This is a genomic window from Bradyrhizobium sp. MI1.3, from assembly GCF_055811695.1.
In genome coordinates this window covers 1-56,546 of the sequence record NZ_JBVVPQ010000011.1, presented here as the reverse complement: position 1 = coordinate 56,546, position 56,546 = coordinate 1, and the positions used below count along the sequence as shown (strand labels likewise).

Genomic DNA, 56,546 nt, shown 5'->3' with positions numbered 1-56,546 from the left:
CGAGCAGCGAAGCGGTATGTCCGTCATGGCCGCAGGCATGCATCACACCGGGATTTTGCGAAGCGTAAGCTAGCCCCGTATCTTCGGTGATCGGCAGCGCATCCATGTCGGCGCGCAGGCCGACGCGGCCCTGTGCAGCCCCTCGCGTGAGGGTCGCGACGATGCCGTGACCGCCAACGCCTGACACAAAGGGAATGCCAAGTTCGGTGAGCTTGTCTTGCACGAAAGCGGCGGTGGCTTTCTCCTGGAGGGACAGTTCGGGATGCGCATGCAAATGCCGGCGCCACGCCGTCAGTTTCTGGTGCAGCTCGGGGGTCAAGGCGGGAATCTCTCGGCTTGTGTGTCGGCATCGACACCATAGCCGAATAACCGCAGCTTGCATCAAGCGTCAGCGAATGCCTCGCGTGCAGCAACGCGTTAGTGATTGCCGGGGCAGATCGACTGCGCTCCACTTCACCTCTCCCGCTTGCGGGAGAGGCCGGGAGAGGGCTCGATCGTCATTGGGGATCTCACTGCGGAGACACCCTCTCCCCAACCCTCTCCCGCAAGCGGCAGAGGGGTCGCACTCGCGGCCGTGGCTCCGCGCTACGCCGACAGCTTCGCCAGCCCATCCCAGTCGAAGCTGATGCCGTGGCCGATACGGTCCGGCGCGAGCGCCAGCCCGTCCTGCAGCATCAGCGGATGCTCGATATATTTGTCGAGCCCAAAACCGTGCGCCTCCAGATACGACCGGTTCGGGCAGGCTGCGAGCAGGTGCACGGTGATGTCGTGCGCGCCGTGGCTGGTGACGGGCAGGTTGAACGCTTCCGCCAGCCGCGCGATCTTCATGAAGGCGGAGACGCCACCGCAATTGGTGACGTCAGGCTCGGGATAGGACACCGCGCCTGCGACGATGTAGTTCTTGAACTCCCACAGCGAACGCAAATTCTCGCCCGCCGCGATCGGCACGCCGCCGGCCTGCATGATGCGGGCGTGGCCCGCGACGTCGTCGGGAATGATCGGCTCCTCGAGCCAGGTGAGGTCGTAGGGTTGGAACGCGCGGGCGGCGCGGATCGCTTCCTCGACCGTCCATTTCATGTTGGCATCCACCATCAGCGGAAAGCCGTCGCCGAGATGCTGCCGCATCGCCGCGACCCGGGCGACATCTGATTTGAGATCGGGGCGGCCGGCCTTCATCTTGATGGCGCGAAAGCCCTTGGCGAGATTGCCGTCGGTCTGCTTGAGCAGAGCCTCGACCGAGAGATCGAGGTCGATGCCGCCGGCATAGCAGGGCACGCGCGCATCGAAGCCGCCGAGCAATCGATACAGCGGCAATTTCGCGCGCCGCGCCTTCAAATCCCACAGCGCGATGTCGAGCGCCGAGAGTGCCAGCACCGCCGGCCCGCCGCGCCCGCCATAATGCAGCGCCCACCAGACCTGATGCCAGATCGCTTCGGTATCATCGGCTTCGCGGCCCTCGACCAGCGGCGGGATTTCGCGCTTGAGGATGTCGGCGACGGCGCCGCCATTGCGCCCGACCGTGTAGGTGTAGCCGACGCCCTCGGCGCCATCGGCATCGCGGATGCGGCAGGTGATCAGCTCGAACGCGGCGATGTCGCCATGGGTCGAGTCGGAGAGCATGACGGGGAGGGGGATCCGGTAGAATCCGGTCTCGATGGTCGAAATGCGCGGCATGCAGCCTCCCTTATTTTTTTCTTGTAGGATGGGTAGAGCGCAGCGAAACCCATCATCGTCATCTTCGCAAGTAGCGATGGGTTTCGCTGCGCTCTACCCATCCTACGAAGTTAGCTCACCGCATCGTTGCGAGCTGCACGGCCAGCGCGCAGGCGCGATCGTATTCGTCGAGATTGATCCACTCGTCGATGGTGTGCGCCTCGTTCTGGCCGGCGCCGAAGGTCACGGTTGGAACGCCGTGGCGGACCATCCAGTTGGCATCGAGGCCGCCATTGGCGGTGCGCACGTTCGGGGTGCCGCCGATGGCGGACACGGCCTCGACCGCGCGTTTGACGACGGGAAGGTTGTCCTTCATGCGGAACGGGAAATAATCGGTCTCGGCCTTGAACTTGACCTTGCCGGACTTGCCTTGCGCATTGGTGACTCTCTTGGCGGCCTTCTCGAACGCGGCTTTGTAGGCTTTCGTGATCTCCTTGAAGAACTTTCCGTCGTGGCTGCGGCTTTCGCCGCGCACATGCACGTAGTCGGTGACGACATTGGTGGCGTCGCCCGCAGACCGCCCCTCGCCGCCGGTGACGGGGCCGACATTGCTGGTGCCTTGCTGCTTGCGCTTGACCACCTTGCCGAACCAGCCGCCGGCCTTCACGTCGGCGAGCGCGAGGGCCATGATCATGGTCGATGAAATGCCGCGCTCCGGCGCGACGCCGGCATGCGAGGCGCGGCCGAAGATCTCGACGGTCCAGCGGTCGGCACCCACAGCGCCGATGACGACGTTGGAGGCCGAGCCGCCGTCATAGTTGAACGCCATCACCGGCGAGCCGAGCTCGTCGAGATTGACGTGGCGCGCGCCGTAGAGCCCGCTCTCCTCGCGCACGCAGAACAGCAACGTGATCGGCGGATGATCGAGCTGCTGCTTCTCGAGCTCGGCCGCCAGCGTCACCAGCACGCCGCAGCCGCAGCGATTGTCGCCGCCGAGTGCGGTCTTGGCCTCGTTGACGATCTTGCGACCCGACTTCTTCGGCCTGGCGCCGGCGCAGAGCGGTACGGTGTCCATGTGGGTCATGAACATGATGCGCGGCTGGTTGTGCAGCGCGCCGCGGCCGGGCAGATCGACGATGAGGTTGCCGGTCTCGGTCGGCACCGGAATGCGCGTATTGGCGTCATCGAGCCGGATCGCCTTCGCCGGTACGCCGCTTTCCTTCAGCGCAGCCGTGAGCTCACGCCCGATCGCCGCCTCCTGTCCGGTGACGCCCTCGACGGCGAGAAAGCGCATGAGGCGGTCGGTGGCGGCTTTGGTGTCGACAGGCATGAGATGTCCCTTTGATGCACGGTGCCTGCCAGCATCCCCTGCGGCAACTTGTTTCGCAAGGCGGCCTCAACGCATGAACTGTGGCGCCGCGTTGCTGTGCGCGCATGGTCCCAGAACCAACCGCTATTCCCGTCCGATCAGTCGTGCACGATGGCCGTCGCCTCTATTTCGACACGAGCCCGGGCGGGGGTTAAAGCGGCTACCTGAACGAGCGTGCTTGCCGGACGCGTCGCCCCGAATGTTTCGCGATGGGCGCGAGCGACTTGGTGTGTGTCCGCCATATCGAGAACGTAGACGACTGTTCTCACCACGTGCCGCAGCTCCGCTCCAGCATCTGCAAGCGCCTCGGCGACTATCGCGATTGCGCCCAGCATCTGTATGTACGCATCCCCTTCGAGTGCTGGAGGACGAGCCGTCGTTCCGGAGACGAAGACATGGTCCCCGACACGGACGGCACGCGCATAGCCGTAGCTGTCCTCAAAAGGATAGCCGGACATGACGCTTTTCCTGATCAAAACGATTTCCCACGTCTGCATCTACGACATCAGCACGCCTTCCGCACCGGATGTCTGCGAATTGACATCCTCCTGCCGGGACTTCGCCGGCTACATCTGCCGGGCCGCCCCGGAGACCCGGATGCTCGCGCCGGGTTCGGCGCTGATCTCGGCACGCAGCCGCGACGGCACGCCCATGTCCTCGCCCTGAACGATATCAATCGTGCCGCCATGAGGCCAGCCAAGGTCCCGCAGATATCCGGCGAGGGCCGCGGCCGCGGCGCCTGTCGCGGCATCCTCGTAGACCCCGCCGGCTGCGAATGGATTGCGGGCGTGGAACAGCGTGTCGGTCTCGGCATGGACGAGGCTGATGGTGACGAGGCCGGCTGCAGTCATCAACTGCCGCCCTTGCTCCAAGTCATAATGCATCGCGGCCAGCTTCTGCCGGCTCGCCAGGGCCAGGACGAGATGCAGGGCGCCGGCCTCGGCGATCGCGGGAGGTAGGCGCGGGTCGAGATCGGCAACGCTGTACGAAAACAGGCCCAGCGCGGCCGCGACCAGTGCGTCGGGCGCCTGCGCGCTGCGCGTGCGCGGCGATTGCAGCGCCGCCATCAGTGCGGACTGCTTCCGCCAGCCTGTCACCGTGATCGCTGTGTCGTTGAGCTGGAGCGCGAAGGTGCCTTCGCCATGGGCAAGGGCGAGCGCGGCCCCGAGCGCGATCGTTGCATGGCCGCAGAACGGCACCTCGATCTCGGGGGCGAAGTAGCGTACCCGCCAGCCATCCTGGTTTGGCGCGGCGAAGACCGTCTCCGAATACCCGACCTCCGCCGCGATCGCCAGCATCCGGTCGGCCGGAGGCAGCGCGTCGCAGAGTACGACCCCGGCAGGGTTGCCCCCGTTCTCTCCTTGCGAAAAAGCGGCGATCCGCTGCACGTCCATTCGTCCCTCCAGAAGACCAGGAACTCCGAGCCTACCGGTTTTGGACGGTCCGCGTATAGGCCAGAAAGATGAGCGTACCGAACAGAAGCATGGCTGCCATGAACAACAGCACCGCCGGCAGTCCCGCGAACGCGGCCACCGCGCCGGTGATCGACTGCATCAGCGCCGCGCCGAGGAAGAAGGCGAGATTGATCGCCGAGAGCGCCTTGCCTGCCGAGCTGCCGCGACATGCCGAACAGCAGCGGCTGTGCCGAGGTCGCCAAGCCAATGAGCACGAACAGTACGAGGTCGTATTGCGGCGGCATCACGGGAAGGCCGAGCAGCATCGAGACGGCATAGTGCGGCGCCCCTAACGCCATCAGCGCTAGCAGCAATGCGCCGGCCAGGTGTGTTCCCGCCACCAGCGCGCGGCGGCGTCCGAGCCTGCGGTCGATCATGCCGACGAGAAGCGGACCTGCAATCATCGCCAGCGTGAACGCGCCGAGCTGGTTGCCGGCCTCGACCCGCGACAATCCCTTGACCTGCATCAGCCACGGCCCGCCCCACAGGCCGCGCAGCACCAGCGAGGTCGCAAGCGACACCAGCGCCAGCGCGATCAGGCCGCGCAAGGGGCGCGACAATCCGAGCCTGAGCACCTCGATCATCTGCGACAGCGGCGAGGATTCGTCCTTGTGCTCGGCCGGCTGGTTCGGCACCAGCAGGAACACCGCGAGCGCCACGGCGACGCCGCCGAGCGCCGAGATCCAGAACCCGGCGCGCCAGCCGTAGGTGTCGACCACGAAGGCGAGCGGGCTCGACGACAACAGCATGCCGATATTGCCGATCGAGAGGATCGCGCCCGACCAAAGCCCGAAGCGGGCGGCCGACAATTGCTTGGCCGCCAATGTCATCGGGCACATCAGCATGCCGGAGGTGGCAACGCCCAGCAGCACCTGACCGACCGCGAAGCTTTCGGGGCCCGTTGCGAATCCCGATGCGATGGCGCCGACCACGGTTCCCGCGAGCAGGCTCAGCGACACCGGCCGCACGCCAAAGCGGTCCATCGCCGCACCGACCGGGATCTGCGCGGCCGCAAACGCGAACGGGTAGACCGAGGTGAGGCTCGCCAGCGCCTGCGGTTCGATGCCGAAATCCGCCGCCATCAAATCGAGGCTGACCGCCGGAATGGTGCGCAGTAAGGTCGAGAGCATGTGCCCGCAGGCGAGCGCAAGCAGCGCAAAGATCAGCGCGCGGGTGGCTCCCGCGTCGTTGGTGGCGGCGGTGGTCATGGGCGTTGCGTCCCGAGAAGGTTTCGGGTGGGGTTACATGATTGACGGGTGCGTGCCAACATCGGGAACGCCATGGCCGCAATGTCATGGATGCACAAGGCAAGTGACATCATGTATCTCGGCATCGACCTCGGCACCTCTGCCGTCAAAACCGTTCTGGTCGACGACGCGCAGCGCGTGGTGGCGAGCCGCAGCCGGTCGCTGACGGTCTCTTCGCCGCGTTCCGGCCATTGCGAGCAGGACCCGGCGCAGTGGATCGAGGCCACATTTGCGACGCTGGACGCGCTGAAGGCAGATCACGCGCGCGAACTGGCCGCGGTCGAGGGCATCGGCCTGTCCGGCCAGATGCACGGCGCGACGCTGCTCGACGCCAGCCACACGCCGTTGCGGCCCTGCATTCTCTGGAATGACGGACGGTCGTTTGCGGAATGCGCTGAGCTGGAGCGGCGCTGGCCCGCCTTGCGAATGACGACAGGCAACAAGGCGATGCCGGGATTCACGGCGCCAAAATTGCTGTGGGTCGCGCGGCATGAACCGGAGATCTTCGCGGCGACAAAACTCGTGCTGCAACCAAAAGCCTATCTGCGCCTGGTGCTGACGGGCGAGGCGATCGAGGATGTCTCGGACGCCTCGGGTTCGCTGTGGCTCGATGTTGTCAGCCGCGATTGGTCGGATGAGGGGCTTGCCACGACCGCGCTGTCGCGCCGGCAGATGCCGCGTCTGGTCGAGGGCTGCGCGCCGGCGGCACGGCTGCGAGGCGAGTTGGCGCAGCGCTGGGGCATGACCGGGCGGCCGATGCTCGCCGGCGGGGCCGGCGACAATCCGGCGGGAGCCGTCGGCATCGGCGCCATCAATCCCGGCGCAGCCTTCATTTCGCTCGGAACCTCCGGCGCATTGCTGGTGCCCACCGAGACGATCGCGGCCAATCCGGAGCGGGTCGTGCACACGTTCTGTCACGCCGTCCCCGACAGGTGGATACAAGCCGGCGCGATCCTCTCGGCGGCCTCGTGCCTGGCCTGGATCGCGCGGCTGTTGGGGACTTCCGAGGCCGACCTGCTGGCGCCGCTCGGGTGCCGCCCGCGGGCGCCGTCGCAGGTCAGCTTCCTGCCGTACCTCTCCGGCGAACGCACCCCGCACGATGATCCGGATGTGCGCGGCATGCTCGACGGGCTCAGTCACGCCACCGATCGTGATGCGATCGTGCAAGCCGTGCTCGAAGGCGTCGCCTTCGCGCTGGCGGATTGCCGGGACGTCCTTGCCGAGACCGGATTGGCGATCGCGGAGGCGGATGTCATCGGCGGCGGCTCGCGGTCGCGGTTCTGGCCTGCAGTGCTGGCCAATGTCCTGAACGTGCCGGTGCACCGCTTTGCCGACGGCGAGACGGGCGCGGCGTTTGGTGCGGCGCGGCTTGGCCGCCTCGCCGTCACCGGGGAGGCGATTGATGCCGTCTGCACTGCACCACGGCGCGTCGAGACCTTCGAGCCTGAGCCCGCGCTTGCGCAGGCCTATGCCGAGCGGCTTCCGCAATGGCGCCGCCTGTACCGGCCGCGGCGCTGATCGCGATACGCGATGATGTGGCGAAGAAAAGGCATCACGCGCGGGATCGGTTCCGTCTGCAAAAGATAAAAGCAGCGCCGGACCGTTCGTCGGCATGCGTGAGGTATTGCCCTGCGCCACAACCTTTTGTTTAATGCTTGCACCCGCGCCAGGGACCAACGAGACGCGGGTGAGATTGCGATGCCGCCGTCGGCGCATCGGGGAGGTGTGATGAGCGAGCCCATCCTCGAGATGCGCCGGGTCTCTAAATCGTTCTTCAGCATCAAGGCGCTGCGCGACGTCGACCTCACCGTCTACGCGGGCGAGATCCACGCTTTGATGGGCGAGAACGGCGCCGGCAAATCCACCCTGATGAAGATCCTGTCGGGCGCCTACCGGCCGGACCCGGGCAGCGAAATCCGCATCGACGGCCAGCCCGTGCAGATCAGCGGTCCGCTCGGCGGCCGCGCGGCCGGCATCGCGATCATCTATCAGGAACTCTCGCTCGCCCCCAATCTGAGCGTCGCGGAGAACATCTATCTCGGTCGCGAGGTCTCCCGCGGCGGCTTGCTGGCGCGCGAGGCGATGCAGGCCGGCGTCGGTCCGATCCTGGCGCGGCTCGGCGCGGATTTCACGCCGCAGACGCAGGTCGCCAATCTCTCGATGGGCCAGCGCCAACTGGTCGAGATCGCGCGCGCGCTGCACGCCCGCTCCAGGATCCTGATCATGGACGAGCCGACCACCGCGCTGTCAGCCGGTGAGAGCGAAAGGTTGTTCGCGCTGATCCGCCAGCTGCGTGCCGAAGGGCTCGCCATCATCTACATCTCGCATCGCATGGATGAGGTCTATGCGCTCGGCGACCGCGTCACGGTGCTGCGTGACGGCACGCTGGTCGGTTCGCTCGACAAGGGCGACATCCGCGCCGACACCATCGTCCGGATGATGGTGGGTCGCGACGTCTCCTCCTTCTACAAGAAGGAGCATGATCCCAGGAATGATGCGCGGTCGGGAGCTCCCGTGCTCGCGGCCGTCGACATCGCCGACGGCAGGCGCGTCAAGGGATGTTCGCTGACGGTGCATGCGGGCGAGGTCGTCGGCCTTGCCGGCCTGGTCGGCGCCGGCCGCACCGAGCTTGCGCACCTCATCATCGGCGCCGCGCCGATGATCTCCGGTCATGTCGAGATCGAGGGGCGCACGGTCTCGATCCGCACGCCCGGTGAGGCGCTGGATGCCGGCATTGCCTATCTCACCGAGGACAGGAAGGCGCTCGGCCTGTTCCTCGACATGTCCTGCCTCGACAACATCAATCTCGCGGTGCTCGGCCGGGATGCGAAATTCGGCGGCATCCTCGACCGCGACAAGGCCCGCGACCGCGCCAAACGCGCGTTTGCGGGGCTCGGCATCCGTGCTGCGAATGTCGCTGTTCCCGCCGGCGGGCTCTCCGGCGGCAACCAGCAGAAAGTGCTGCTGTCGCGGCTGCTCGCGATCGGCCCGAAAATCCTGATCCTCGACGAGCCGACGCGCGGCGTCGACGTCGGCGCCAAGTCCGAGATCTATTCGATCATCGACAATCTCGCGAAGTCGGGCACCGCGGTTCTCGTCATCTCGTCCGACCTGCCCGAGATCATCGGCATCTGCGACCGCGTCATCGTGATGCGCGCGGGACATATCGCCGGGCAGATCCGGCGCAACGCGACATCGCCGCTCAGCCAGGAGGACATCATGGCCCTCGCCACCGGAACGGAGCAGCTCGATGCCTGAGAACGGCGCTTCCTCCAGCACCGCCCCCGCCAAAGCCGTCCCCGTCGCGCCCGGTCTTGCCGCCGCGCAGGAGACGAAGCGGCAGCGGACGCGGATGATCATTCGCGCGGTCGGCATGCTGCCGGTGCTGCTGCTGCTGTGCATCGGTTTTCACGTGCTGTCGGACGGCCGCTTCTTCACCGGCCAGAACATCGGCATCGTGGTGCAGCAGTCCGCGGTCAATACCGTACTGGCCGCAGGCATGACCTTCGTCATCCTCACCGGCGGCATCGACCTGTCGGTCGGCTCCATCCTGGCGGCGTCGGCGATGGCCGGGCTGATCATCTCCAAATTCCCCGATCTCGGGGTGCTGTGGTTGCCGGCCGCGGTGCTCACCGGCGCCGTCTTCGGCATTCTCAATGGCGGCTTGATTGCGCTGTTGCGCCTGCCGCCCTTCATCGTCACGCTGGGGTCGTTGACCGCCGTGCGCGGCGCGGCGCGGCTGCTCGGCGCCGACACCACGGTGTTCAATCCGTCGATCCCCTATGCTTTCATCGGCAACGGCGCCTTGACCCTCATTCCCGGCGTATTGTCGATTCCCTGGCTCTGGGTGATCGCGTTGCTGGTCATCCTGGTGTCGTGGCTGGTGCTCAAGCGCACCGTGCTCGGCGTCCACATCTACGCGGTCGGCGGCAACGAGAGCGCGGCGCGACTCGCCGGCATCAAGGTCTGGGCCGTGCTGATCTTCGTCTATGGCGTGTCCGGCCTGCTCGCGGGCCTCGGCGGCGCGATGCAGGCGGCGCGGCTCTACGCCGCCAATGGCCTGCAGCTCGGCCAGTCCTACGAGCTCGACGCCATCACCGCCGTGATCCTGGGCGGCACCTCCTTCGTCGGCGGCATCGGCTCGATCTGGGGAACGCTGGTCGGCGCGCTGATCATTGCTGTGTTGTCGAACGGCCTGATCCTGATCGGCGTATCCGACGTCTGGCAATACGTGATCAAGGGCCTGGTGATCATCGGCGCGGTCGCGCTGGACCGCTATCGGCTGCAGGGCTCGGCCCGCACGTGAGCGCGGAAAAAATGCCGTGGGCGCTGCAGCGTCATGTTCATTTCGTCACGGCAACTGGTCGCCGTGCCGGAGCTTCAAACAGACCAGGGAGGAAGCCAATGTTGAAGTCGATCTCGTTTGCCGGCGCCGCGATGGCGCTCGTCCTGAGCTCCGCGCCGTCTTTCGCGAAGGAGCTCAAGTCGATCGGCGTTTCCTTGGGCTCGCTCGGCAATCCGTTCTTCGTCGCATTGTCGAAGGGCGCCGAATTCGAGGCCAAGAAGACCAACCCCAACGTGAAGATCACCACCGTCGGCTTCGAATATGACCTCGGCAAGCAGGTCACCCAGATCGACAATTTCATCGCCGCCGGCGTCGACCTGATCCTGCTCAACCCCGGCGATCCCAAGGCGGTCGGCCCGGCGATCAAGAAGGCGCAGGCCGCCGGCATCGTCGTCGTTGCCGTCGACACCGCGGCCGAAGGCGCCGACGCCACGGTGACCACCAACAACGTCCAGGCCGGCGAGATCTCCTGCCAGTACATCGTCGACAAGCTGGGAGGCAAAGGCGACGTCATCATCGAGAACGGCCCGCAGGTCTCCGCGGTGATCGACCGCGTCGTCGGCTGCAAGAACGTGCTCGGCAAGAACCCCGGCATCAAGGTCCTGTCCAACGACCAGGACGGCAAGGGCTCGCGCGAAGGCGGCCTCACGGTGGCGCAGGGCTATCTGACCCGCTTCGCCAAGATCGACGCCATCTTCGCCATCAACGATCCGCAGGCGATCGGCACCGACCTTGCCGCGCGCCAGCAGCAGCGCACCGGCATCATCATCACCGCGGTCGACGGCGCACCGGACATCGAAGCAGCCCTCAAGGATCCGCAGGCGGCGCAGATCCAGGCCTCCGCCTCGCAGGACCCGTTCTTCATGGCCCGCCGCGCCGTGCAGGTCGGCGTCAACATCCTCAACGGCCAGAAGCCGGCGTCCACGGTCGAGCTGCTGCCGTCGAAACTCGTGACGCGCGACAATGTCGGCGAGTACAAGGGCTGGACCTCGGACCGGTCGCAGTAGCGGGCGCGAGACGGCCGGCGCCGGATGTGGCGCTGGCCGGCTTGCGTGGCGTGGTGCTAGCTCGGCATGCAGCGTTTGACCGGGGCTGGGTCGACCGCGCTCTCGTTAGGCTCATGATCTTGAGGTCGCAGGTTCAAATCCTGTCCCTAATCATACCCGCAGACTCAACCACCCGACGTCCGCTTTTCGACACGAAGCGGGCCCCTGGCTTTCAATGCACCAGTTCAGCTTGTGATCCAAAGCGGACACCGGGGTCTATACTGCGCTGCTATAGATTCCGACGCAGGAAGTATCCAATCTCACCCTCGATACGTCGATGGACCGATGCACGGTCGACGCGGGGAGCATCCTTGCAGGCCGCAGGCGCCTCAGCTTCCACCGCGGGAGGGCATGGACCGAAGAATATGAAATGGCCGCCCGGTACGGTCTCCTGTCGAGGCGGATGGGGCAATGCCGCCGCGAGAGCGATGATATTGCCCTCAGCTTTGAGAGCGCTGCTTTCCGCGCGATAGAGGAGCGTCGGCATGTCGACCGATGTTAACCCGTCCCGACCGAACAAGGAACCAAACGGTTCCAACAGGACGAGAGTTTTCACGGCGAGCGCATCCGCCGATCTCTTGCCGACCGCGTTGGCCAAGGAGCCATCGGTCGGCACGCCGTCGCAGGCCATCGGATCGTCTGTCCGGTCTCGGCAATAGGCCGCTAGGTGAGCTAGGCTAGGAGCCCCGCCCGCGACGATCAGCGCGACGGCTCCGCCGTAAGAAAATCCCATCATGCCAAGACGATTAGGATCGGCATGCGTCGCGAAGCGTGGATCGGCCAACATAGCATCAAGAGCCTTGTGGATCTGACGTGGTCGATCTTCGAGAGCTTCGCGAGGGCGCTTGGATCCAGGATGAAACGGCGCGATCACCACAAAACCTTCGCGCGCCAAGGACGTGAGAAGAGCGGCATAAGGGAACGGACTGCCCCCCGCTTTGATCGTTCCCCCACCACCATGCGAGAAGAGGATAACTGGAGAGCGCGTCCCGGAAGCGATCTGCGCATCGCGACTGGCAGTGATTGTGAATGGCCCATCCTGAAAGGAGACTTCGGCCGCGTCTGTCGGATACGCAACCAATGCATCGAACGGGACGGCGTCCTGCACGGTGATGCGCGTGATGCCAGCGCGAAAGCGCTGCGGATCCGCTTGGGCGGATGTGCCCGCGACCAGTAGTGCGAGCACGAGAAACAGGGCACGCATGTGCACAGCAACACAGCCGGCTATCCGATCAAGACCCAGCGATCGGACGACCGAAGGGTCGCCTACCGGGCCAGGCCGGCCTAAAACGCATTGCACCATTGCTGCCCCATCGTTGCGTCAGATGTATTCAGCCAAGCGTAGGTATTTTGTCAGAATCGCGGACGAGTTGATAGCCGGTGGCCTGTAATGTCGCCTTCTGGCCCATAGCTGACCTGTCCCGCGCAGCCGGTCCATGACCGTTTGTGACCCTTAGCCGACCTCGCGCCGCTTTGGCTCAGGTGCGGACATCAAGTTGCACCAGAATTGCGATCGGACAATTCCACCGGCTTGCTCAGCGACATCGTGTGTTGGTGGGGTGCGCCGCCGCGTCAATGCGTTACCACGATGAAATCCGTGTCTTTTCCCGTCTCCTGGCTAATTCCGTTGTCGGAAACAATCAACGAAGAGGCCGGCGTCAGGAGTTCAGAGATCTTCTCAACCGTATCCTGGGGCATTTCGATGCGGTTGAGCGCCGCGTTGGCTTTGTCGGGTAACGGTTCCGGCGCGGTTTGCTTCGCGGGCGCTTCTCGCCGTTTCGTGGCAGCTTCGGACATACGGGGCAATTCCTCTGGAATCGACACGACGCTCCAGCGAATAGCCGTTCCCTCGTTCTGGAATTCCATTGCGGTAAACACGTGCGTTCCCAGCGGCTCCTCCGGATTTTCGATCTTGACCGGGACATCAAACAACGGCGTGAAGCCCTGACGCACGAACAGCTTGCTCAACTTACGACTGACGAAGATGGAGATCGGGACGATCTTTTTAGGCACGCTTGCAGCGGGAGCCGAGCCCGGCTCCTGGAGACTGGCGGCTTCTGGAGTCTCGGCGCTTGACACCAGTGATCCCTGCGTTGCCGCGGCTGCACCGATGCTCTTGGTTGCGACGGTGGCACTCTGGAATTCGGACGAACCGGACGCGGCTTTCGGTTGAAAAAGATGCGGATTGGTTATCTCGACCGGCTGGACATCACCATGCGCAATGATCACGCGCGTGCCGCGCTTCGTGAGATGCCAGAGTCGAACGGCAAAATCATTTTTCAAACGGATGCAGCCGTGTGACGCTGGATGCCCGGGCACGACACCGGCGTGCAACGCTATCCCTGACCAGGTGATGCGTTGCATGTAGGGCATGGGGGCGGCGCTATAAATATTTGAACGGTGCCATCGTTCTTTGCTGATGACGCTGAACACGCCGAGGGGAGTCGGATGCCCCTCCATTCCCGTGGACACCGAAGAGCGTGCAATCAGGGCCCCGTTGTCAAAAAGCGAGACCCGTTGGTCTGCGAGCGAGATGATGATCTGGAGCGGGCCCTTCGGAAGGGGCTCGGGCCGAACGCTCTTGGCCGTTTCAGAGTTTGTCTGCCGGTGGTGGTGCTTGTCTTTGTACGGAGCGTATGGGCTTCGCCAGAACGTGTGTTGGGGTCCAAACAGAAATTGAGCGTGTGCGATCCCCGCAGGGAGCATGAAAATGGCGAGTACAGCGGTTGTTATCGCGCGCTGCATTGCTGGTAATTCCTTAACGAGCATCGCCCGGTCCCGTAGGCGCGATTCCATCGTTTCGAGACGATGCGCGAAGCCGAAGCCTGATGCGTCATCCTGACAGCGCACCAAGCCTCTCCTCCAAATCTGGTCGCAGTGGGTCGAAAATTGGACCGTACTCACAATTACCGTGGGAGTTGCCGCTGAGACGGGCGCGATTGCTTGTGATCGACGCGTTGCAATCGGGCAACACGTTTCGGAAAAATTGACGAGCGGCCGTTTGCGCCATTGCGCGACCCACATTGAACCCAAGAATGAGCCTCTTCGCATGCTTGGCTTTTCTACACGGCTCCGGTGGAGCGTATGGGGGCGACGGCATCATGGACCCGCGGCGATTTGCGATAGTGGCGCCGACGTTTTGCGGAACGGTCGTTCTCGCGGGGTGGATCGCTGGCTGGCTGGCTGGCTTGGGTCCGGCCGGCACCGAGAACGCCCGCGCAGTGACCATCCAGGACCGCGCAGCATCTCTCGCCGCCACCGCGATGCTCGCGGATGAACCGCAGGCAATCGCAATGGGCAACACCGGACCCGCGAACGCCGCTGTTGCTAGCGCCGAAGTGGCGACGGCCGCTGAGCCCGCGGCGGGGACGGCCACCGACACCACGGCGGCCTCGGATAAATCGGAATCGATCGTCGTGGCCGCGTTGCCCGATTCGTCGCAAACGCTGTCGGCCGATTTACCGCCTGCGCAGGACTCGGTGGACTTGGGCCACCACGATGTCGCCCAGCTGGCGCCGACCACGTGCGGTGCATCCGGCGGTGCCTCCAGCACGGGGCCGCAGGATTTCCGGTATCTCATTTGTTATGTCTGGTCCGAACTGCCGCCTGCCGAGAAGCCGGCGGCGATCGTCTTGCGTTCGTTCAAGGACATCCCGGTCGGAACGCCGGTGGAAGAGATCAAGCGCGCGTCCGACGCTTTCGGTCTGGATTTCACTTTCATGAAGGCCGTGGCCAAGGTCGAGTCCGGTTTCGATCCCAAGCAGCGCACCGGGTCATATATCGGGCTGTTCCAGCTGAGCAAATACGAGTTCAGAAAATTCGGCTCCGGAGACATTCTTAGTCCCCGCGATAATGCCGTTGCGGCAGCCTACAAGGTCATCACGGAAGGCATTCTATTCCAGTGGGTGACGCACAGGAAGCCGGACTTGAACGATCTTTACCTGATCCATCAGCAGGGCTGGGAAGGCGCCGCGGAGCACCTCAGCCAACCCAATCGCATCGCCTGGAAATCGATGTGCGCCACTGGCGAAGGCAGGGAGAAGGGCGAAAAATGGTGCAGGCGCGCGATCTGGGGCAATACGCTTCCGGCCGTCAAAGAGGCGTGGAAATCCGTGGAGAAGCTGACGTCGGAGGCGTTCGTCGGAATGTGGCGCGAGCGGGTTGCTCATTTCCAATCGAAATACATGGGCACCGCGACCGCCGACGCCGAGCGGGCGCAGGCACCAGTGAACTCCCGTTGAGTGGTTAGCAGGAGTTGCCGCACCCGCGGGCGAGCGGGCCTTCCGTCGCTGGTCGCGCGGATGCGCTTTATATTGTTGCCTGATCAGTCATTCGCGCCGACATCGGTAAAAAGGAACCCCGCCGGCGTCTTGGTAAAGACGAAGATGACCTCGCCGCAGAAGACGAAGTAAGTGTCATTGTTCTCTTGATCGCGGTCGTAGACGGCCTTGCCGCGCTGGATACACGCGCGGTTTTTCGCCGTGAACGAGGTCGGATAGGTCTTGGCGCGAAATTGCGCGGCGTCACGAATTGCGCTGTCGTTCATGAACGGCAATCGTGTCATACCGGCGACGGCGGCGGAATCGTTTGTCCTCAGCGCCGCGCGAAACCTCTCGATGAAGGCATCGAATTCCTTCTGCAAGGCAGGAGAAGCGACGGCTTTCTTCGCTTGTACAACGGCTGGAGCAAGGTTCACGAAAGCGGTTGCGAGCATAATTCTCAGCAAAAATCCCAAGGGTCGGCTCCGTCCATCGACTAATCAAGGCCCTCCGACCGATCCAAATCCATGGTGTTCTGTTGCGTCAAGGGCTTTCTGGCGCGCCAGCGCAGCGTTAGCCCGCGCCCAGGCGTGGACCAACAGCATTTGCTTGGCGCCCACTGCTGCTTTTCAACCCTTAGCCGATCTCGAGGCTGGCGCCGAGCTTGTCCGCTCGTGACGGCGTAGCCGAGCAAAGCCCTCAGGGACTCTAAGAAAATGACCCACGGTGCAAGTCTGCAGGGCATCTGTTGCGGGTCTCTGCAAGCGTCCTCGTCAACAACAATTGCGATCTACGCTGGCTTGAGAATCTATTCGGCAACTCGCGACAGCTCCCCAAGTAGCTTCAACGCATCATCCAGCACCTCGTGAAGCTGCCTTCGTTCAGCGGCCGCATCACGCGTGAATGCGCCGTGCGTTTGCGCATTCTGATTTCCTTTCGGCGCGCCTGATCTCCGTGCGCCGCCGTGCATGCGGCAGCGAGACTCGCCGTGCACGGCGGGTGAGAAGACAGCTATTTTGATCTCGCTCCAATGCGAGCAACGCAAGGATCAGCGCGCGGGCACCGCCCGCGTCGTTGGTGGCGCGGTCCCCATCAGCGTCCCGTCCCGATCAGCTTTTCGGTGGCGTTACACGATCGGGCGGCCCGTGCCCAAGTGGCGCGCCGACAGACCATCGTTGCAGATGGCGAACGGTCAGATCACGGCGTGGAACATCATATACAGCAGGCCGGCGATCAGCATGGCCGCGGGCAATGTCAGAACCCATGCCAACACGATGTTCCTGATCGTGCCCGTCTGCAGCCCCGAGCCGTTGGCCGCCATGGTACCGGCGACGCCGCTGGACAAGATATGCGTGGTCGACACCGGCATGCCGTAAACCTCAGCCCCGAGGATGGTGCCGGCGGCCACCAGCTCGGCCGAAGCACCTTGCGCGTAGGTCAGGTGCTGCTTGCCGATGCGCTCACCGACCGTCACGACGATCCGCCGCCAGCCGACCATGGTGCCGAGGCCAAGCGCGATCGCGACCGAGACCTTGACCCAGGTGGGAATGAAGCGCGTGCCGTCTTCCAGGCTGGTGCGATAGTTCTTCAGGATCGCGGCATCGCCCGGCTCGAGCTTGGCGCCCGCCTCGGGCAGCAGACGGATGGCGTCGGCCGCCAGGTACATGTCGTTGCGCATATTGGGCGTCGCCGCCGCCGGAACCCGGCTGATCGATCCGTAGCTCTTCACGTCATTGGCGACCTCGTCGGACAGGCTTGCGAGCGCTGCGAACACGTCCGGCCGGTTCAGGTTCCGGGTCTTGAGCGCGGTCCCGATCAGGCCGCGTGCATCGTTCGGACTGACCTGCTGAGCGCCTTGTGCATGCGCCGCGAACACCCACTTCGCCTTGCTGGTGATGTCGACGAACGCCGGCGTGCTCGAATAGAAGCTCGTTGGTAAGCCCGACGCCCATGATCGATCCGATCAGACAGTGCGACGAGCTGTTCGGGATGCCCATCGACCAGGTCGCGAGATTCCAGATGATTGCCGCGATCAGCAGGGCGAAGATCATGGCGTAGCCGGCGGCGCTGCCGACCTGGAGGATCAGGTCGACCGGCAACAGCGTGATCACGCTGTAGGCCACCGCGCCGGTGGAAACGAGCACGCCGAGAAAGTTGAACACGCCCGACCAGATCACCGCGGTCAGCGGCGGCAGGCTGTGGGTGTAGATGACGGTCGCGACTGCATTGGCGGTGTCATGGAAGCCGTTCACGAATTCGAAGCCGAGTGCGATCATGAGGGCGACGCCCAGCAGCAGCAGCGCACTGATCGCGAGTGGCTCGCCGACGCTTTGCGTATCGGTGAAGATGCCGTAGGCGGCATAGCCGATGCCGCTGACGAGGAAGAGCAGGAAGACCGCCACCATGCTGACATGGGGTTTCTTGTGGAGGTCGGGTTTGGCGGCGGCTTGCGCGGCCGGACGTGCATCGTTGAGTGCGAGATCGGACATGGGGATTGCTCGGCGGTCAGTCTGTCAGCGATGATCCCGGCGGATCAGGAAATCCATGGGAGCCTCAGCTCAGCCGCTGGGCACGGCGCGCAGCCGGCGCAACCGGTGCAGCTCCTTTGCCGCGTCCTTCATCAGGCCATCGGCGGCCTCGCGTTCCTGGCCGACGATGACCCCCGATGTGAAAGCCTGGGCGCGGCGGTGTGCAGGCGGCGCCGCCAGCGCAGCCTCGGTCGCCAGTTTGCGGTGTGTCATGAAGTCGTTCAGCGATCCCAGGGCCGATTGAATCTGCTTCAGCCGGCCGGAAAGAGCTGCAAGCTCCCTCTGGCCGCGATCGCCGTAAAGGCTGCTGAAGAAGTCGGTTGCATAGCGAATCTTCTTGATCTTGATCCGCAGCTTGTGGCGTTGCACCGGATCGAGATTATTCAGTCGCTTGCCTTGCTTTCGCGCCTTCCTGATGCGCCGATCCAGCACCTCCGCGGCGTAGGCGGCGATCGAGCGGTCGTCATCGACGCGAGGCCGTCCGGCTTCGATCCACTCGATCGTATCGATCAGCAGGCGGCGGTAACGCGCCGCCGCGACCGCGTCGCGGGCGCGCTTGAAAGCCGCCATCCTTTGCCTTGAGAACCTCTCGCGGATCGCCCGTGCGCCGCGTGCCGGGACGCCGTGCCTGGTGATCGGCTGTATGCTCTCCTTCAGAAACACGTCGATTTCACGCGCAGGCGCCAGTTCGTCGGTGAGCCATTTCAGCTCGGCCTTGATCCGCGCCGTGCTTGCTCGCGGCAGGATGTCGCCGAACAGCGAAATCGCCGCGCGCAGGCGCCGCAGCCCGACGCGCATCTGATGAACGCCCTCGGCATCGAGGTCACGCACAGGATCGGCGTTCGCCGTGATGTGACGCAGCGTCGAATGCGCGATCACGCGGAATGCCTCGTGCGGCGATTGCTCGGGAATGAGCTCGATCGCCTCGGCATGTTGCGCGCCGCCGCCGCTGTTCGCGACGAGCTGGTAACCGCGCTCGGCCTTGGAGCGCAGATCAAGCTCGGCCCCCGTTCGGCGTTCGAGATGGCGCGCGAGGCGGAACAGGTCCGCGACATGTCCGGATTTGAGTTCCAGCTCCAGTTCGGCAACGGGCCGTGACCGCCGCCCGGCGCTGATGCGGCCCCGGTCGACGGCGAGTTCGATCTGGCTCTTTCGTACGCGGCGGGCCTGCGCCATCCGACGGATGTCGGTCTGGAATACCGGCTTCAGCTTGCGGGGAAGTTTCCCCGTAGCAAGGCGCCGGAGCGGTGTATGGCTGGTCTTGGCAAGATCGGGATTTGCGCCGGAGACCTCGTGCTCCCATTCTCCGCGCCTTACGCCGCCCGCGCTGCCTGCTTTGACGGTTTGCACGTAGCGGTCCTCGATCTTGCGAACGCGTAGCGTTAGGCCGTGGCGCCTCAGCTTGTGCCTGTTCGTATCGTAGTAGGTCGACACCAGCGTCTGCTCGGATTTGTCGCGGCGCTGGCCCGCAGCGCCGCTCCGCAAAATCGACGACAGTTTGTGCGGTGAAATCCGGAATTTCAGTTCCGTTTCTGCATTCATGGCTGGATCTTTCCGTTGCCCATTCAAAGTGGCGCACCCGCGGGAAGTTCCGATGCTGCGAGCATTTCAAAGCGGCTGGCGATTAGGGGCGCCGCAAGTCATGGAAACTTCACGGAACCCGGCGCCAGCGTGCTCGATTGAGGAGCAGCACCACGATTGAAGGAGGCAGCCTTGAGGCGAACGAACGCAATTGCGATCCTGATCATCGTGCTCATCCTCGCTGGCGGTGCTGCTGCGCTTTATCGTCTGGATACCGGCGAAGGAACCCGTACCAGTCGCGCGGATTCGGCAAGGACGGCGTCGGATTGAGCCGGGCGGATCCTGCCGAGAGCCAGGCTTGCCGCAGCGATTGACCGGAGAGCAAATACGTCGATGTCCAGAACCGCGATCACCGTTCGAGACCTCACGGCCGGGGTGCTTGCCATTGTCCATGCGCATCCAGACTGCGAAGCTCGTGAAGGAGATCGCGATCACGCCGGTTGAGATCACCGGCGTGGGAAGGACTTGGCACGCGAATCTCGTCGACAGCGGCGGCGCCGATGTGCAGCGCGCGGCCAGCGTCTTGAGGCAGGCGAGAGACGATCTCGAGCCGATGTTTGAATTGGTTGACGAACCGCCACCGAAGGACGAGCCCTGAAAAAGCCCGCGATCCATCCAGATGACTTCCCGGTTGAGACCAGCAAGACGACCGTCAAGACCAACAAGGGCGAACCGCTTGCGGACGCCGAAAGCGAGCCGGTGGCGGAGGAGATCGCCGACCGTCTCAACGAGCATGCCTACCGCGAGGAGCACGATCGATGGTCGCCGTGACCTCCGGATATCCACGGTCGCAATCGACGCTACGCGCAACAGCCGTTCGCTGTCATTCCGCCGACGGACTGGCGCGGCTTAGTTCGCGAAGCAGTTCGCCTGCCTGATCCAGCAGTGTCCGAACGTTGTTCCGCTCCGCGACCGCTTCCCCCGTGAACATCCCATGCTTCCGCGCATTGCGGTTGCCGGGCGGCGCGCCTGTCCTTGCGGCGCCGCCATGCATGCGACATCGACTCTTGCCGCGCACCGCCGGCGCGCAACAGGGGGTACCACTACGAGCCCTTGCGCCGCAGCGGCGGCTCGCTTGCATCGGGCTGGTGTTGCGAACGTGATCGCTGCTCATGCGATGGCGCCGTCCTCTACGTCAACGTTCGGCTCCGCGACGATCATGCTGGCGTGTTGCGTGACGTTGCCCACGATCGCCCTGCCGCCATCCTGCACCGACAAATTCCGGACCGTGATCGCACGCTCGCCGTTGTTGCGGTGACGGCTGAGTGCCTCGATCTGGGCTGCGAAGGTGCGGCTCAGCCGCGTCAATGCGCGCGTGAGGCTCTCCTGCTGCGGAATGTCGTCGGTGAGAGCGAGGCGGCAGGCAGAGCGCATCGCTGCGGCGTGAACGGACACCATCTGCACGGCGAGCATGGCCTCGATCGAATCCTTCGGCGCGATGCTCTTCACCAGCGAGATCATGAAGGCGAGATTGGCTTCATCGGGCTTCCGTCCGGTCATGCTGGCCTTCACCAATTGCTTGAGGAGACCATGCAGCGCGTCGCAGTCGGCGGCGCCGAGCGCCTCGGCCAGCAGCCGTTCGCCGGCTTGGCGGTCGGCATGGAGGATCGCAATCCGCCGCTTGTAGAGCTTGACCCGCGGGCTCGCGGCGGGGCCGCTGCGATCGTTTGCCGCAACTGGCAGCGTGCTGTGGCGTTTCGCAGATGTCGTCATGTGCTGTGTCCTCTGCCCGTGCGGGCTCATTGCGCGCGACATCGATCGCTCGGCTCGCGCGCCTGTGGGATTTTCAGGATGTTGATGAAGGGCTTACGCGCAATCGCCGCGAGGTGCCCCGAGGCGCCCCGTGGACGGGCGGCGTGGACGCTGACGATTGTTGCGATGATGGCATTCTGCCGGTGTTTTGCCCGACGAGTCAAACGAAGATTGCGAAGCGCGCAATCCTCGTTCGTACAAATCCTCGTTCGTGCAAGTCCTTGTTCTTGCAGGTGCCGGCTACTGTGCATGGGGTTGTTTTCGCGTTTTTTGTTTCGAAGCGGCTCCAACCTGCCGCGCGACGGAATGCCAGCGTGCAAACGCGATTGCGAAATCCGCCGCCGCCGCTCATCATGATCCGCGAATGCGCCGCATCATGCAAAGCGGCTGCGATTTGTCTGGGGAGAGAACGAATGCAACGAACGCTTCGCCTGCTGGCGATCGTCGCCGGATTGTGCGTGACGACGGAGGCCCTCGCGCAAAAATATCCGGTGCGGCCGGTCAAGATCATGGTCGGCTTCAGCGCGGGCGGCCCGGTCGACGTCGTCGCGCGCATCGTCGCCGATCGGCTGAGTAACAAGCTCGGACAAGCCTTCGTGGTCGAGAACCGCGCCGGCGCCAACGGCATGATCGCGGCCGAAGGCGTCGCGCATGCGGAAGGCGACGGCTACACGATGCTGGCCTGCAACTCATCCACGATCACGCTCAACAAGACGCTGTTCAGGGATATCCGCTACGACCCGGAAAAGGACTTTTCGCCGCTCACCACCGTCGTGTCGGCGCCGCTCGTGCTCGTGGTCAACCCGGAGAATCCCAAGACAGCCAACATCAAGACCGTCGCCGATCTCGTCGCCGCGGCAAAGGGTGCGCCCGGCGCGCTTGCCTACGGCTCGGGCGGCAACGGCAACCTCGCCCATCTCGCCATGGAGCTGCTCAGCCAGAAAGCCGGCGTCAGGATGATCCACGTGCCTTATCGCGGTGGTGCGGCGTCCGAGGTCGGCATCCTCGCGCAGGAGGTCCTGGCGGTGTTCGATCCCTTGTCCGCCGTGCCGCTGGTGAAGGCCGGTAAGCTGCGCGCGCTCGCGGTGTCCTCAGCCGAGCGGCTGCCGGCGCTGCCTGATGTGCCGACCGTCGCGGAAGCCGGCTATCCCGGCTTCGACATCTCGTTCTGGGTCGGCTTCTTCATGCCGAAGGCAACGCCCGCGCCGACGCTCGAGATGCTGCACCGGGAGATCGTCGCCGCCGCCAACGATCCCGTGTTACGTGAGCGGCTGGAGACGCAGGGCGTCGTCAGCGTGCTCAGTCCGGCCGAGTACACCGCCAAGATCGCGAAGGAGACCAAGGAGCTTGCCGAAGTCGTGGCGGCGGCAAACATCAAGGCGGAGTAGGGCGTCTGCTTGGCGTGATGCCGACCACCTCAGCCAGCCGCTCGAGCAGCGGGCGCTGTCCTGTGTTGATCTTCCCGTGCGCTTCTGCGAGCGTGAACCATTCGGCACGATCGACCTCCGGAAAGGTCTGACGTTTGCCGCTGCGCGGCGGCCATTCCATCTCGAAACTGTTGCTGCGAATGCTGCGCACGTCGAGGTCCAACTCAGCCGCGAACGCGGTGACGATCTTGCCGCCGCGCTGCTTGACCTGACCAAGCGAAGTCAGCGGCACGGACAGCTCAAGTCCAAGCTCCTCGGCAAACTCCCGTCGCGCCGCGATGTCTGCGTCTTCTTCGTCCGCATACTCGCCCTTCGGGATCGACCATGCACCGAGGTCCTTGTTGCGCCAGAATGGTCCTCCGGGATGAACGAGGAGAACCTCGATTCCCCGGCGCTTCCGATAGGCAATGATCCCGGCGCTTTTCGATGGCATCGCAGGTTCCCTGCAGGCGGCGCATTCGCCCGGGAAAAAGTGGAACAGACGGTTTTAGCGCAGGTTAATAGCCAACGCTTTGACCGAACAAGGGAGTGAACCATGATCCGCCTGTTGGCAACGACAGCCTTAGGGCTGGTGCTGGCGAACGCCGCCTTTGCGCAATCGCCAAGCACGAACACCAAATCCGAGCAGACGCCGCAATCCCAGTCGAATTCCGCAGCTCCGTCCAACACGTCGCCCTCTGGCGCGGCACAAACGCAACAGACCACGTCGCAGCCGCAGCAATCATCAACGCCGGCAGCGTCGACACAGAATACCCAGGCGACCACTCCGTCTTCCGGGTCGGCCAATTCCGGCTCCGGGACCAACGCCACCAACAGCGCGGACACGTCCTCCCGGCCGGCCAGCGGTACGGCAAACTCCAACACGGCCGGCAACCAGCCCGCCTCGCAGCAGAGCGCCAATCCGCCGGCGGCGAACGCGAACCAGACGCAGGATCGCTCCAATCCTCCGTCGAACAATACCAATCAGGCACAGCAGGCGCCTGGTGCAGGTGGCGCCAACCAGGCCCAGCAATCGCCAAACGCGCCGAGCAGCAATCAGGCGCAGGGCGAGCGGACCGGCGCCAATTCACAGACCGCCGCCCGCACTAACGTCAACCTCGACAAGCAGCAGGAGACCAAGATCAGCGCGTCCATCTCCCATCTCAACGTGCGGCCGCTGACCAGCGTCAATTTCTCGCTCAACGTCGGCACGGTGGTGCCGCGCGATGTCCAGCTGTCGACGCTGCCGCCCGACGTGGTCGAGATCGTGCCGCAATATCGCGGCTACAGCTTTGCGCTGGTGAAGGATGAGATCGTGGTGGTCGATCCGGCGACATACAAGATCGTGACGGTGCTGCCTTACTCGGGACAATCCACCGCGACAACGACGACCACGCGCGAGCGCAGCGCCCGCAAGTTTTCGGATCGCGATCGCGAAGTGATCCGCAAGCATGCGAAGACCCGCACCGAGGGACGGAGCGAACGACAGACCACCGGCAGCACTGCGCGGTCCGAAATCCATGTTGGTGACCGCGTTCCCGAGAGTGTCGAGGTCGAGGAATTCCCGAGCAGCGTCTACCGGGACGCGCCCGACCTGCGCGAGTACCGCTACATCCACCGCGATACGCGGACCTATGTCGTCGAGCCCAGCGAACGCCGCATCATCGAGGAGATCGACTAGTTCGCGGACCACCGGAAGCCGCTCCATCGAGCAGCTTCCGGATTTCGCATCAGCCCGAAGATCGTTCGCGCGCCGCAAAACGGATGGCGCGGGCCTTCGCGCTCTTTCCCGCCGCGCGCGCGGCGATCATGTTGCGTGCCTTACCGTGGGTGCTCTTCCGGATCAGGGACGCGAGCCGCTTGCGTGCGCGGCTGGCCGTCAATCGCGCCGCCAGTTGCTCCGCCTTGCGAATGATGGTCGTGACCGAGGGCGTCAGGTTCACCGGAACCCAGGCGACGTCTTTCGTCTTGGACAGGCTGCCGATGCCCTCGCAGGGAGCTTCGCGCGGCAGGTCGATCCGGATCGCGAGGGCTTCCGCGCGCTCGGTCCAGTCCTCGGCCCTGGTGCCGGTGATGATGCGGACATAGTCGCGTGTCTCACGCGGCAGCTCGCTCTCTTTGGCAAGCCATTTCTGGATCCGGCCGGGGCCTGCGTTGTAGGCGGCTGCGGCAAGTCCGAGATTGCCGAAATCGTCGCGTAGCTTGCGCAGGAATTTGGCCGACGCCGGCAGCGCCTTCATCGCATCGAACGGATCATCCAGCCCGACCTCCGCTGCCGTTTGCGGCATGAACTGTGCGACGCCTTGCGCGCCGGCCTGGCTGACCTCGTTCGACTTGAAGCGGCTCTCCTGCCAGATCAAACGTGCGAAGAACGGCACCGGAATGCCGCTGGCTTCGGCCGCTCCGCGAAGCGCGTGGCAGAAGCGCTCCGTCGGCGAAACCGGCGCCTGCGCGACGGGTTCGACCGTATCCGGCGGCTCGGGCATCTCCTCATAGGCCGCACGCGCATTGGCGAGCTCAAGCGCCTGCACGCTTGCGAGGAACAGTTCGACCACCGGAACAAGTGGCGAGGCCTGAGTGTTTTGAAGAACGGTGTGATCGAAGGCTGACGTTTGGCGGGACACCGACGGATCGAAGTCGCACATCAGAATCATGAACGCGGCGCAAGCCGCGACGACAAATCGCATTTGCTGGAGCAACCTCGAACTGTGGGTGAACGGCCAGCGGTGCGCCGGCGATAAGGAGTTCTTAACCGTGCGATTGCGGCAAAGCTGCGGTCTCACCGGTTCCGCCGGTGTTACTACGGTGTTCCCGCCGGGAAACTCTTGTCTCCGCGAATTTGCGGGCATGGCGAATTGGGACGAGCGAGATGATGCGATGGATGCTTGGCGCGGTGATTTCGCTGTCGGTGATCTCTGCGGCGCTTGCAGGCAATCTTGATCCAGCAGCGGTGAACGACGCTGCGCGTCCCGCAAAGCAAATTGCTGCCGATAAGCTCAACGCATCGATCGTGAAGCTTGAGATTTTGCTCGACCGTGCGCGGTTCTCGCCGGGGGAGATCGACGGCAAGCTCGGGGAGAACGCGCAGAAGGCGCTGAAGGCATTCGCCGAGCAGAACGGCGTTGCATCCGACAAAACGATCGCACCGGAGCTTTGGGATAAGTTGAACGCCGCGAGCGAAGGCCCGATCCTGATCGAATACAAGATCACGGATGCGGATGTGAAGGGGCCGTTTCTGAAGGAGCTGCCCGGCAAGCTTGATGACATGAAGCCGCTGAAGGCGCTGAGCTACACCAGTCCGCTCGAAGGGCTTGCCGAGAAATTCCACATGAGCGCCGATCTGCTCAGGGCGCTCAACCCGGACAAGGCCTTCGACAAGGCCGGAGAGACCATCGTCGTTGCAAACGTTCCGGCGCGGCGAGAGCTGCCGCACATCGCGCGGCTCGACATCGACAAGAAGAACGGCACGCTGAAAGCATTCGACGAGGGCGGCACCCTCATCGCATTCTATCCCGCGTCAATCGGAAGTCCGGATCGTCCGACGCCGAGCGGTACGCTCAAGGTCACCAGCGCCCACGAGAATCCGGTCTATCACTACAACCCCGACTACAAGTTCAGAAGCGTCAAATCGAAAAAGCCGTTCGATGTTCAGCCGGGCCCGAACAATCCGGTAGGAGCATACTGGATCGGCATGTCCGCGCAGGGTTACGGCATCCACGGAACGGCGGAGCCCGACAGGGTCAGCAAGTCCGCGTCGCATGGCTGCGTCAGGCTGACCAATTGGGACGTGCGCGCGCTGGGCGAGCACGTCAAGCGCGGCACACCGGTGGTCTTCCTGGATGCGCCGACGGACTCCTCGTCCGAGCAGCGGCGGAAGTCCGTCGGCAGGCGCGCCTCGAACTAGTCTTTGGGAAAGTCCTTGCGCATCGCGATCTCGGCGGCATCGCCGGGCGATAGCACGGTCTGGTCGAACGCTGCTTGCGGCCTCGTCATGATGTCGTAAAGCGAGATGCCTTTGATCGGCTTGCCCATGAGCTCGCGGACGCAGTCGGCGAGCGTGCCGTCGTAGACGAGATAGGGCGGACCTCGATCCTTCTGCCTCTCGCCTTTCAGCGACGGCCACTTCTTCAGTTCGGCCGGCGCGTCATAGGCGATCGGCGATTTCTCTTTGAACATGCGCTTGGCCCCTGAAGGCGCGGGTAGCCCAGGAGCCTAGGACGGCGCGGTAAAACGTTTGTTAAAGAATTAGTTCAAATCAGCCGGCAACAAAGGCGAGCAGAGTGCCGTTCGCCTTGGCCGGCGGCACGCAGATCGCAGACCCGCTGCGCACCGCTGCCGAACCAAGCGCCTTCTCGGTGGCCGCGAGATCGCCGCTCACGAGCACCAGGGCAGCGCCTCCGCGTTCGGAAAGACCCGCGAGCGGCACGTCGGGATAGCGTTTGCCGAGCTGCTCCAGCGTCAAGTAAACGAAATCGGCCCGATCGCCACCGGAGGCCACGGTCACAGCGTCGTCGGTTTCATTCTTCGGCTCGCGGTCGATCAGCCGTCCCAGATGCGCGGCCTCCTTCGCGGGTTCGGGCGTCGCGATCAATGTCTGCTTGATCCGCTTGGCCGCATTGGCGTGCTTCATCAGCTCGGGAATCCACACCGTCTCCCGCGTCTTGTGCTGGCAAGCGAAAATGCGCACGCCGCCGGGCGCTTCCGCGGTCGGCCACATGAAGGTGCGGAATTTCGCCGCCGAGATCGTGCCATCGGGCAGCGTCACGGGCCTTTCGAAATCGGTCGGGCCGATCGGCTCCAGGCCGCGTGCGCGGATTTCCTCTGCGCCGGCAGCGGAATCGACCGCAGTGAAGGCGATGCGCTCGATGCCTTCGCCGCGCTGGTCCAGGAAAGCACGCGCGGGTGCATTGTGCTCGGTCGCGGCGAGCACGCCGAGCAGCTCCATATAATCCGGGTCGAACATGATGGTGTAGTTGCCGGTGCCCATATGTGCGCTGTGAGTGCCGCGCGGCGAGAGGGTGAAGCCGAGCTGCCGGTAATTCTCGGCGGCTTTGTCGAGGTCCTGAACCATGACCACGGCGTGGTCGATGCCGATGACGTTCTTGAGAGCCACTGTTCTTTCCCCGAATGCAAACTGACTGGACCGCCGTTGGCAGCCACAAATCCTGTCTACGCTGGATAGGCGGTCAAGTCATTTTCAAATCGGCGGGACATGCGGAAATTTCATTCCGCGAAAGGCGATATCGACGCGCGACGGCGTCAGCGCGCCTGCTCGATATAGGCGGCGAGAATGGCGCGCTCCTCGCTGGTCATTTCGGTGATGTTGCCCGGCGGCATCGCATTGGACCAGGCGGCGACGCGGCCGATCAGGCGGATGTTGCGATGGATATGCTCGGGCGCGTCGAGCAATATGCCCTTGGGGGCGGTCACGATGCCGGCCCAGACCGGCTCGGCGGCGTGGCACATGCTGCACCGTGACGTCACGATCTCCTCGACATTGGCCACCGTGACCGGCGCCGACAGCGCGCTTGTCTTGACCTCGCGCGGGCCGGCCGCGGAGAGGAAGAGGATCGCGATCACGCCCGCCGCTGCGATGCCCCACACCCACCACGGCGATTTGCGCCCGGCATGCCCCTCGTTGAAGAAGTGCCGGATCACGGGGCCGAGCGCCAGGATGATGGCGACGATGATCCAGTTGAAGCGCGTGGCATAGAGCAGGGGATAGTGGTTGCTGATCATCAGCACGACGACAGGCAGCGTTAGATAGTTGTTGTGAACCGAGCGCTCCTTGCTTGACTTGCCGAGCTTCGGATCGGGCGCCTGTCCCGCGAGCAGGGCGGCTACGATCTTCTTCTGGTTCGGGATGATCAGCGTGAAGACGTTGGCGACCATGATGGTGCCGATGATCGCCCCGATCTGGTTGAATGCGCCGCGCCCGCTCAGCACGTGGGTGAAAGCATAGGTCAATGCGACCAGGAACAGATAGCCGCCGATGGCGAAGGGCAGTTCGCGTTGCGCGAGCCCGGTGCGGCAGGCGCCTTCATAGAGCAGCCATGCCAGCGCGAGGCTGCAGAGGCTAAACAGGCCGGCCTGGAATGGCGTGAGGTTGAGGATCGACTTGTCGACCAGGAACAAATCGGCCTCGAGATAATACACCACCACCATCAGCGCGAAGCCGGACAGCCAGGTGGTGTAGGCCTCCCATTTGAACCAGGTCAGCTCGTCCGGCATCTGGGCAGGCGCGACCAGATATTTCATGATCCGGTAGAAGCCGCCGCCATGGACTTGCCAGGCCTCGCCTTGCACGCCGTCGGGGAGATCGCGCCGGGGCCTAAGGCTGAGGTCGAGGGCGATGAAATAGAAGGAACTGCCGATCCAGGCGATCGCGGCGACCACGTGCAGCCAGCGGAGCAGCAGGCTCGCCCATTCCGATATGATGGATCCCCACATGATCACCCCAACAGATGCAGCCCCAATGCCGCAGCCTTGATGACCGCAACCGGCGGCCCCGCCCTTACAATGTGTCGCACCGATCAGCCGCATTTTCCAGTACGATGGGCTGCGGCTGATGCACATCCTGCGGGCATGAGCTGACGTGGGATTCGGCAGGCATTTGGCCTGTCGCAGAACGTTTGCGCGTCGTTGATGCGCCAGACGTGACGGCCGGGAGGAAACGACGTGAGGAACAGGATTTCGTTCGTAGCGATGTCCGCCGGGTGGCTGGTCGCGGTCGCGAGCTGCGCCCAGGCGGAGCCGGTGCTGCAGGGCAAGGATGCCTACGGCGATTGGCAGGCCGACAAGCCTGGCACGGTCAGATTGATCCGGCCGCAGGATCTGGTCAGGCCCGGCGCCACGCGGTCGGTTGCGAGGTCGTCGCGCGTGGTGCCGCGCCCACCGGAGGGTGCGCTTCAGGTGCCAACCGGCTTCAAGATCGAGCTGTTCGCCGAGGGCCTGCGGGCTCCGCGCATCGTGCGCGTGGCGCCGAACGGCGATATCTTCGTCGCCGAGACGCGCGCGGGCAACATCCGCGTGATGCGCGCCGGCGAAAACGGCAAGGCCGCGACCAATGAGGTGTTCGCTGCCGGACTGCGGCAGCCCTTCGGCATCGCCTTCTTTCCGAACGGCGATAATCCGCAATGGGTCTATGTCGCCAACACCGACAGCGTGGTCCGCTTTCCGTACCAGGCCGGCGATCTCAAGGCGCGCGGCAAGGCGGAGACGATCGTGGCGGGCCTGCCGCATGACGGCGGTCATTCCACCCGCGACATCGTCTTCACACCTGACAACAAGCGCATGCTGGTGTCGGTCGGCTCGCTCAGCAACGTCGCCGAGGGCATGGGTACGCCGCCGGGCGGATTGGATGTGTGGTCGAAAACCCATCCGCTTGGTGCGGCGTGGGCGAGCGAGACCGAGCGCGCCGCCGTGCTGGCCTTCAATCCTGATGGCAAGGAGCGGAAGATCTACGCCACTGGTATCCGCAACTGCGTCGGACTCGCGGTCCAGCCACAGACCGGGCTGCCGTGGTGCTCGACCAACGAACGCGACGGGCTCGGCGACGATCTCGTGCCTGACTATGTGACCAGCGTGAAGGAAGGCGCGTTCTACGGCTGGCCGTGGTTCTATATCGGCGGCAACGAAGACCCGCGCCATGCCGGCGCGCGGCCGGACCTCAAGGACAAGGTGACGATACCCGATGTGCTGGTGCAACCGCACTCGGCCTCGCTCGGCATGACCTTTTATCAGGGCACGCAGTTTCCATCCGAATACCAGGGCGATGCTTTCGCGGCCGAGCACGGCTCCTGGAACCGGTCGAAGCGCACCGGCTACAAGGTGATCCGCATCCGGATGAAGGACGGCAAGCCGACCGGCGAGTACGAGGATTTCGTCACGGGATTCGTGGTGAGCGACACCGAGGTGTGGGGGCGGCCGGTCGGTGTTGCTGTGGCGAAGGATGGATCGCTGCTGGTGTCGGAGGATGGCAACGGGACAATCTGGCGGGTGACAAGCGTGCGCTGAGCCGCGGTGGAGGTGTACCCTCGCCCCTTGCGGGAAGAGGGTGGCTCGCCGCATAGCGGCGAGACGAGTGAGGGGTTCTATCCGCGAACTCCTTGTGCATGTGCGGAGAGAACCCCTCATCCGGCGCTTCGCGCCACCTTCTCCCGCAAGGGGAGAAGGAAGAGGCACTGCGCTTGCGGCGCCTACCCCCGTCTCACACTCGCCCCGCCATCCACCGGCAATGTCACGCCCGTGATGAAATTGGCCTCGTCCGACGCCAGGAACAGCGCGGCATTCGCGACGTCCCACCCCGTGCCCATCTTCCTGCGCAGCGGCACCTTGCTGTCGCGCTCGGCTTCGACTTCGGCGCGGGTCTTGTGCCATTCGCGGGCGCGGGTGTCGACGGCCATCGGCGTGTTCATCAGGCCCGGCAGGATGACGTTGGCGCGGATGCCGTGTTCCGCGTTCTGGTAGGCGAGCTGTTCGGTGAAGGCGATCATCGCCGACTTCGTCGCCTTGTAGGCGACATAGGGATAGGTGGTGATCGCCGCCATCGAGGAGATGTTGATAATCGCGCCGCTTCCTTGCGCGCGCATGATCGGGATCACCTCTTTCGCCGCCCAAATGCAGCTCTTCAGATTGATCGCGACGATACGGTCGAAGGCTTCCTCGGTGATCTGAAGCAACTCGGCGTCGCCGCCGGACAGGCTGACGCCGACGTTGTTGTGCAGCACGTCGATCCGGCCCCAGCGCGCCTGCGCGTCCGCGACCATCGCCTCGATGTCGGCGATCTTGGTCACGTCGGCCTTGAACGCCGCGGCGGTGCCATGCTTCGCGGCGATCATGGCGGCGGTTTCCTGTGCCGATTCCAGATGATGATCGACGCACAGCACCTTGGCGCCCTCGCGCGCGAAGGTCAGTGCGGTGGCGCGGCCGTTGCCCATGCCTTCGCCGGGGCTCTGGCCGGCGCCGACGATAATCGCAACCTTGTCCTTCACGCGCATGTCAGTTCACTCCCGGGATCGGGTACTGCTGGAGTACCTCTTTGTAATATGGCTCGTTGTCGATCTTCATGGTGGCGAGCACGCGCACCACGCCGCAATAGAAGGCGATGGTCAGCACGAGGTCGACCATGTGCTCGTCCGAGAGATGCTGCCTGATCTCGGTAAAGGTTGCGTCCGACATCGCGAGCTCGCGTACCATCTCGCGGGCACCTTTCAGGATCGCCTTCGCCTGTGGCTCGAGCGTCGAGGGTTTGCCGTCGGTCTCAGCCATCAGGCCGGCGATGTCATCGTCGGTGACGCCGAACTCCTTGCCGATCTTCACGTGGTGAGTGAACTCGTATTCCGATTTCTCCATCCAGCCGACCTGGAGGATCGCAAGCTCCCGCAGGCGCGGGTCGAGCTTGCTCTTGAAGCGAATGTATCCGCCGATGCCGTTGAAGGCGCGCGCCATCTCCGGCGAGTTGACCAACAGCTTGTGCAAATTGGTGTTGCGCTTGAGCATGTCGCGATATTCGGGCGCGACCTGGTCGGCCTCGAGATAGGGCAGGCGGGCCATCCCTGTGTTTCCTTCCTTGCTAGTGTTCTTGTGACTCGCGTTCGGGCGCTTGCAGCGTCACCCCGCCGTCCACCAGCAGCACCTGTCCGGTGATATAGCGCGCAAAATTGCTGAGCAGGAATTTGACGGCGTGGCCGACGTCCCAGCCGGTGCCTTCCGTTTTCAGCAAAGACGCCTTGGCCCGCTGAGCGCGCGCCTGTTCGCTCATGCCGCGGCCATAGACCATCGGCGTGTACATCGGCCCGGGGCAGATGCAGTTGACGCGGATGTTGTCGCGGCCGTGATCGACCGCCATCGCGCGGGTGAGACCGATGATGGCGGCCTTCGATGTCGTGTAGCTCGTGAGCCCGCGCGGCCGCAGCGCCGAGATCGACGAGATGTTGACGATCGCGCCGCCCCGCGCGGTCTTGATCATCGCAGGGATCGCGTGTTTGGAGAGCAGGAACATGCTCTCGACATTGACCTGCATGACGCGGCGATACTGCTCGGGCGCTTCGTCCACCACGCTGCCGCGGCTGCCGATGCCCACATTGTTGTCGAGGAAATCGAGCCGGCCCCAATGGTCAAGCGTGGCTTCGACCAGCGTCCTGCAATCGCTCTCGCTGGTGACGTCACCGCCATGCGCCGCGGCCGTGCCGCCTTCGGCTGCGATCATCTCGACGGTTCGTTCAGCGAGCTTGAGCTCGCGATCGGCCACCAGAACTTTGGCGCCGGCGCGGGCCAGCAGAATTGCGGCCGCGCGGCCGTTGCCAATGCCGTCGCCCGCAGCGCCGCCGCCGGTGACCAGCGCCACCTTGCCGGCGAGACCGGGATCGTCCTCGAGCCCCTGCATGTCGTTCATCCCGAATATTTTCGTGCACTCTAGCAATCGCCCCGAGCGGAGAGAAGGGCCGGGCTCCAGCTTTCATGTCATTGACATCGCATGGAATTGCATGCCGCCGCGCGAGAAGGGCGAACGATCGACCTGCCCCGTTAGGAACCGACCTCACACGATCGCGTTTGCTGCCGGAGCCGTTCCCACGTTAGGCTCTGTCCCGGGGCTTCCCAACCGCCAGTGGCTTGCCGATGAATCTGCTCGATCCACAAGGGCCTGTGGCTGCGGCCAACAGCACCATCCTGGTCGATTCCGTCTTCATCATGCTCGCGATCGTGGTGCCGACCATTTTCGCGATCCTGGCTTTTGCATTCTGGTTTCGCGCCTCGAATCCGAAAGCAAAATTTCAGCCGGACTTCGTCTATTCCGGGCGGGTGGAAATGGTGGTGTGGGCGATCCCCGCGCTCACCGTGATCCTGCTCGGCGGCGTCGCCTGGATCGGCTCGCATCAGCTCGATCCCGCAGCACCCGTGCCTGGCACCGGCAGCCCGGTCCGCATTCAGGCCGTCTCGCTCGACTGGAAATGGTTGTTCATCTATCCGGACCAGCGCATCGCCACCGTCAACACCCTGACGGTGCCGGCGGGCGCCGAACTGAATTTCCAGTTGACGTCGTCAAGCGTGATGAACACGTTCTTCATCCCGCAGCTCGGCAGCATGATCTACACCATGAACGGAATGGTGACGAAGCTGAACCTGCGCGCCGACAACGAGGGCAAGCTGCAGGGCCTGTCGGCCCATTTCTCCGGCGACGGGTTTCCGGACATGATGTTCGACGTCAACGTGATCTCGCCGCTCGCCTTTCCGGATTGGGTGGCGACCACGGCGAAAAGCGATGCCGTCCTCAATGAGGACAGCTACAAGAAGCTGATGCAGCAGGGCGTCGAGAAGGGCAGGCCGACCTACCGGCTCGACGATCCCCGGCTGTTCGACCTGATCGCGACCCAGCACATTCCGCCGGGGCCGGGCCCGGAGCTCGCATCTGAAGCAGGCCGTGCGCAAAGTGGAGGCCATGATGCTCGGTAAACTCGACTGGTCGGCGATCCCGTTCGACCAGCCTATACCGCTGATCGCGGGCGCCGTGGTGTTGGTCGGGATTCTCGCCGTGCTGGCCTGGGTCGTGGTGAAGGGACATCTGCCCTATCTCTGGCACGAGTGGATCACCAGCGTCGATCACAAGCGGATCGGCGTGATGTATATCCTGCTGGCGTCGGTGATGCTGCTGCGCGGCGGCAGTGACGCCATCATGATGCGGATCCAGCAGGCTGTCGCCTACCAGTCGCAGGGCTATCTGCCACCGGAGCACTACAACCAGATATTCTCCGCGCACGGCACCATCATGATCTTCTTCGTGGCGATGCCGTTCGTCATCGGGCTGATGAATCTCATCGTGCCGCTCCAGCTTGGCGTGCGGGATGTCGCTTTCCCGACGCTCAATTCGGTCGGCTTCTGGCTGACAGCGACCGGTGCGCTGCTGGTCAATCTCTCGCTCGTGATTGGCGAGTTCGCCCGCACCGGCTGGCTCGCGTTTCCACCGCTGTCGGAACTGTCCTACTCGCCGGGCGTCGGTGTCGACTATTACGCGTGGTCGCTGCAGATATCCGGCGTCGGCACGCTGGTGGCCGGTATCAATCTCGTGACGACGGTGCTGAAGCTGCGCACCAAAGGCATGAACTATCTGCGCATGCCGATGTTCTGCTGGACCACGTTGGCCTCGAATCTTCTCATCGTCGCGGCCTTCCCGATTTTGACCGCCACCCTCGCGATGCTGCTGCTCGACCGCTATCTCGGCTTCCACTTCTTCACCAACGAGGCCGGCGGCAATGTCATGATGTTCATGAACCTGATCTGGGCCTGGGGACATCCCGAGGTCTATATCCTGGTGTTGCCGGCCTTCGGCATCTTCTCCGAGGTGGTTTCGACCTTCTCCGGCAAGGCGCTGTTCGGCTATCGTTCGATGGTGCTGGCGACCATGGCGATCTGCGTCATCTCCTTCATGGTCTGGCTGCATCACTTCTTCACGATGGGCGCGGGCCCCGACGTCAACGCCATCTTCGGCATCGCCAGCATGATCATCGCGATACCGACCGGGGTGAAGATCTACAACTGGCTGTTCACGATGTATGGCGGCCGCATCCGCTTCGAGACGCCGATGCTGTGGTCGATAGGCTTCATGGTCACCTTCATTATCGGCGGATTGACGGGCGTGCTGGTCGCGGTGCCGCCGGCCGATTTCATCCTCCACAACAGCATGTTCCTGGTCGCGCACTTCCACAACGTCATCATCGGCGGCGTGCTGTTCGGCGCCTTCGCCGGCTTCGAATACTGGTTTCCGAAGGCGTTCGGCTTTCGCCTCAACGACCGCTGGGGCAAGCTCGCGTTCTGGTTCACTTTCCTCGGCTTCTATGTCACCTTCATCCCGCTCTACGTCGCCGGCATGCTGGGCATGACGCGGCGCATGCAGCACTATGACGTCGCGGCGTGGCGGCCCTGGATGCTGGTTGCAGCCGTTGGCATGGCCGTGCTGACGATCGGCGTGATCTGCCAGATCATGCAGCTCGTGGTCAGCATCCGCAACCGCGAGGCCCTGCGCGACCACACTGGCGATCCCTGGGACGGCCGCTCGCTGGAATGGGCGACGTCGTCGCCGCCGCCGGTCTTCAACTTCGCTTTCAATCCCGATGTGCGCGGCGAGGATGCCTATTGGGATCTGAAGGCCCATGCCAAGCAGCAATCGCTCCAGCATGATGCGCCCGAGTATCGTGACATCGAGATGCCCAGGAACTCGCCGACCGGGTTCGTCTGCGCGTTCTTCGCCACGGTCATGGGCTTTGCGCTGATCTGGCACATCTGGTGGATGGTGATTTTGGGCGGTATCGGAGCGTTCGCGACCTTCGTCGTGTTCGCCTGGCGCGACCATGACGAATACGTCATTCCGGCCGAGGAAGTCGCGGCGATAGACCGCGTCAATCTCGAGGAGCGGCGCAGTCTTGTCAGCATGGCGGGGACAGTCTGATGTCAATGACCGCGACCGCCGGCCGTGCGCACGCCGATCCCCACCACATCGGGCTCGTCATCGAGCATCCCGGCCCGGCGCCGAAGCGAATCGTGACCGCCTATGGCTTCTGGATCTTCCTGCTCTCCGACATCGTGATGTTCTCCTGCTTCTTTGCGGCCTATGCGGTGCTGTCTGACCAGACCGCCGGCGGCCCGAAGGGTTCGGAGATATTCGAGCAGCGAAACGTCGCGATCGAGACGGTCTGCCTGCTGCTGTCGAGCTTCACCTGTGGCATGGCGAGTATCGCGGCCGATGTGCGCAACCGGCTCTGGTTCTATCTCGGGATGGCCGTGACGTGTTTGCTCGGCCTCATCTTTCTGGTCATCGAGTTTCGCGAGTTCGCCGATCTCGTCGCGCGAGGCTATGGCCCATCGCGCAGCGCGTTCCTGACTGCGTTTTTCTCCCTGGTCGGCTGCCACGGCCTCCACGTCTCGGCCGGCATATTGTGGCTCCTCACCATGATGGCCCAGGTCTTCGCAAAGGGTTTTCGTGCCGACGTGCTGCGCCGGATGATGTGCTTTGCGTTGTTCTGGCATGCACTCGACATTGTCTGGGTCGGGGTCTTCTCCGTCGTCTATTTGCTTGGGAGCGGCGTATGAGCGATCAGGCACATATGCGGACCGAACACGACCTCGCGCCGGGCGAGGAAGAGCAACACAGTGTCGGCACCAGGATTCTCGGCTATGTGGTCGGTCTCGTGCTTGCGCTGCTGCTGACGGCGACCTCGTTCTTCATCGCCGGCACGGATCTGGTCTGGCAGCCTTCCATTCCCGTCGCGCTGATCGTGCTGGCGATCGCGCAAATGGGCGTGCACCTTGTGTTCTTCCTGCACATCACCACCGGCCCCGATAACACCAACAACGTGCTGGCGCTCGCCTTCGGGCTGCTGGTCGTGTTCCTGGTGGTCGGTGGCACCGTCTGGATCATGGCGCATCTGAATGCGAACATGCCAGCCATGGATCAGATCATGCCAATGCGCCGCTAGCGCATTATGCAAAAAAGAAGAGCCGCTTGTTGTGACAAGCGGCCCAAGTCTAGGGAGGAAACGCCCGAGCAAAGCAATCGGGCCAGAGCCGGATTGCCGCCAAGGAAACGCTCGCGCAAAGCGCTCGCGTACGCTTACAAATGCAGAAACTCTCGATGGAGTTCAATTCCGGATGAATACTGTCTCCGGCTTGCGCTCACGGCTGCGTGATGAGCTTCGTCATTTCGGCCGTCGGCAATTGTAGGCCTTGCGGAAGCCCGCAGCCTGGGCGTCGTCTTCCGAGCAGAACCAGCGATCCGGCTTGGTGGTCGCGGGGTAGCTCGGGCAGCCCCGTAAATGGTAGATGCCGATATTGCCGGTCACGCGCGCGCGCACCGCAAGCTTGCCCTTGATGCCACAGCTCGGCGGCATCGTCAGATCCTCGGGAAATAACGCCGCGCGAATCTCCTTGTCGCGGTCGGCGCGGCAGGCGGCGCCCAGCAGCGCGCCATCCTTCTTGCCGGTGCGGAATTCTTGCGGTGCGACAAAGCAGCCCTTCCAAATTCCGGCCGAGGTCGATTTTGCGTCGGCCGCGGCCGACTTGACGTTCGCCTTGACCGGCTCGCGGGCAATGGCATAGCCGAGCTTGACCAGCTGCTCGTTCAAGCTGGTCTTGTCGCCTTCGGCCGTGCAGATCGCGCGGTGCCGCTTGCCGAAACTCTTTTCCGGTCCGACATCGTCGCAACGCACCGATCGCTTGCCAATCAGCTTGGCGAGCTGATCTCGGGCCTCGATGCCGCAGGTCCAGGGATCGGCGTGATCGTCGATGCAGACCTGGTCCAGCTCGGGTGCGTCGACGCCGTCGAGACGATAGGTGACGTCGCCGAGCTGAATGGCGTTGCCGTCGCGGACCGTCGCTGCGGCGGTCAGCGCGGAGGCGGGGCCGGTGGTGCCCAGAAATCCGGACAGGGCGAGAAAGGAAACGAACGCAAAAGCGCGGGCGCTGGCAAAGGAGTTTCGGAAGGACATAAGGTCTCGCTATCGATGGCTCGTGCGCCTTGTTCCTAGCATCCGGATGTGGCGATACCAATGGTCTGCGCCCCGCGAAGTGCGACATTCCGGCCTCGTGGCTTTACTCGGCCGTAGCTCTGATCCTATCGTTCGCCGGCCTTGCAGAGCGGAGGCCGAATCGCCCGGGAAGCGGCGAAGGGAGGAAAATTTCGCGATGAAAGACCCCGTGGACGTCCTGATCATCGGCGCCGGCGCTTCAGGCGCGGCGGTGGCGTGGTCACTGGCCGAGACCAAGATGCACATTCTCTGCCTGGAGCAGGGCGGCTGGATGAACCCGGCGGAATATCCCAGCACGGGCCGGGACTGGGAGGCCAAGTTCTACGGCGAGTGGTCGTCCAGCCCCAACGTCCGCGGCCGGCCCGAGGACTATCCGATCAACGACGACAATTCGCCGATCAAGGTCGTCAACTACAATGCGGTCGGCGGCTCGACGGTGATGTACACCGCGCACTGGCCGCGGTTGCATCCTTCCGATTTCAAGGTGAGGACGCTCGACGGCGTCGCGGACGACTGGCCGATCGACTACGACGCACTGACCCCGTTCTTCGAAGAGAACGACCGGATGATGGGCACGTCCGGCCTGTCGGGTGACCCGCTGTCACCGCTGACGCATCCGCCGATGCCGCAACAGCCGCTCGGATTGTCCGGTGCGATCATCGGCAAGGCCATGAACAAGCTCGGCTGGCACTGGTGGCCCTCGGACACGACGGTCGCGACCATGGACTACGAGGGCCGCGCGCGCTGCATCAATCTCGGCCATTGCACGCCGGCCTGCGCGCAAGGCGCTAAATCCTCGACGGACATCACCTATTGGCCGCACGCGGTCCGCGCTGGCGTCGAGCTGCGTACGCACTGCCGGGTGCGCGAGATCACCACGGACGAGAACGGCATGGCCACCGGCGTGGTCTACTACGACAAGGACGGCGTCGAGCAGTTCCAGCCGGCGCATGTCGTCATCATCGCCTGCAACGGCGTCGGCACGCCGCGACTGCTGCTGAACTCGGCGTCGAACCGCTTTCCGAACGGGCTTGCCAATTCGTCGGGCCTCGTCGGCAAGAACCTGATGTTCCATCCCTATGCGCAGATCTACGGCTATGTGAAGGAGCCGACCGATAGCAACCGCGCGCCGCCGACCTGCCTGTGGAGCAAGGAATGGTATGACACGGACCTCTCGCGCGGCTTCGTGCGCGGCTACGGCGTCCAGTTCGTGCGCGGCGCCGGGCCGGTGTTCGAGGCTGTCGTCAGCGAGCAGAAGGGCATTTTGCCGTGGGGCGCCGATCATCACCGCATCTTCCGCAAGCTCAACGGCCACCGGCTCGGCTTTTCCGCGATTTGCGAGGACCTGCCGGAGGAGCACAACCAAGTCACGCTCGATCCGGTCTTGAAGGATGGCCACGGCATTCCCGCGCCGAAGATCAATTACACGATCAGCGAGAACAGCCGCAAGATGATGGAGCATGCGCTGGCGCGCGGCCGCGAGATTCTCGAAACGGCGGGAGCGACCGACATCTGCGTCAACTCGCCGATCCCCTGGGGCGGCTGGCACCTGCTCGGCACGGCACGCATGGGCACCGATCCCGAACGCTCCGTCGTCAACGAATGGGGCCGCACGCACGACGTGAAGAACCTCTTCATCGTCGACGGCAGCATCTTCGTCACCTCGGGCGGCGTGAATCCAACGTCCACCATTCAGGCCCTCGCGCTCTACATCGCCGACCAGATGAAGCAGCGCCTCGCCAACCTCTTTGACTGAGGCCGTCATGTCCGCAGACAATCAACTGACACGCGCCCAGCGCGACGACCTCCGCACCATCGCCGCGATGATCGTTCCCGCGAGCGATGAGTACAAGGTGCCGGGCGCCGACGACCCCGCGATCCAGGCCGACATGCTGGCGACGCTCGGACGTGACGCCGAATTGGTGGTGGCGGCGCTGGACTATCTGGCGCGGCTCGCGGGCCAGCCGTTGACTGAGCTCGATGCGGCGAAGCGCGATGCGGTGGCGCAGGAGTTTCGCAGTTCCGGCGGTGCGGCTGCGGCCACGCTCGTCCGCGTGGTGCTGCAATGCTACTACCGCGACGATCGGGTGCTGCGCTCGCTCGGTCTCGAACTGCGCGCACCTTTTCCCAAGGGCTACGTGCTCCCGGACGGCGACTGGTCGCTGCTCGATCCGGTCAAGGCAAGGGCAGGCACGCTGCGGCGAGTGCCCTAGCCACCTGGGCAGTCCAGCCTTGCGCCCCGGACGGGTCCCTTGCGCCTGACGGAGCAGGCCACCATCTGTGTGAGCCTCAAGGACTCCTATCATGCTGGATTTCACCTCAGATATCGTCGATGGCGCCGCGTCATCGCGAACGGAAGCGGCCGCTCCGGTCGATGACCGGGCCCTGCTGGACGCCTATTCCAATGCCGTAATCGACGTGACCGAGCGCGTCGGTCCAGCCGTCGTGCGCGTCGAGACGGGACCAAAAGTGCCGAACGGCCGCGAGCGCGGCGGGCTCGGCTCGGGCATCGTGATCTCGCCGGACGGGCTCGTTCTCACCAATAGCCACGTGGTCGGCTCGTCGAAGGAGATCCGGCTACGCGACGTTGAGGGCCATGTCGGCGACGCCCGGGTGCTCGGCGTCGATCCCGACACTGATCTTGCGTTGCTTCGCGCCAACGGTGTGCGGGACTTGCCCTATGCGGCGCTCGGCAACTCCAAGACCTTGCGGCGCGGCCAGCTCGTCATCGCGATCGGCAATCCGCTCGGCTTTGAATCGACCGTCACTGCCGGCGTGGTCTCGGCGCTCGGGCGCTCGATCCGCTCGGTCAGTGGCCGCACCATCGAGGACGTGATCCAGACCGATGCTGCGCTCAATCCCGGAAATTCGGGCGGGCCGCTGGTGTCGTCGAATGCCGAGGTGATCGGCATCAACACCGCGATCATCAATGGCGCGCAAGGGATCTGCTTTGCGGTCGCCAGCAACACCGCGCAGTTCGTGCTGTCGGAGATCATCCGCCACGGCTATGTCCGTCGCGCCTATATCGGCGTGGCCGGCCAGACCGCGCCGATCCCGCGGCGGCACGCGGTGCTGGCCGGCGTCGAGAACAAAATGGGCGCGCTGCTGGCGCAGATCGAGCCGGACGGGCCGGCGGCGAAGGCGGGCCTGTTGTCCGGCGATGTCGTGATCGGCCTCGACGGCGTCGAGATCAACGGCGTGGACGATCTGATCCGTGTGCTCGACCGCGACCGGATCGGCCGGCGGCTGGCTATGGACGTGCTGCGGCTCGGCCGCCTGCGGGCGATCGAGATCGACCCGGTCGAGCGCAAGCCGGCGCGCTAGCGTGCGGGCGCCCAAGCGGGGTATGACGGTGTCATGGCTCGCTTCGGGAACCCCGCCGCATGATGCCGGCGCATGAGACCTACGATGTCATTGTCGTCGGCGCCGGCGCCGGTGGCATAACGGCCGCGGCCGTCGCCGCCGCCGAAGGCCTGCGCGTGTTGGTGATCGAGAAGACCGCCTTCGTCGGCGGCACCACCGCGTGGTCCGATGGCATGGTCTGGATTCCCGCCAATGCCAAGATGAAAGAGGCGGGGCTCGCCGACAGCGTCACGGACGCCGTGCAATATTTGTCGAGCACAGTGCCCGAGCTCGCCCATGCGGGCCTGCGCGCCGCCTTCCTCGCGCGCGGACCGGAGGCGGTCGCCTATCTCGAAGCCAACACGCAAGTGCGCCTCCAGCCGGTGAAAGCCTGTCCGGACTATTATCTGGAGCGGCTGGGCGCGACCGCGGGCGGGCGCGTGCTCGAGCCGGTCGTCTTCGACGGCACGCGGCTGGGCGCGCATTTCGCGCGGCTGCGCGCACCGCTGCCGGAGTTCACGCGATTCGGCGGGATGATGGTCAACCGCCTCGACATCCCGCATCTGCGCCGGGCCGGAAGATCGCTGCGCTCGACTGTTCGCGCGATGCGGCTGGTTTCGGAGTATGCGTGGCAGCGGCTGCGGAGCTCGCGCGGCACGACGCTGCATCTCGGCAATGCGCTCGCCGCACGGCTGTATGCCTCGCTGCTGGCGCGGCAGGTTGAGATCCTCTTTAGCGCGGACGTCGAAGGCCTGTCTATGCAGGGCGAGCGCGTCGGCGGTGTAATTATCCGTCATGGCTCGCGCGATCGCCTGATCGCCGCGCGGCGCGGTGTGGTGCTCGCGACCGGCGGCTTTTCGCACGACGCGACCTTGCGAAAACACTTCTTCCCACCCGCGGCCGGATTCATCTCGGCGACCCACACGTCCGCTACTGGCGACGGGCTCCGCCTTGCGACTGCAACCGGCGCCGCGCTCAATACGGATGCGACGAGCCCGGCCTATTGGGTGCCGGCCTCGCTGTTCCGGCGCGCCGATGGGAGCCGAGGCGTTTTCCCGCACATTGTGACCGACCGCGCCAAGCCCGGCGTGATCGCGGTCAATGCAGCCGGCCGGCGCTTCGTCAACGAGGCGCTGTCGTACCACGAGTTCGTGCTCGCCATGCTGCGCGATGGCAATGGCGACCCGGACCGGCCGTTCTATCTGATCTGCGACCGTCCGTTCCTGTGGAGCTACGGCCTAGGCCGTATCAGGCCGTTCACGCGCAATATCAGGCGCTATGCGGCGGGCGGCGAGTTAATCGAGGCCGCTGATATCGCGCAGCTCGCAGCGAGGATCGGCATCAAGCCGTCGACACTCGCGGCGACGATCGCAAACTACAATTCCGATGCGAAGGACGGCCGAGATCCGGAATTCGGTCGCGGCAGCACCATCTATCAGCGATATCTCGGCGATATCAGCCATAAGCCGAACCCCTGCGTCGCGCCCATCCTCTGCGCGCCGTTCTTTGCGATGCGCATCTATCCAGCCGATCTCGGCACGGCGATCGGCATGAAGGTCGATGCCCAGGCGCGCGTGTTGCGCGAGGATGGCACGCCGGTTACGGGCCTCTACGCCTGCGGCAACGACATGGGCTCGATCATGAACGGCAATTGCCCCGGGCCGGGCATCGCGCTCGGGCCGGCGCTGACATTCGGCTACATCGCGGGAAGGCATCTGGCGGAGGGGAGTGTGGCAGCGATGGGCACGGCCACAGCCTCAGTTTAACCATCCCCACCGCTGTCATGCCCCGCGAAGGCGGGGCATCCAGTACGCCGCAGCCCATCGGACTAATCACAACCGCCTCGGAGTACTGGATCGCCCGCCTTCGCGGGCGATGACACCGAGAATGTAGCACCAGTCTTCCGCTACTCCGCCGCCACCGCAAAGCGGCTGTTCTCCAGTTCCGCTTCCAGCCGCGCCTTCTCCGCCGCCGCCACCTTGATGTTGGCTTCTTTGATATGCCCGAAGCCGCGGATCGTCTCCGGCAGCCGCGCGAGCCTCGCCAATAGCGGGATCTGCTCCGCTTTCAGCCCGGCGATCCGCTGATCGATCATGTCGAGATAATCCGCGACCAGCTTCCGCTCGGTCCGGCGCTCCTCGGTGCGGCCGAACGGATCGAACGCGCCGCCGCGGAGGAATTTCAGTTTGGCCAGCACGCGGAAGGCGTGGATCATCCAGCCGCCGAATTCCTTCTTCTGGAGATGTCCGGTGGTCTTGTCGCGCTGTGCGAAGATCGGCGGGGCCAGATAGAACTTCAGCTTGAAGTCGCCGTCGAATTTCTCCGAGACCTTCTTGGAGAAGCTGCCGTCGGTGTAGAGCCGCGCGACCTCGTACTCGTCCTTGTAGGACATCAGCTTGAACAGGTTTTTCGCGACAGCTTCGGTCAACTCCGTGGATGACGGCGAGACCGCCTTCTCCGCCTTCCGCACCTTGGCAACGGCCGCGAGGTAGCGGTCCGCGTAGGCCTTGTCCTGATAGCCGGTCAAAAACTCGGCGCGCGTCGCGATGATGTCGTCGAGCGACTTCGCCGGCGTGGAGGCCCGGCTCCTGAACTGCAGAACGCTGCGCACCCGCGACATGTCGTGGGCGGCGAGACGTCCCCAGGTGAAGGCGAGCTTGTTCATCTCGATCGCGGCGCCGTTGATCTCGATGGCGCGGAGCAGCGCTTCCAGCGACAGCGGGATCGCGCCCTTCTGGAAGGCGAAGCCGAGCATGAAGGGATTTGTCGCGATCGAATCGCCCATCAGCGCGGAGGCAATACCTGTGGCGTCGATGATGTCGAGGTTGTTGTCGCCGACGGCGTCGCGCAGCACGGTCTGCATCGTGCCCATCTCGAAATCGAGATCGGGGTTTTGCACGAAGCTCGCGGTCGGCTGGAGATCGGCATTGATATACGCTTTCGTGGTTCCGCGTTCGGCGCGGCTGAGCGCCGAGGGACCTGCCGAGACGATCATGTCGCAGCCGAGGATGACGTCCGCGCCGCCGGTGGTGATCCGGACCGCGGAGATGTCTTCCGGCTTCGCGGCGATGCGCACATGGCTCATCACCGCGCCGTTCTTCTGCGACAGACCGGTGAAATCCAGCGCCGAGCAGCCGCGGCCGTCAACATGGGCGGCCATGCCGAGCAGCGCGCCGATGGTGATGACACCGGTGCCGCCGATGCCGGTGACAAGGATGTTGTAGGGGGCGTCCAGCTCACGCGCGGGTGGCAGCGGCAGGTCGACAAACAGCTGGCCTGAGTCGACTGTCGATGTCTTGATCCGCTTGAGCGTGCCGCCATGCACGGTGACAAAACTCGGACAAAAGCCCTCGACGCAGGAAAAGTCCTTGTTGCAGTTCGACTGGTCGATCTGGCGCTTGCGGCCGAACTCGGTCTCCAGCGGCTGCACCGAGACACAGTTCGAGGCTTGCGAGCAGTCGCCGCAGCCTTCGCAGACCAGCTCGTTGATGAAGGCGCGCTTGGCGGGATCCGGATACAGCCCGCGCTTGCGGCGGCGGCGCTTTTCCGCGGCGCAGGTCTGGTCGTAGACGATGACCGTAAGGCCCTTGATGTCGCGCAGCTCGCGCTGAACGGCGTCAAGCTCGCGGCGATGATGGATGGTCGCGCCTTGCGGGAAGTAATTGCCGTCAGGGTACTTGGTGGGATCGTCGGAGACGATCGCGAGGCGCTTGACGCCCTCGGCCCAGACCTGTTGAGCGATCTGGGCAACGTTGAAGCCGCCCTCGGCCGGCTGGCCGCCGGTCATCGCGACGGCGTCGTTGTAGAGGATCTTGTAGGTGATGCTGATGCCGGCGGCCGATGCCGCGCGAAGGGCAAGCAGTCCGGAATGGGTGTAGGTGCCGTCGCCGAGGTTCTGGAAGATGTGCTGCTCGGTGGTGAAGGGCGCTTGTCCGATCCAGTTCACGCCCTCGGCGCCCATATGCGAGATCAGATCGGTGCGGCGGGTCGGCATGCTCAGGGCCATGCCGTGGCAGCCGATGCCGGCCATGGCGCGGCTTCCCTCGGGCACGCGCGTCGAGGTGTTGTGCGGGCAGCCCGAGCAGAAGAATGGCGTGCGCGCCAGTTTGATTTGCTGGGAGGCCGGAACAGGAGTGTCGAAGGCCTCGAGCCGGGCGAGGCGCTGCTCAAGCACCGGGCTGTGGTGGCCGAGCTTGCGCAGCCGCGCCACCAGTGCGGCTGCAACGACGGTCGGCGTCAGTTCGCCCTCGCTCGGCAATAGCGGCGCGCCTCGCTCGTCGCGTTTTCCCGTCACGGTCGGGCGCCGGGACGCATCGATGTTGTAGAGGATGCGCATCAGCTGGTCTTCGATGAAACCGCGCTTCTCCTCGACCACCAGCACGTCCTGAAGCCCTTCGGCGAAGCGCTTGGCGCCGGTTTCCTCGAGCGGCCAGGTCAGTGCGACCTTGTAGATGCGCAGGCCCAAATCCTGCGCATCCTTGTCGGTGATGCCCAGATCGGCCAGCGCCTGCCGCAGATCGAGATAAGCCTTGCCGGTCGCGACGATGCCGAGCCGTGCCGGCCTGGAGTCGAGCACGATGCGATCGAGCTGGTTGGCACGCGCAAAGGCCTGCACCGCCGCCATCTTCGGGCCGAACAGGCGCCTCTCGGCGTCCAGCGGCGGATCGGGCCAGCGGATGTTGAGGCCGCCGGGCGGCATCTCGAAATCGTTGGGGAGCTTGATCTGGATGCGTTCGGGATCGCTGTCAATCGAGGCCGAACTCTCCACGGTCTCGCTGATCGCCTTGAAGCCGACCCAGCAGCCGGAGAAGCGCGACAGCGCAAAGCCGTAGAGGCCGAGGTCAAGATAGTCCTGCAGTGTCGCTGGGTTGATCACAGGGATCAGCGCCGCTGCGAAGACCTGCTCGCTCTGGTGCGCCAGTGTCGAGGACTGGCAGCCGTGGTCGTCGCCGGCGAGCGCGAGCACGCCGCCGTTGAGCGAGGTGCCGGCGGCATTCGCATGCTTGAGCGCGTCGACCGAGCGATCAACGCCCGGCCCCTTGCCGTACCAAATGCCGAACACGCCATCGACCTTCGCGCCGGGAAACAGGCCGACCTGCTGGCTGCCCCAGACGGCGGTCGCCGCGAGGTCCTCGTTCAAGCCGGGAACGAAGGCGATGTCGTGCTGCTGGAGGTGTGACTTCGCGCGCCACAATGCGTGGTCGTACATGCCGAGCGGGGAACCGCGATAGCCCGAGATGAAGCCGCCGGTGTTGAGGCCCTGAAGCCGGTCGCGTTCGCGCTGCAACATGGGCAGGCGGACCAGCGCCTGCGTGCCAGACAGGAAGATCCGCTTCGATTCGAGCCGGTATTTGTCGTCCAGCTCGACCTGCATCAGCGTCATTCGGAAGTCCTCGTCTCTTGTTTGGCTTTTCTTCGACTTGGGGTTTGCGCTGCGGGAGGGAGGAGCGGCTGCGCGACGCGAATTGTGACAGTCAAAGGCATGCACAGGCGAAGTCAATATCGCTGGCCGCATCCGTGGCGCTCCTGCTGGTCATGGCTTGCTTGCGGAGGACATCGTGACTGCAAGCGCGCTCGACACTGAGATCACGGAGACAGCTGAGGCTCCGATCGGGCCATGGCGCCACCCGCGCCAGATGCTCCAAGCAGAGGTATTGCGCGGTACGGCCGATATCGTTGCTGCGCCGACAGCCCTCGACGTCTTCGCGAACTCATGCCGCTGGCGACCCCATGATCCTCAAGACCTGAAGGTCGCTCTACATGACGACGCTGAAGGCCTCTTGCGCGCACCATGGGGAGGAGCATCGGGGGCTGTATGGAGCGGGTCGCTAGCGCCACCTTCGTCGTTCCGGGGCGCGCGTCGCGCGAGCCCGGATCGATTTCAGCGCGTGTTTAGCCGCCCGATGGATTCCGGGTTCGACGTTACGCATCGCCCCGGAATAACGACGGAGAGCGCTCATCCTTTGGGCAAATGCACGCCGCAAAGCCGCCGCACAGCGAATAAGCAGACCCCGGCTTTCCTAATAACATTCTGACAGCGCAGTAAATTTTCCTGCGCCGTCGGCTTAATCGCAATTGTACACAATGGCATGGCGCTTGCAGAACTCCTGCAGAGAGAGTTCTCGCGGGGGCCTTGAGTCATGTTGAACTCAACCAAGCCGACACTGGGTGTCATCAGCGCCGAACCGGAGCCGGTCAAGCTCGACTGGCCGGCCACCGCGCTTCTCATCATCGACATGCAGCGCGACTTCATGGAGCCCGGCGGTTTCGGCGAGACGCTGGGCAACGACGTCAGCCAGCTCGCGCGTGCGGTGAAGCCGATCGGTGCCGTGCTGAAGGCCGCGCGGGATACCGGCATGCTGGTGATCCACACGCGCGAGGGCCATCTGCCCGATCTCTCCGACGCGCCGCCGGCGAAAGTCGAGCGCGGCGCGCCATCCCTTCGCATCGGCGACCCCGGTCCCATGGGACGCATTCTCATTCGCGGCGAGGCCGGCCACGACATCATCCCGGAACTCTATCCGCTCGACAGCGAGATCGTGATCGACAAGCCCGGCAAGGGCGCATTCTACGCCACCGAGCTCACCGACGTGCTGGAGAAATACGGCATCGAAAATCTGCTGGTGTGCGGCGTCACCACCGAAGTGTGTGTCAACACCACCGTGCGCGAGGCCAACGACCGCGGCTATCGCTGCGTCGTCATCTCGGACGGCTGCGCGTCCTACTTCCCCGAATTTCACGAGATGGGCCTGAAGATGATCAAGGCCCAGGGCGGCATCTTCGGCTGGGTCGCAAGCTCAGCCGCGGTTCTGGAGGCGATGAAGATTTCCACATCAGCGTAGGGGCATCACCATGAGCACAAGCACGACGGGGACGGCCGGCACCTTCGAGTTCAAGCCGGCACTATGGACACCGGGCGACTGGAACGCGTTTTTCGGCTTCGGCACCAACATCCTCGTCAACATGCTGGTGCTCACGGGCCTGCTGCGCTTCGTCCTGAAGATGCCTGACAGTCTCGTGTTCGGCCGCATCCTTCCCGCACTCGGGTTGATGATGTGCCTTTCCACCTTCTACTACGCGTACCTCGCCTATCGTCTCGCGCAGAAGACCGGTCGCAACGACGTCTGTGCGTTGCCGTCAGGCGTCAGCGTGCCGCATATGTTCATCGTCACCTTCGTGATCATGCTGCCGATCACGATCAAGACCGGCGATCCGCTCAAGGGCTGGTCGGCCGGCCTGGTCTGGGTGTTCTTCCAGAGCTTCATCCTGATGATCGGCGGGTTCATTGCGCCTTTCATTCGAAAAATCACGCCGCGCGCGGCGCTGCTCGGTACGCTCGCCGGCGTCTCCGTCACCTTCATCTCGATGCGACCGGCGCTCGAAATGTACATGACGCCACAGATCGGCCTGGTCTGCTTCGCCATCATCCTGGTGAGCTGGTTCGGCGGCGTGAAATATTGGCGCGGCATTCCCGCCGGTCTCGTTGCGATCGCGGTGGGCATGGTTATCGCCTGGGGCTCGAACCTGTTCGGCCTTGGTCTCGGCGGGCTCAGCGTCAAGGGCGTCAGTGATGCCTTCGCGAATTTCGGCTTCTCGGTGCCGATCCCGGCGGTGGGCTACGTCTTCTCCGGATTCGAATTCCTTGGCGTCATCCTGGTCACTGCCATTCCGTTCGGCATCTATGATCTCGTCGAGGCCATGGACAATGTCGAGAGCGCGGAAGCCGCCGGCGACGAATATCCGACCACGCGCGTGCTCACCGCCGACGGAATCGTCAGCCTGATCGGCTGCCTGATGGGCAACCCCTTTATCAACGCCGTCTATATCGGCCATCCCGGCTGGAAGGCGATGGGCGGCCGCATCGGCTATTCGGCCGCGACCGGCATCATGGTGGTGGTGCTGGCCTGGTTCGGCATCATCTCGGTGCTGCTGGCGCTGGTCCCGGTCGTCGCGATCTCGCCGATCCTGCTCTATATCGGCATGCTCATTGGCGCGCAGGCGTTCCAGACCACGCCGGTCAAGCACGCGCCCGCGATCGTGCTGGCGCTGACGCCGCATTTGGCCGCCTGGGCCAAGCTCCAGATCGACACCATGCTGGGCTCGACCATGAACGCGGCTGCGACCGTCGGCGGAATGGCCGCCGACAAGGCCGACGCGGTCAAGGCTGCCGCGATCGCCGCGTTGCCGCAGCAGGGCGTGTTCTATCACGGACTCGAAGTGATGGGCGGCGGCTCCATCCTCGGCGGCCTGATCCTGGGTGCGATCGGCGTCTTCATCATCGAGCGCGACTTCGAGAAAGCCTCGGCATTCGCGCTGGTTGGTGCGGTCCTGACTTACTTCGGCTTCATGCACGGCGAAGCCGTCGGCGTCGGCGGCGGATTTGGCGTCACGCCCGCGGTCGCGTTCGCCTATGCCGTGATGGCCGCCGGTCTGTTCGCGGCCAGCAGGCTCGGCGCGAGCGAGCCTTACATGCCGCACGCGGACATGCGCGCGGCACCGGCGGAGTAGCTACCCGCCCTTGACGGCACCAGCGGTGAGCCCGGCGACGATCTGTCGCTGGGCGAACACCGTCAGCAGCAGCACCGGGAGGGTGACGATCAGCGCGGCGGCCGCGAGCGGCCCCCAGCTCAACTGGTCGAACGAAATCATGTTGTAGACGGCGACCGGCAGGGTGCGGGTCTCGCGTCCGGCCAGCACGATGCCGAACACAAAGTTGTTCCAGGAGAAGATCACGGCCAGGATGAAGGCGACGGCGATGCCGGGCTTGGCGATCGGCAGGGCAACGTGCCGAAAGACCTGCCAGCGCGTGGCGCCGTCGATGAGGGCTGCTTCTTCCAGCTCCATCGGCGTCGTTTCGAAATAGCCGATCATGATCCAGATCACGATCGGCACCGTGACCACGAGGTGGATGATGATCTGCGGCACCAGCGTGCCGAGCAGTCCCAGCCATTGAAACATGAGAAACAGCGGGATCAGATAGGACAATCCCGGCGTGATACGGGCGATCAGGATCACGATCGCAGATTTGTGCGCGGCCATCCGCGCGATGCCGTAGCCGGCGGGAACGCCGACGAGCAGCGCAAGCAACGTCGCGCTGCCGGTCACGATCAGGCTGTTGATGAAATAGGTCAGGAAGCGGTTGGAGGCGAGCACGTCGGCATAGTTCTTCCAGGCGACATGCTCGGGGAAGAACACCGGCGGGTAGGCGGCGTTGTCGATCTCGAATTTGAGCGACAGCGACAGCATCCAGAGAAAGAACAGGATCGCCGGCGACACGATGACGAACACCGAGAACCACAGGCCGATCTTGCCGACGATTTGCCTTGGAGTCATGTGCCGCTCGCGATCTCGGTCCACAGCATGCGCTGGCGCGCGTAGAGCATCACCGCCGCAAGCAGGACGATCAGCAGGAAGAACACGACAGCAATCGCCGAGCCGTAGCCGAGGTCGTAGTAGGAGAAGGCGACGCTGTAGAGATAGATGTTGATCGTCTCCGACGCCGATCCCGGTCCGCCCTGGGTGATTGCGAAAATGATGTCGAAGCTCTTCACGGCGTCGATCATGCGGATCATGCCGGCGATGAACAGGAACGGCATGATCAGCGGCAGGGTGATGAAGCGGAACACCTGCCAGATGCTGGCGCCGTCGATCTGTGCGCTTTCATAAGGCTCGGTCGGGATCGCGGCGAGGCCGCCGAGCACGATCAGCATGACCAGCGGCGTCCATTGCCAGGTCTCGACCAGTACCAGCGAAGGAATGACGGTCGCGGGATGGAATACCCAGAGCTGCGCAGGGATTCCGACCAGTGACAGCAGATAGTTCAGCACGCCGAGTTGCGGGTGGAACATCATGGTCCAGACCAGCGCGATCGCCACCGGCGTCGCCATCATCGGCATGATGAAGACGCCGCGCAGAAAGCCGCGGCCGGGAAATTTCTGGTGAAACACCACGGCCGCAAACGTGCCGAGCACGAGCGGCAGCAGCACGGACAATATGGTGTAGACCAGTGTATGTCCGACGGCCTCGATGAAGCGGGGATCGCTCGTCAGCCGCAGATAATTGGACAACCCGACGAAGGTGGTCGAGGAGCCGACCTTCCACTCGTTCAGGCTCATCCAGATCGTGAAGACCCACGGGAAGATGATGATCGCGATCACGACGACCAGCGCCGGCACCACGAACGGCCAGTACGACGGCGGCCGCAACTCTTTCTCCGGCGCGACATCAGACTGTGCCGCGCCCGGAGTCGATTGTGTCAACGCACTCACGCCTTCTCGCTACGCTCCAGGATCGGCCGGTACTGATCGTTGGCCTTCTTCAGCTCGGCGGCAGGATCGGCGCCGGACAAGGTCGCAGTGACGGCCGCGCCGACGATGTCGCGGAATTCGGCGACCGGGATCACGACGGGCAGGCCCAGCTTGCTGATCTTGCCGGAATCGATCACCGATTGCAGCCACTCCTTGGTCTTGACGCCCTTCTGGACCTCGGCATCGCCAAGGATCGAGTTGCGGAACGGGACGCCGCCGCCGGCCTGCAGCAGCCGCGCTCCTTGCGTTTTCGAGACCACCCATTGGCAGAGCAGATAGGCGGCTTCCTTGTTCTTGCTCGCAGCGGCAACGCCGATGCCGTCGCCATAGGTCGAGGAATATTGTCCCTTGGGGCCGGCGGGCACGACGGTGTAGCCGACTTTGCCGACAACGCGCGAGGCAGCCGGATCTTCCAGCGGCGGCGCCCAGCCGACGCCGTCGATCCACATCGCGGATCGGCCTTGCGTGAACGAGGCCATCGACTCCATCCAGTTAAAGCCGGCGACGCCTGGAGGTGCCGATTTGGTCAGGAGCGTCTGATACAGCTTGGTCGCGGCAATGGCTTCCGGACCGTCGGTCAGGATGTTGCCCTTGGCGTCGAGGAATTCTCCGCCATAGTTGAGGAAGAAGTTGCTCCACATCGCCATGTTGGCGTTGCGCAAGCCGCGCCCGACAAAGCCGTAGATGCCTTCCTTGGTATCGGTGAGCTTCTCGGCCGCCGCAGCCATCTCATCGAGGGTCTTGGGAACGGCGACGCCCTTCTTCTCGAACAGCTCCTTGTTGTAATAGAGGATGAAATAATCGACCGACCACGGCAGCGACAGCATCTGGCCCTTGTCGTTCCTGGCGTATTGCAGGCCCGCGGCCGAGAAGTCGCTCTCGACGAGATCGGGGGCGGTCAGCGCCGGGTCCTTCATGAAGGGGGTCAAGTCGGCGAGCCAGCCGGCCTTCTCGAACTGCCGCTTCTGCACGTGGTAGCTGAGATGGACGACGTCGAAGCTCGGACGGCCCGAGGTGAACTCGATCACCACCTTCTGGCGCTGCTGCTGCTCGGGAATCTGCTCCGCTTCGACCTGGATGCCGGTGAGCTCGGTGAACTCCTTGACGTATTTTTGCAGGTTGTCGCCGCGGGGCCCCTTGGCGAGGATCACCTCAAGCTTGGTCCCTGCGTATTTCTTCCAGTTCACCTCGGCGCGCGCCGGCATTCCCGTCAGGCCGAGCGCTCCAGCTGCGGCCGTGCCGGTCAAGAGCGTACGACGCGAGATTTTGTGGTTGACCACTTTAGGTCCCTCCCTGTGACTCAATTTGGGCGGATACTAGCGGCCGTTCCGCGTCTGCCTAGCCCTAATCTGTGGAATTCAGGGCCGCACGGCCGGCGTTTCCATCGGCAAGCCATGCGCTCGCGACATCAGATAGAGTTCGAGCGCGACCAGCTCGGGCGCGCCGAAATCATAGGCCTGGGCGCGGACACCTGTCATGCAGCTGCGTAGCCGGCGCTCCAGCGATCCCAGCGTCTGCCATTCCAGGCGATAAAGCGGATAGCCGGTCGGCTGTCCCTGCGTGATCGGCGCGCCGGCAAGTCGCTTGTCGAAATTGTCGTCGTGGCAATTGGTGCAGGCAAGGTTGAGCTGGCCCTCGCGCTGCATGAAGAGGTCGCGGCCCTGTTCGACGAATGGCTTCAGTTGCGGGTCGTCGCCAGCCGTGATCGCAGCGCCGCGCGATTGGTGCGCGACGAAGGCGGACAGGGCCAGCAGGTCGCGGCTCTCGTAGGGGAGCGCCGATGCCTGCTGATGATTGCTGCGGCACAGATTAATGCGCTGGTCGAGCGTGACGGGGCGCGCCAGCGCCTTGTCGAAAGCCGGATAGCGCGCGGCGACGCCTTTCATGCTGCCGCGTGCATCGCCATGGCAATCCGCACAGGCCTTGTCGGCGCTGCCGGTCCTCTTCGTCCACAACGCCTCACCATCGAGCACGAACAGCATCCCGGGATTTGAGGTGTCGTCATCCTGCATCGCGCGGGTGTCGGGCCCCATGAACGAATAGCCGGAGCGGCGCGCGTCCGGCAGAATCTCGCCGGCGAGCAGGGCAGGGCCGGTGGCGAGGAGCGCCGCGGCCGAGATCGTGCGCCAAAAACTCATTCGACCGTGATCGACGCCGATGCGCTGGACGAATAACCGTTATCGCCGATCCACTCGAACTCGAACTTGCCGCTCTCCTTCGCGACCGTGAAGAACGACAGATAGGGATTGGCCGCAATCGCCGGAAAGAGATCGGCGCGAAAAATCTCGGTGCCGTTATAGCGGCACGTAAAGCTCGTGATGATGTCGCGCGGTACCAGCGCCCCATCCGCGGTGTGGCGGAAGCCGGTCTCCATGATGTGCGAGGTCAACGTGCGGATCTCGATGATTTCGCCGCGTCTGGCTTTCGTGGGAACGTTGATGAGCGCAGCCATCAATTCATCTCCTCGGTGCAGGCGGCCAGCGTCACGACGATTTCGGTCGTGACCTGCCAGAACGTGTCGTCGGAAAGGCGCGCGATCGCCACCACCTTCTGGGTGTCGGCGAGCCGAATCCGGGTCGAGATTTGGGCGCGGCCGGAGGAGGGGCCGAGATGGAAGTTGCCGATGTTCGGCTGCGGGTTCTTCTCGTTGAAGACGTGAATGCTCTTGACGTAGTCGTCCGCCGTCATTGGGCTCGCGACGCTCACGGTCAGCGGCACCGTGTTGCCGTTCTCGACCAGCGGCGGAATGTCGAGCTTCACCTTGCCGGTGCGGACAGGTGCTTCGCCGACGACGTTGCGGATCGCGGCGGTGAGCATCGCCGGTGTCGCCTCGAGCGGCCGCAGCGTGAGGATCGGGATCGTCCCGGCGAACGTCACGCTTCCGGCAAGAGTCACGAATCGTCGTCGCGTGGTTGGCATGAACAGTCCTAGTCCCGAAGCGTTGCAAGAAAAGCCACGATGTCCTCGATCTCGGCGGCGGACAAGATCGGTTTGCCGGCGAAATTTCGCCCGACCCGCACGAGGTGGTCGGTGCGATAATAGGACGGCATGATGGTCTCAGGGTTGAAGCGCGCCGCATCGACCAGTCGAAGCCGCAACTGGCTCACCGTCCAGCGGTTCCCCGCACCCGAGAGGTCTGGCGCGAGGTCGCCCTGGAACCGGGTTTCGGGGAAGGGACCGGAATGGCAGAGGATGCAGGTCGTCGTGCGCGCGAGCACGAGCGCGCGCCCGCGCGCGGCATCGCCGGGCGCGCCGGTGAGCGATTCCGCGATGCCGTCGCCGACGACGTTGTAGGGCACAAGCTCGTCCGCGTTAGCAGCGCCGGCAACACTTGCGGCGATCAGCGCTGCGATATGGACCAATGCTCTAGCCAAAGGTGTCCGCCGTAATGGTTTGAAACCAGCGCTCGGCTTCAGCCGCCTCGCGGGCGCGCAATTCGCGCGGCGCATCGACGGGGCTGGTCGCTCCGCCCTCGACCTCGGCGAAGATGTCGCCCCTGGGCTGGTACTTGCCCGCGAGTGAAAAGCCGTAGCCGGGTGCGACGATGTTGTAGCAGACGCCTGTCAGTCGCGGCGTGTCTGGTGCGCGGCCGGCAAGGAGGTTCACGATCGCGGCAGCGCAGGCCTTGCCCTGTGCGCTTGCCGCGGATGCCGACTTGGGAATGCCCCCGCCGAGGCAGGCATCGCCGATGACGTGGATGTTCTGGACAAGTTTCGATTCGAAGGTAACGGGATCGATCGGGCACCAGCCGGTGGCATCCGCAGCGCCCGCGATCTCGGCGATGCGTCCCGCTCGCTGCGGCGGGACGACGTTGGCGACGTCAGGCGTGTAATTGCCGAACTCGGTGACGATGGTCTTTGTCGCGGGATCGATCGAGGTCACGCGGCCGCCTTGCGACAGCCCGATGCGTTCGATCATATCGCCGTACAGCTCTTTCCACGCCCTCTCGAACAGTCGCTGCTGGGAGAAGCTGTCCTTGGCGTCGAGGATCAAGACCTTTGAGCGTGGCTTCTTCGTTTTCAGGTAATGCGCGATCAGGCTGGCGCGCTCGTAAGGCGCCGGCGGACAGCGCGAGGGATTGGCGGGGATCGCAATGGCGACGGTGCCGCCGTCCGGCATTGCCTCCAATTGGCGACGCAGCAGCAGCGTCTGTGCGCCGGCCTTCCAGGCGTGCGGCATTTTTTCTGATGCCGCGTCGTCGTAGCCGGGCAGGGCTTCGAAATGGAAGTCGATGCCAGGAGAGAGGACGAGACGGTCATAGGGTAGCGCTACGCCATCGGCCGTCACGACGCTGCGCAGTTGCGGCTCGATTGTGGTTACGGCCTGGCTGATCACCGTGACGCCCTCGGCGGCGACCTTGTCATAGCCAAATTGCTGAGATTCGATGTCGCGCAGGCCGGCAATCACCTCGTTGCTGAAGGGGCAGGAGGTGAAGACCGCATTGGGTTCGATCAGGATGATTTGCAAGTTTGCCTGCGCGCGCTTCAGCGCGCGGGCGCACGCGGCGCCGCCAAAACCGCCGCCGACCACGACGACGCGGCCCGCCGATTGCGCGCGCAGGATCGAAGGGACGGCGAATGATGTGGCCGCGGCGGCGATGCCGAGGATGGCATCCCGCCGTGTCACCGGCGCATTCATGGGTCTTGTCCGGAAAGTGTGGCCGGGGGGGGGGGGGGGGGGGGGGGGGGGGGGGGGGGGGGGGGGGGGGGGGGGGGGTGGGGGGGGGGGGGGGGGGGGGG

49 protein-coding genes and 2 pseudogenes (1 of these 51 running past the window's edge) are annotated in these 56,546 nt (G+C 64.3%); 20 read left to right on the top strand and 31 right to left on the bottom strand.

Going from position 1 to position 56,546, the window contains the following annotated elements:
- The 6 genes and pseudogenes from AC0L3A_RS10480 to AC0L3A_RS10455 form a co-directional block, all read right to left on the bottom strand.
- Nucleotides 1-319, bottom strand: partial view of an amidohydrolase gene (locus AC0L3A_RS10480; protein WP_219685140.1) — the start only. 830 nt of this gene lie to the left of the window's left edge; 319 of the gene's 1,149 nt are visible here — the first part of the coding sequence; it begins with the start codon at nt 317-319; its stop codon lies beyond the left edge, outside the window.
- Nucleotides 320-585: 266 nt separating this feature from the next.
- Nucleotides 586-1,674, bottom strand: a complete 1,089-nt coding sequence (locus AC0L3A_RS10475; RefSeq protein ID WP_473254315.1) for a mandelate racemase/muconate lactonizing enzyme family protein — start codon at nt 1,672-1,674, stop codon at nt 586-588.
- A gap of 115 nt (nt 1,675-1,789) precedes the next feature.
- On the bottom strand, nt 1,790-2,983 hold the full coding sequence (locus AC0L3A_RS10470; RefSeq protein WP_473254314.1) for a M20/M25/M40 family metallo-hydrolase: 1,194 nt from the start codon (nt 2,981-2,983) through the stop codon (nt 1,790-1,792).
- A 137-nt stretch (nt 2,984-3,120) separates the two neighbouring features.
- The gene (locus tag AC0L3A_RS10465) at nt 3,121-3,480 is read right to left on the bottom strand and encodes a Rid family hydrolase (RefSeq protein WP_246649460.1); all 360 of its coding nucleotides are present in this window, start codon (nt 3,478-3,480) and stop codon (nt 3,121-3,123) included.
- A gap of 108 nt (nt 3,481-3,588) precedes the next feature.
- A complete protein-coding gene (locus AC0L3A_RS10460) occupies nt 3,589-4,416 on the bottom strand; it encodes a PhzF family phenazine biosynthesis protein (RefSeq protein ID WP_473254313.1) in 828 nt (275 codons plus the stop codon).
- A gap of 31 nt (nt 4,417-4,447) precedes the next feature.
- A pseudogene (locus AC0L3A_RS10455) lies at nt 4,448-5,684 on the bottom strand (MFS transporter).
- Between the two features lie 111 nt (nt 5,685-5,795).
- On the opposite strand from AC0L3A_RS10455, the gene xylB reads away from it, so the two are divergent.
- The 4 genes from xylB (at nt 5,796) to AC0L3A_RS10435 (ending at nt 11,075) form a co-directional block, all read left to right on the top strand.
- A complete protein-coding gene (xylB, locus tag AC0L3A_RS10450; protein WP_473254361.1) occupies nt 5,796-7,241 on the top strand; it encodes a xylulokinase in 1,446 nt (481 codons plus the stop codon).
- Nucleotides 7,242-7,451: 210 nt separating this feature from the next.
- Nucleotides 7,452-8,981, top strand: a complete 1,530-nt coding sequence (locus AC0L3A_RS10445; protein ID WP_219685135.1) for a sugar ABC transporter ATP-binding protein — start codon at nt 7,452-7,454, stop codon at nt 8,979-8,981.
- Complete coding sequence (locus AC0L3A_RS10440) at nt 8,974-10,029, top strand: ABC transporter permease subunit (RefSeq protein WP_354127295.1); 1,056 nt, start codon at nt 8,974-8,976, stop codon at nt 10,027-10,029. Before AC0L3A_RS10445 ends, AC0L3A_RS10440 begins: the two co-directional genes overlap by 8 nt.
- A 98-nt stretch (nt 10,030-10,127) precedes the next feature.
- Nucleotides 10,128-11,075 carry an ABC transporter substrate-binding protein gene (locus tag AC0L3A_RS10435; protein ID WP_473254312.1) on the top strand — a complete coding sequence of 316 codons (948 nt, stop codon included), beginning with the start codon at nt 10,128-10,130 and terminating at the stop codon, nt 11,073-11,075.
- Nucleotides 11,076-11,343: 268 nt separating this feature from the next.
- Here AC0L3A_RS10435 and AC0L3A_RS10430 read toward each other — a convergent pair whose 3' ends face one another.
- Together AC0L3A_RS10430 and AC0L3A_RS10425 are read right to left on the bottom strand one after the other, a co-directional pair.
- Complete coding sequence (locus tag AC0L3A_RS10430; RefSeq protein WP_219685132.1) at nt 11,344-12,318, bottom strand: alpha/beta hydrolase family protein; 975 nt, start codon at nt 12,316-12,318, stop codon at nt 11,344-11,346.
- Nucleotides 12,319-12,686: 368 nt separating this feature from the next.
- On the bottom strand, nt 12,687-13,964 hold the full coding sequence (locus AC0L3A_RS10425) for a L,D-transpeptidase (RefSeq protein WP_245286082.1): 1,278 nt from the start codon (nt 13,962-13,964) through the stop codon (nt 12,687-12,689).
- A gap of 251 nt (nt 13,965-14,215) precedes the next feature.
- On the opposite strand from AC0L3A_RS10425, the gene AC0L3A_RS10420 reads away from it, so the two are divergent.
- Nucleotides 14,216-15,355, top strand: coding sequence for a lysozyme family protein (locus tag AC0L3A_RS10420; protein WP_473254311.1), 1,140 nt, complete (start codon nt 14,216-14,218; stop codon nt 15,353-15,355).
- Nucleotides 15,356-15,438: 83 nt separating this feature from the next.
- On the opposite strand, the gene AC0L3A_RS10415 is transcribed toward AC0L3A_RS10420, so the two are convergent.
- The 3 genes and pseudogenes from AC0L3A_RS10415 to AC0L3A_RS10405 form a co-directional block, all read right to left on the bottom strand.
- Nucleotides 15,439-15,849, bottom strand: coding sequence for a hypothetical protein (locus tag AC0L3A_RS10415; RefSeq protein WP_007594128.1), 411 nt, complete (start codon nt 15,847-15,849; stop codon nt 15,439-15,441).
- Nucleotides 15,850-16,565: 716 nt separating this feature from the next.
- A pseudogene (locus AC0L3A_RS10410) lies at nt 16,566-17,862 on the bottom strand (inorganic phosphate transporter).
- Nucleotides 17,863-17,931: 69 nt separating this feature from the next.
- A complete protein-coding gene (locus tag AC0L3A_RS10405; protein WP_473254309.1) occupies nt 17,932-19,443 on the bottom strand; it encodes a CYTH and CHAD domain-containing protein in 1,512 nt (503 codons plus the stop codon).
- 424 nt (nt 19,444-19,867) lie between these two features.
- Between AC0L3A_RS10405 and AC0L3A_RS10400 the strand changes: the two genes are divergently transcribed.
- The gene (locus AC0L3A_RS10400; protein WP_473254308.1) at nt 19,868-20,080 is read left to right on the top strand and encodes a hypothetical protein; all 213 of its coding nucleotides are present in this window, start codon (nt 19,868-19,870) and stop codon (nt 20,078-20,080) included.
- Between the two features lie 225 nt (nt 20,081-20,305).
- Here the strand turns inward: AC0L3A_RS10400 and AC0L3A_RS10395 are convergent, their stop codons facing one another.
- Both AC0L3A_RS10395 and AC0L3A_RS10390 read right to left on the bottom strand, forming a co-directional pair.
- On the bottom strand, nt 20,306-20,563 hold the full coding sequence (locus AC0L3A_RS10395; RefSeq protein WP_007594111.1) for an HGGxSTG domain-containing protein: 258 nt from the start codon (nt 20,561-20,563) through the stop codon (nt 20,306-20,308).
- A gap of 29 nt (nt 20,564-20,592) precedes the next feature.
- Nucleotides 20,593-21,195 (bottom strand): hypothetical protein, encoded by a 603-nt coding sequence (locus tag AC0L3A_RS10390; protein WP_473254307.1) that lies wholly within the window; start codon nt 21,193-21,195, stop codon nt 20,593-20,595.
- A gap of 452 nt (nt 21,196-21,647) precedes the next feature.
- Here AC0L3A_RS10390 and AC0L3A_RS10385 point away from each other — a divergent pair, with 452 nt between their 5' ends.
- Entirely contained in the window at nt 21,648-22,622 is a 975-nt protein-coding gene (locus AC0L3A_RS10385; RefSeq protein WP_473254306.1) for a Bug family tripartite tricarboxylate transporter substrate binding protein, read from the top strand.
- Here AC0L3A_RS10385 and AC0L3A_RS10380 read toward each other — a convergent pair.
- On the bottom strand, nt 22,609-23,094 hold the full coding sequence (locus AC0L3A_RS10380; protein WP_007594105.1) for an NUDIX hydrolase: 486 nt from the start codon (nt 23,092-23,094) through the stop codon (nt 22,609-22,611). The two genes, AC0L3A_RS10385 and AC0L3A_RS10380, sit on opposite strands and share 14 nt — an antisense overlap.
- Before the next feature lie 102 nt (nt 23,095-23,196).
- Between AC0L3A_RS10380 and AC0L3A_RS10375 the strand changes: the two genes are divergently transcribed.
- A complete protein-coding gene (locus tag AC0L3A_RS10375; protein ID WP_473254305.1) occupies nt 23,197-24,321 on the top strand; it encodes a DUF1236 domain-containing protein in 1,125 nt (374 codons plus the stop codon).
- Nucleotides 24,322-24,370: 49 nt separating this feature from the next.
- On the opposite strand, the gene AC0L3A_RS10370 is transcribed toward AC0L3A_RS10375, so the two are convergent.
- Entirely contained in the window at nt 24,371-25,327 is a 957-nt protein-coding gene (locus AC0L3A_RS10370; RefSeq protein WP_354129422.1) for a lytic transglycosylase domain-containing protein, read from the bottom strand.
- 182 nt (nt 25,328-25,509) lie between these two features.
- Between AC0L3A_RS10370 and AC0L3A_RS10365 the strand changes: the two genes are divergently transcribed.
- Nucleotides 25,510-26,544 carry a L,D-transpeptidase family protein gene (locus tag AC0L3A_RS10365; protein ID WP_473254304.1) on the top strand — a complete coding sequence of 345 codons (1,035 nt, stop codon included), beginning with the start codon at nt 25,510-25,512 and terminating at the stop codon, nt 26,542-26,544.
- Here AC0L3A_RS10365 and AC0L3A_RS10360 read toward each other — a convergent pair.
- The 3 genes from AC0L3A_RS10360 to AC0L3A_RS10350 form a co-directional block, all read right to left on the bottom strand.
- Nucleotides 26,541-26,816: a hypothetical protein gene (locus AC0L3A_RS10360; protein WP_007594098.1), complete on the bottom strand. Its 276-nt coding sequence runs from the start codon at nt 26,814-26,816 to the stop codon at nt 26,541-26,543. The genes AC0L3A_RS10365 and AC0L3A_RS10360 overlap by 4 nt on opposite strands.
- A 79-nt stretch (nt 26,817-26,895) precedes the next feature.
- On the bottom strand, nt 26,896-27,753 hold the full coding sequence (locus tag AC0L3A_RS10355) for a VOC family protein (protein WP_473254303.1): 858 nt from the start codon (nt 27,751-27,753) through the stop codon (nt 26,896-26,898).
- Between the two features lie 146 nt (nt 27,754-27,899).
- Nucleotides 27,900-29,090: a urate hydroxylase PuuD gene (locus AC0L3A_RS10350; RefSeq protein WP_473254302.1), complete on the bottom strand. Its 1,191-nt coding sequence runs from the start codon at nt 29,088-29,090 to the stop codon at nt 27,900-27,902.
- Between the two features lie 228 nt (nt 29,091-29,318).
- On the opposite strand from AC0L3A_RS10350, the gene AC0L3A_RS10345 reads away from it, so the two are divergent.
- Complete coding sequence (locus tag AC0L3A_RS10345) at nt 29,319-30,656, top strand: PQQ-dependent sugar dehydrogenase (protein ID WP_473254301.1); 1,338 nt, start codon at nt 29,319-29,321, stop codon at nt 30,654-30,656.
- 182 nt (nt 30,657-30,838) lie between these two features.
- On the opposite strand, the gene AC0L3A_RS10340 is transcribed toward AC0L3A_RS10345, so the two are convergent.
- Genes AC0L3A_RS10340 through AC0L3A_RS10330 form a run of 3 tightly spaced genes read right to left on the bottom strand, consistent with a single transcriptional unit; the run spans nt 30,839 to nt 33,036 of the window.
- A complete protein-coding gene (locus tag AC0L3A_RS10340) occupies nt 30,839-31,639 on the bottom strand; it encodes an SDR family NAD(P)-dependent oxidoreductase (RefSeq protein WP_007594092.1) in 801 nt (266 codons plus the stop codon).
- A 1-nt stretch (nt 31,640) separates the two neighbouring features.
- Nucleotides 31,641-32,195: a carboxymuconolactone decarboxylase family protein gene (locus AC0L3A_RS10335; RefSeq protein WP_007594091.1), complete on the bottom strand. Its 555-nt coding sequence runs from the start codon at nt 32,193-32,195 to the stop codon at nt 31,641-31,643.
- Nucleotides 32,196-32,214: 19 nt separating this feature from the next.
- Nucleotides 32,215-33,036, bottom strand: a complete 822-nt coding sequence (locus tag AC0L3A_RS10330; RefSeq protein WP_246649457.1) for an SDR family NAD(P)-dependent oxidoreductase — start codon at nt 33,034-33,036, stop codon at nt 32,215-32,217.
- A gap of 224 nt (nt 33,037-33,260) precedes the next feature.
- Here AC0L3A_RS10330 and AC0L3A_RS10325 point away from each other — a divergent pair, with 224 nt between their 5' ends.
- The 4 genes from AC0L3A_RS10325 to cyoD are packed head-to-tail and all read left to right on the top strand — an operon-like array spanning nt 33,261 to nt 37,111.
- On the top strand, nt 33,261-34,094 hold the full coding sequence (locus tag AC0L3A_RS10325) for a cytochrome ubiquinol oxidase subunit II family protein (protein WP_354129416.1): 834 nt from the start codon (nt 33,261-33,263) through the stop codon (nt 34,092-34,094).
- The gene (gene cyoB, locus AC0L3A_RS10320; protein WP_473254360.1) at nt 34,084-36,084 is read left to right on the top strand and encodes a cytochrome o ubiquinol oxidase subunit I; all 2,001 of its coding nucleotides are present in this window, start codon (nt 34,084-34,086) and stop codon (nt 36,082-36,084) included. Before AC0L3A_RS10325 ends, cyoB begins: the two co-directional genes overlap by 11 nt.
- The gene (locus AC0L3A_RS10315; RefSeq protein WP_473254299.1) at nt 36,084-36,725 is read left to right on the top strand and encodes a cytochrome (ubi)quinol oxidase subunit III; all 642 of its coding nucleotides are present in this window, start codon (nt 36,084-36,086) and stop codon (nt 36,723-36,725) included. Before cyoB ends, AC0L3A_RS10315 begins: the two co-directional genes overlap by 1 nt.
- Complete coding sequence (gene cyoD, locus AC0L3A_RS10310) at nt 36,722-37,111, top strand: cytochrome o ubiquinol oxidase subunit IV (protein ID WP_007594086.1); 390 nt, start codon at nt 36,722-36,724, stop codon at nt 37,109-37,111. The genes AC0L3A_RS10315 and cyoD overlap by 4 nt, the downstream gene beginning before the upstream one ends.
- Nucleotides 37,112-37,330: 219 nt before the next feature.
- Here cyoD and AC0L3A_RS10305 read toward each other — a convergent pair whose 3' ends face one another.
- Nucleotides 37,331-38,119, bottom strand: coding sequence for a thermonuclease family protein (locus AC0L3A_RS10305; RefSeq protein WP_007594078.1), 789 nt, complete (start codon nt 38,117-38,119; stop codon nt 37,331-37,333).
- 196 nt (nt 38,120-38,315) lie between these two features.
- Here AC0L3A_RS10305 and AC0L3A_RS10300 point away from each other — a divergent pair, with 196 nt between their 5' ends.
- From AC0L3A_RS10300 to AC0L3A_RS10285, 4 genes are all read left to right on the top strand, one after another.
- Nucleotides 38,316-39,914, top strand: a complete 1,599-nt coding sequence (locus tag AC0L3A_RS10300; protein ID WP_354129414.1) for a GMC family oxidoreductase — start codon at nt 38,316-38,318, stop codon at nt 39,912-39,914.
- A 7-nt stretch (nt 39,915-39,921) separates the two neighbouring features.
- On the top strand, nt 39,922-40,371 hold the full coding sequence (locus tag AC0L3A_RS10295) for a gluconate 2-dehydrogenase subunit 3 family protein (RefSeq protein ID WP_473254298.1): 450 nt from the start codon (nt 39,922-39,924) through the stop codon (nt 40,369-40,371).
- A 91-nt stretch (nt 40,372-40,462) separates the two neighbouring features.
- The gene (locus AC0L3A_RS10290) at nt 40,463-41,482 is read left to right on the top strand and encodes a S1C family serine protease (RefSeq protein WP_354129412.1); all 1,020 of its coding nucleotides are present in this window, start codon (nt 40,463-40,465) and stop codon (nt 41,480-41,482) included.
- A 59-nt stretch (nt 41,483-41,541) separates the two neighbouring features.
- A complete protein-coding gene (locus tag AC0L3A_RS10285) occupies nt 41,542-43,266 on the top strand; it encodes an FAD-dependent oxidoreductase (RefSeq protein ID WP_473254297.1) in 1,725 nt (574 codons plus the stop codon).
- Between the two features lie 140 nt (nt 43,267-43,406).
- Here AC0L3A_RS10285 and AC0L3A_RS10280 read toward each other — a convergent pair whose 3' ends face one another.
- Entirely contained in the window at nt 43,407-46,883 is a 3,477-nt protein-coding gene (locus AC0L3A_RS10280) for an indolepyruvate ferredoxin oxidoreductase family protein (RefSeq protein WP_473254296.1), read from the bottom strand.
- Between the two features lie 757 nt (nt 46,884-47,640).
- Here AC0L3A_RS10280 and AC0L3A_RS10275 point away from each other — a divergent pair.
- Both AC0L3A_RS10275 and AC0L3A_RS10270 read left to right on the top strand, forming a co-directional pair.
- On the top strand, nt 47,641-48,342 hold the full coding sequence (locus AC0L3A_RS10275) for a cysteine hydrolase family protein (RefSeq protein ID WP_007594065.1): 702 nt from the start codon (nt 47,641-47,643) through the stop codon (nt 48,340-48,342).
- Nucleotides 48,343-48,352: 10 nt separating this feature from the next.
- On the top strand, nt 48,353-50,008 hold the full coding sequence (locus AC0L3A_RS10270; RefSeq protein WP_473254295.1) for a regulator: 1,656 nt from the start codon (nt 48,353-48,355) through the stop codon (nt 50,006-50,008).
- Here the strand turns inward: AC0L3A_RS10270 and AC0L3A_RS10265 are convergent, their stop codons facing one another.
- The 8 genes from AC0L3A_RS10265 to AC0L3A_RS10230 form a co-directional block, all read right to left on the bottom strand.
- On the bottom strand, nt 50,009-50,833 hold the full coding sequence (locus AC0L3A_RS10265; RefSeq protein WP_219682782.1) for a carbohydrate ABC transporter permease: 825 nt from the start codon (nt 50,831-50,833) through the stop codon (nt 50,009-50,011).
- Nucleotides 50,830-51,768, bottom strand: coding sequence for a carbohydrate ABC transporter permease (locus AC0L3A_RS10260; protein ID WP_473254294.1), 939 nt, complete (start codon nt 51,766-51,768; stop codon nt 50,830-50,832). The genes AC0L3A_RS10265 and AC0L3A_RS10260 overlap by 4 nt, the downstream gene beginning before the upstream one ends.
- Entirely contained in the window at nt 51,765-53,087 is a 1,323-nt protein-coding gene (locus AC0L3A_RS10255; protein WP_219682781.1) for an ABC transporter substrate-binding protein, read from the bottom strand. Before AC0L3A_RS10255 ends, AC0L3A_RS10260 begins: the two co-directional genes overlap by 4 nt.
- A 78-nt stretch (nt 53,088-53,165) precedes the next feature.
- On the bottom strand, nt 53,166-53,945 hold the full coding sequence (gene soxA, locus AC0L3A_RS10250) for a sulfur oxidation c-type cytochrome SoxA (protein WP_473254293.1): 780 nt from the start codon (nt 53,943-53,945) through the stop codon (nt 53,166-53,168).
- Nucleotides 53,942-54,259 carry a thiosulfate oxidation carrier complex protein SoxZ gene (gene soxZ, locus AC0L3A_RS10245; protein WP_219682779.1) on the bottom strand — a complete coding sequence of 106 codons (318 nt, stop codon included), beginning with the start codon at nt 54,257-54,259 and terminating at the stop codon, nt 53,942-53,944. Before soxZ ends, soxA begins: the two co-directional genes overlap by 4 nt.
- On the bottom strand, nt 54,259-54,726 hold the full coding sequence (locus tag AC0L3A_RS10240) for a SoxY-related AACIE arm protein (RefSeq protein ID WP_473254292.1): 468 nt from the start codon (nt 54,724-54,726) through the stop codon (nt 54,259-54,261). Before AC0L3A_RS10240 ends, soxZ begins: the two co-directional genes overlap by 1 nt.
- A gap of 8 nt (nt 54,727-54,734) precedes the next feature.
- The gene (gene soxX, locus AC0L3A_RS10235; RefSeq protein WP_007594053.1) at nt 54,735-55,181 is read right to left on the bottom strand and encodes a sulfur oxidation c-type cytochrome SoxX; all 447 of its coding nucleotides are present in this window, start codon (nt 55,179-55,181) and stop codon (nt 54,735-54,737) included.
- Entirely contained in the window at nt 55,174-56,445 is a 1,272-nt protein-coding gene (locus tag AC0L3A_RS10230) for an FCSD flavin-binding domain-containing protein (RefSeq protein ID WP_473254291.1), read from the bottom strand. Before AC0L3A_RS10230 ends, soxX begins: the two co-directional genes overlap by 8 nt.
- Between the last annotated feature and the right edge of the window lie 101 nt (nt 56,446-56,546).

What these genes read in the sequence shown, in the direction of transcription:
- AC0L3A_RS10390 (WP_473254307.1), bottom strand. Translation starts at nt 21,195, where the DNA reads ATGACGACATCTGCGAAACGCCACAGCACGCTGCCAGTTGCGGCAAAC.
- AC0L3A_RS10300 (WP_354129414.1), top strand. Translation starts at nt 38,316, where the DNA reads ATGAAAGACCCCGTGGACGTCCTGATCATCGGCGCCGGCGCTTCAGGC.
- AC0L3A_RS10475 (WP_473254315.1), bottom strand. Translation starts at nt 1,674, where the DNA reads ATGCCGCGCATTTCGACCATCGAGACCGGATTCTACCGGATCCCCCTC.
- cyoB (WP_473254360.1), top strand. Translation starts at nt 34,084, where the DNA reads ATGCTCGGTAAACTCGACTGGTCGGCGATCCCGTTCGACCAGCCTATA.
- AC0L3A_RS10305 (WP_007594078.1), bottom strand. Translation starts at nt 38,119, where the DNA reads ATGTCCTTCCGAAACTCCTTTGCCAGCGCCCGCGCTTTTGCGTTCGTT.
- AC0L3A_RS10330 (WP_246649457.1), bottom strand. Translation starts at nt 33,036, where the DNA reads ATGAACGACATGCAGGGGCTCGAGGACGATCCCGGTCTCGCCGGCAAG.
- AC0L3A_RS10470 (WP_473254314.1), bottom strand. Translation starts at nt 2,983, where the DNA reads ATGCCTGTCGACACCAAAGCCGCCACCGACCGCCTCATGCGCTTTCTC.
- AC0L3A_RS10340 (WP_007594092.1), bottom strand. Translation starts at nt 31,639, where the DNA reads ATGCGCGTGAAGGACAAGGTTGCGATTATCGTCGGCGCCGGCCAGAGC.
- AC0L3A_RS10230 (WP_473254291.1), bottom strand. Translation starts at nt 56,445, where the DNA reads ATGAATGCGCCGGTGACACGGCGGGATGCCATCCTCGGCATCGCCGCC.
- soxA (WP_473254293.1), bottom strand. Translation starts at nt 53,945, where the DNA reads ATGAGTTTTTGGCGCACGATCTCGGCCGCGGCGCTCCTCGCCACCGGC.
- AC0L3A_RS10280 (WP_473254296.1), bottom strand. Translation starts at nt 46,883, where the DNA reads ATGACGCTGATGCAGGTCGAGCTGGACGACAAATACCGGCTCGAATCG.
- AC0L3A_RS10315 (WP_473254299.1), top strand. Translation starts at nt 36,084, where the DNA reads ATGTCAATGACCGCGACCGCCGGCCGTGCGCACGCCGATCCCCACCAC.
- AC0L3A_RS10335 (WP_007594091.1), bottom strand. Translation starts at nt 32,195, where the DNA reads ATGGCCCGCCTGCCCTATCTCGAGGCCGACCAGGTCGCGCCCGAATAT.
- AC0L3A_RS10420 (WP_473254311.1), top strand. Translation starts at nt 14,216, where the DNA reads ATGGACCCGCGGCGATTTGCGATAGTGGCGCCGACGTTTTGCGGAACG.
- AC0L3A_RS10380 (WP_007594105.1), bottom strand. Translation starts at nt 23,094, where the DNA reads ATGCCATCGAAAAGCGCCGGGATCATTGCCTATCGGAAGCGCCGGGGA.
- cyoD (WP_007594086.1), top strand. Translation starts at nt 36,722, where the DNA reads ATGAGCGATCAGGCACATATGCGGACCGAACACGACCTCGCGCCGGGC.
- AC0L3A_RS10460 (WP_473254313.1), bottom strand. Translation starts at nt 4,416, where the DNA reads ATGGACGTGCAGCGGATCGCCGCTTTTTCGCAAGGAGAGAACGGGGGC.
- AC0L3A_RS10435 (WP_473254312.1), top strand. Translation starts at nt 10,128, where the DNA reads ATGTTGAAGTCGATCTCGTTTGCCGGCGCCGCGATGGCGCTCGTCCTG.
- AC0L3A_RS10350 (WP_473254302.1), bottom strand. Translation starts at nt 29,090, where the DNA reads ATGTGGGGATCCATCATATCGGAATGGGCGAGCCTGCTGCTCCGCTGG.
- AC0L3A_RS10265 (WP_219682782.1), bottom strand. Translation starts at nt 50,833, where the DNA reads ATGACTCCAAGGCAAATCGTCGGCAAGATCGGCCTGTGGTTCTCGGTG.
- AC0L3A_RS10285 (WP_473254297.1), top strand. Translation starts at nt 41,542, where the DNA reads ATGATGCCGGCGCATGAGACCTACGATGTCATTGTCGTCGGCGCCGGC.
- AC0L3A_RS10365 (WP_473254304.1), top strand. Translation starts at nt 25,510, where the DNA reads ATGATGCGATGGATGCTTGGCGCGGTGATTTCGCTGTCGGTGATCTCT.
- AC0L3A_RS10325 (WP_354129416.1), top strand. Translation starts at nt 33,261, where the DNA reads ATGAATCTGCTCGATCCACAAGGGCCTGTGGCTGCGGCCAACAGCACC.
- AC0L3A_RS10385 (WP_473254306.1), top strand. Translation starts at nt 21,648, where the DNA reads ATGCAACGAACGCTTCGCCTGCTGGCGATCGTCGCCGGATTGTGCGTG.
- AC0L3A_RS10395 (WP_007594111.1), bottom strand. Translation starts at nt 20,563, where the DNA reads ATGCAAGCGAGCCGCCGCTGCGGCGCAAGGGCTCGTAGTGGTACCCCC.
- AC0L3A_RS10405 (WP_473254309.1), bottom strand. Translation starts at nt 19,443, where the DNA reads ATGAATGCAGAAACGGAACTGAAATTCCGGATTTCACCGCACAAACTG.
- AC0L3A_RS10445 (WP_219685135.1), top strand. Translation starts at nt 7,452, where the DNA reads ATGAGCGAGCCCATCCTCGAGATGCGCCGGGTCTCTAAATCGTTCTTC.
- AC0L3A_RS10370 (WP_354129422.1), bottom strand. Translation starts at nt 25,327, where the DNA reads ATGCGATTTGTCGTCGCGGCTTGCGCCGCGTTCATGATTCTGATGTGC.
- AC0L3A_RS10465 (WP_246649460.1), bottom strand. Translation starts at nt 3,480, where the DNA reads ATGTCCGGCTATCCTTTTGAGGACAGCTACGGCTATGCGCGTGCCGTC.
- AC0L3A_RS10240 (WP_473254292.1), bottom strand. Translation starts at nt 54,726, where the DNA reads ATGCCAACCACGCGACGACGATTCGTGACTCTTGCCGGAAGCGTGACG.
- AC0L3A_RS10440 (WP_354127295.1), top strand. Translation starts at nt 8,974, where the DNA reads ATGCCTGAGAACGGCGCTTCCTCCAGCACCGCCCCCGCCAAAGCCGTC.
- AC0L3A_RS10360 (WP_007594098.1), bottom strand. Translation starts at nt 26,816, where the DNA reads ATGTTCAAAGAGAAATCGCCGATCGCCTATGACGCGCCGGCCGAACTG.
- AC0L3A_RS10295 (WP_473254298.1), top strand. Translation starts at nt 39,922, where the DNA reads ATGTCCGCAGACAATCAACTGACACGCGCCCAGCGCGACGACCTCCGC.
- AC0L3A_RS10430 (WP_219685132.1), bottom strand. Translation starts at nt 12,318, where the DNA reads ATGCGTGCCCTGTTTCTCGTGCTCGCACTACTGGTCGCGGGCACATCC.
- xylB (WP_473254361.1), top strand. Translation starts at nt 5,796, where the DNA reads ATGTATCTCGGCATCGACCTCGGCACCTCTGCCGTCAAAACCGTTCTG.
- AC0L3A_RS10290 (WP_354129412.1), top strand. Translation starts at nt 40,463, where the DNA reads ATGCTGGATTTCACCTCAGATATCGTCGATGGCGCCGCGTCATCGCGA.
- AC0L3A_RS10270 (WP_473254295.1), top strand. Translation starts at nt 48,353, where the DNA reads ATGAGCACAAGCACGACGGGGACGGCCGGCACCTTCGAGTTCAAGCCG.
- AC0L3A_RS10275 (WP_007594065.1), top strand. Translation starts at nt 47,641, where the DNA reads ATGTTGAACTCAACCAAGCCGACACTGGGTGTCATCAGCGCCGAACCG.
- AC0L3A_RS10375 (WP_473254305.1), top strand. Translation starts at nt 23,197, where the DNA reads ATGATCCGCCTGTTGGCAACGACAGCCTTAGGGCTGGTGCTGGCGAAC.
- soxZ (WP_219682779.1), bottom strand. Translation starts at nt 54,259, where the DNA reads ATGGCTGCGCTCATCAACGTTCCCACGAAAGCCAGACGCGGCGAAATC.